A 57,671-nucleotide genomic window follows, 5' to 3' on the forward strand; every position below is an offset into this window, starting at 1 on the left:
AAGCAAAAAACCGGTTTTATCCGCTTTGACAGGCATTGACAAAATAGGCCTTCTTTGGAAAAATGAGGCCATACAGCTCGATTCCATCAATCAGGAGCGCTACAGCCCAACAATCCCCAAACTACTAAAGGACAATAATACAGGGACTATATATGCCTTTCCACAATACGACAAAGCTTTTCCAAAACAAATTAGACAAGCCAATGCTTCACAGATTGCCTTTCTAAAAGAAATATCCTTAGTTTATTCGGTGACCAATTCGCCCTATTTTATTCTGGGCAGGTTTAACTACGATCATGTGATCTGGGCTTATGATTGGCTATATATAGATAAAGATGGCAACTTATTGGACACCATCAAAGCCCCGAATTTCTATATCCTGGATCAGGTGGGTAATTTGGTGTGGCCAGACAAACACATGTTACTCACCTCGAATGCCATGGAAAAGAATTGGAAGACCGGAAAAATAAAATACATCGATTCATCAGAAGATCTTTATTTAATTGATGTAAAACGAGGTGATCTGCAACCTACAAAAGGCCTATGGAATTCAAGTGCAAAGACTTGGGATATAAACCCCGATTTCGAACATATTGAAACCTTAGATGGTAAACGACAAATCTTCGCATTACAGGAACATAAAGATGGTCGCTATACTTTATACAACAATAAGACAAAACAGCGAATCGGCAACAAAAGCTACATGACCATCAACCCCAACGGTTGGGTACAACCTAGAAATGAGCAGAATCGGGACGAGGGCTATTTTATTGACATTGCTACGGGCAAGGAATATAAAGAATAAAAATATACCGTTCAATTTCAGCTGAAATTCCCAAGATTAATTTATAACAGACAAAATATACTCTTTAAGATTTATTAACTTTAAAGGAATACTGAGTTATTAGCTTTGTCCAATTAAAACTGATCTTGTGAGCGAATTATTGATAGCATCATTAAAGCAGGGTGACCACTTTGCCATGGAACAGATTTTTAATCTGTATTGGGAAGCCATATTTGATGCAGCTTTTAAGAAAATAGGTGACGAAAATGTGGCTCAGGACATTACCCAGGAAATCTTCATTTCGCTTTGGGAAAACCGTGAACAGGTCATCATATCTGGTGGCCTTGCAGCCTATCTACATGGGGCTGTAAAATTCAAAGTAATCAACCATTTTCGGAATACAATAGTTAAAGATGGATACAAAGCCGAACTAGCGACTTTAATGAACCAACAATATGCAGATTCAGCAGACGATTTGCTGATCTTAAAAGATGCGCAACAAAAAGTTGAAGAAGCGTTGATGCAGCTTCCCGAACGTATGCGGCTGGTCGTCACAATGAGTCGCAAGCAAGAAAAATCAATCAAGGAAATTGCGAGCGAGCTGAATGTATCGGTACAAACCGTCAAGAATCAAATTACCTCGGCCATGAAACTGCTCAAAAAAAGCCTCTCTTAGGCAGTTCCTACATTTTTTTGAGTGTTAACAATAATTTAATATACTCCTAATATTTTCGACTAGTACCATTTCCCATTTGAAGTGACATGTATTCAAATGATGGAAGAAAAAGCTAAGCAGCTACTGCAAAAATATTTAAATGGAGAGGCCAGCGCCGCCGAGATTAAACAAGTCGAAGATTGGTACGCCCAACTGGATAACGCATCAAAAAAAATTCCGCAGGAACGCAAAGCAGCCTTGCGCGAACAATTATTGGCCAATATCCAGTCCGGTATTTCAGAAAAGGAAAGTAAACGACCTTCCCTGCTGTACTCACCTGTATTCAAAATAGCGGCCGCTATTTTAATGATTGCTTCCATAGGACTTCTTTATTGGAAAGTAAATAATCAACCTATCGCACCATCTGCGCAGATCGTCACAACAACCCTTGCAGGTGAACATAAAAAGATTGTATTGGCAGATGGTTCGGAAATTATCATGGAACCATCTTCAAAAATCAGCTATCCAAGTACATTCAAGGGAAATATCCGTGAAATAGCACTTACCGAGGGGGAAGCCTTCTTTGCTATTGCCCACGACGAACAACACCCATTTCAGGTACAGCTTGCATCCAAGCTAGCGGTTAAAGTATTGGGTACCTCCTTTCGGATAAAAGCTTATCAGGCTTCCGACCAAGTCGAAGTCACCGTTGCTACCGGTAAGGTAGCGGTACAGCAACAAGATAAAATCTTGGGTATATTAACCAAAAACCAAAGTCTATGTTACAGCAAAGAAACCGCTCAATCTTCGCGTAGCGTGGTCGAAAAAAACACAGCTGTCGCCATAGCGTTTGATGGAACAAACCTCCAAGAGGTCGCAAAAAAACTGGAATATATCTACAACATTGAAATTATCTTAAAGGATACATCGCTTTCGGCCCTAAAAACAACAGCCACCTTCAATAGCACACAAAGTCCAGCCGAAATACTGGATATTATCTGCAGCCTGCATCACCTTAAGTACAGGACGATTGAAAAGGATAAAATATTTAAAATCCAAAAATAATGTCTAAAAATTTACCTAAAACATCTTAGTCACCATGCGCAATTCATTACCTAATCATTACAAAAAAATGAAAACACCTGCATTCAAAAGAGAATTCTCTTTTTATCGGATCATGAAGTATCCCTGCATTGCATTTTCGATTACGTCGGTATTTTGCAGTTCACTAATGGCCTCACCCGGTATGGCCCAACGTTTGGACAAAAGCAGCGTAAACATCAAAATAAGCAAGGGCGAAAAACTCGATGTCATCCTCCACAAAATCGAGAGTCTTTCGGGCCTTCATTTTGTTTACAATCCTGATCTATTGCAAGAACGCAACACCGTCTTAAGCGGTAGTTTTAAAACCGAGCCTGTTCGCTCACTGTTGAATAAACTCGGAATCAATGCGGTAGAAAAGGAGGACTATGTGATCCTGAACACGCAAGCAAACCTCAAGGCAGACCGCATCGTGACAGGTTTTGTAAGAGATACAACAGGGGCTGCAATTGTAGGTGTTTCTGTAAAAGTAGTGGGTACGCAGGTAGGAACCACAACAGATACAAAGGGTGCATTTCGAATTGAGGCTGGACCACAAGCCGTCCTTTCTTTTTCGATGGTCGGATTCCATTCTAAAGATGTTTCTGTTGGTGAAAATGAAGTTATCAATGTAACGCTAAGCGAAGAACGTTCGACCCTATCCGAAGTTGTTGTTGTTGGTTATGGAACCCAGAAAAAAGAAACATTAACAGGAGCTATAGGTGTGGTATCCCTTGATAAATTATCCTCACGCTCGGTAAACAGTGTCGGTGAAGTATTAGCCGGAAAATCTCCGGGTGTCATTGTGACAAACGAAGGTGGCGATCCGACATCGCCCCCACGTATCAATATTCGGGGTGCTGGTGGTATCAATGGTGAAAATGTACTTTACGTTATTGACGGTTCGATTTTCTTAGGTACTCCACAATTAAATCCCAACGACATTGAGTCTATTTCCGTATTAAAGGATGCTTCTGCAGCTATCTATGGTGCGAGAGCTTCTGGTGGTGTGGTATTGATCACCACAAAAAAAGGAAAAAAAGGACAGATGCAAATTAATGTTGATGCCAAGATCGGCCAGCAAAGTGCATGGCGTAAATTAAAACCTTTAAACGCCGAACAACGTGCCGAGGTCGCTGCAACAGCTGCAAAAAATGGTGGGACAACCATTTTACCAGCTTTCGATCCGGCTAAATATCCAGAAGGTTTAGTAACCAAAACAAACTGGATGGATGAGGTATTTAGAAACGCGACATTGCAAGATTACAATGGTGCAATTAATGGCGGAAATGAAAAATCAAATTTTTACTTAAGTTTCAATTACCGCAAAGCAGAAGGTATTGTACTCAATACGAAAACGCAGCGTTACAACTTCAGGATAAACTCAGAGCATCAAGTTACACCATGGTTAAAAATAGGTGAAAATCTTTCCTATAGCAGTACCAACGGAAATGGTGCTAATACAAGCAGCGACTATACAGGAGCGCTATTGTCGGCCATTTATTATCCAACCAATGGAACACCTTATAATGCCGATGGCAGTTTTGCGGGTCTTCCGGGTCCTTTCCCTGGTGACTATGGTGATATCATCAACCCTGTTGCAGAATTAATGCGCATCGATATAAACAATCCGGTCAATGTCCTGGTTGTGAATCCATACGCCAACATCCAGTTGGCAAAAGGCTTAACTTTTAGATCCAACTTAAGCATTACAAAATCGAACATTAGATATAAAAGCTTTACACCAAAACGTCCTGAAATAGGTAAACCCGTTTTGAGCAATAGTCTGGTGGAAAGAGCGAGTGACGCAAATGATATCCTTGCCGAACAAGTCCTAAATTATAAAACCAAATTTGACCATCATCAACTTGATTTGACCGGAGGTTATAGTTTTCAAAAAACCAAAAGTAGTTATTTGAATGCTTCAGGAACCGGCTTTGACGACGAATCCAAGCAATACAGATACCTGAATAACGCGAACACAATACAACCGTCGGAAAGTGGTTATGGAGCCACAGCACTTTCGTCTCTTTTCTTACGGGCAAACTATAATTACAATGAAAAATACTTACTATCCTTAATTGGTCGAAGAGATGCTTCATCCATCATTCCATTAAAAGAAAATAGAGCGCGCTACTATTATTCAACATCTGCCGGATGGGCTCTACACAAAGAAGATTTCTTGAAATCTGTAGAATGGTTAAACGAGCTTAAAATAAGAGCTAGTTACGGTAAATTGGGTGGTCTAGCCAACCTAAACCCACTGGATGTTAACCCTCTTCTTATTCGCGCCGATGCTTATTTCGGTGAAAATCCAAAATTACAAAATGGATATGCTCAGAATGTATTGCCCAATATGGATATGCGATGGGCTGAAAGCAAACAAACCAATATAGGTTTAGATCTTGGAATTCTGAATGGATTGAGCTTGGTAGCGGATTATTTTGTCAAAGAAACCAATAAGATGATCTTAACCAAACCTCTTCCGGGAACAGCGGGTTTGAGCACACAAACGATTAACGGTGGTATAGTAAAAGATAAAGGTATTGAACTGGGGCTAACATATAGTAGTGCTAAAAATAAAGATTTTTCGTACTCTATTAATGCGACCCTAACCAAATTGACCAACAACGTTCAAGAATTGGCCCCTGGATTGAACAATATCGCAGTAGGTACTAATTTTAGAAATGAGCTAGCTCCGTTGACAATTACTGTTGGCCAACCTCTTTACAGTTACTACGTATTAAAGACCGATGGTATCTTCCAGAGTCAGGCAGAAGCTGATAACTACAAAAATGCCAATGGACAAAAAATTCAACCCAATGCAAAAGCGGGCGATTTCAAATTTGTGGACATCGATGGGAATGGTTCGATCGGACCTGAAGATCGCTACTACGCCGGTAGTGCTTATCCTGATTTTTCTTACGGTCTGAGCTTCAATGCGAATTACAAAAACTTTGATATCAATATTTTTGCACAAGGTGTACAAGGGAATAAATTGTTTAATGCCATCAAAAGAACAACCTACAGCGCGAGCGGTCCTTCGTACAACAAATTAGCAGGAATCCTCGATGCATGGTCACCAGAAAACCCGAATGGGAAAGTGCCTATTATCTCAAGTTCAGACGCCAACGGAAACTTTAATGCATCAGATTTCTATATCGAAGATGGTTCTTTCCTTCGTATCCGAAATGTCACGTTAGGTTATACACTTCCAAAATCTTTGACTGACAGATATAAACTTGGAAATGTGAGAGTCTATGCGACTACGAACAACTTATTTACGTTTACAAAATACACTGGTTTTGATCCGGAAATTGGTATGGATAACAATGGACTTGATGTCGGACGCTACCCACAAGCCCGAAGCTTTATTTTCGGTCTAAATGTCAATTTTTAATCTTAGCAGAATGCCAATGGGATCTAAACGAAGGTGACCTCATACAAGGATTATTGAGTTTAAGATCTTATCGATTATTAAAACGAGAAAAATAAAAAGGATGAAACCGAAAAATAAAAGTTGTCATTCACAGACGGACGATTTTAAGCAGGTTTTATCAGTCATTAAAAAAATAAAACGATGAAAACGAATATCAAATACCTTGCAATAGCAGCAGTAGCACTTTTTGCATCGTGCGAAAAACAGTTGGATATAACGCCTGAAGGTTCTCCTTCCGCGCAGAATTTTTGGAAAACCGAACAGGATGCCATCAAAGCGGAGGCTGGTATGTATGAAAAATACAATGAAGAGGATTATTATGGCCGCGGAATGTTTTGGTTTATTAATGCCAGTGACGACATGGTAACAGGGCGTAACAAACCGGAAGCCGATAATATCAAAAATTTCAACCGCAACTATATCGGTGGTGGTTATACCGAATCGCAATGGAGCATGCGCTATGCGATTATAAAAAGAGCTAACGATATTATTATCAATGTTCCCAATATAACCATGGATGAAGCGCGAAAAAAACAGATCATTGGCGATGCCTATTTCAATGCAGGTCTGGTTTATTTTCAATTGGCTGCAAACTATGGTAATGACAATGCTGGAATTCCGATCGTTAAACCTGAAACTGATGCAACCGTACCCGTACCCCGTGCTAACAATGTCAACGAGAACTATGATTACATTGCTTCTTTATTTCTAAAAGCTGCGGAGAACCTTCCCTATTTCTCAGACATGGATACCTCAGATTACGGTAAAGCGCACAAAACTGCGGCATGGGCCTATTTATCAAAAGTATACCTGTACAAAAAGGACTATACCAATGCGGCCAAATATGCAGATATGGTGATCAATTCGGGCAAACATGATTTACTGCCTAATTTTGTCGATGTGTTTAAAGCTGCCAACAACTGGTCCAAAGAATATATCTGGTCGGTAGTCTGTACGCCAAATGGTGGCGGTACTGGATGGGGAAGTAAGCTTCCTGGAGTTATGCTCACCAACAAGGCCTGGGGAATCTACAATGGCTGGGGCTATTATCTACCGACAAAAGAACTGTATGATTCTTTTGAATCTGGCGATCTACGCCGTGAAGCAACAATCTTGAAACCTGGAGACAAATTTCAGTTTTTCGGCAATGAACGCACTTTCACAAAAGACGGCGGCGCTACATCCAATTACCAATTCAAGAAATACATGGAGCCGTTTTCTTATAAAGACCCTATTCCAACACATGTCAATCCAAATGGAGATAACGGCACTACAGATCTAAATGTTCCATTGATGCGCTATGCCGAAGTACTATTGATCAAGGCTGAAGCCGCCATTAACTTAAATGGTTCCGGTGCTGGCGATACTGAATTAAATAAGATTAGGAAGCGGGCCGGTTTAGTCACAAAAAGTGGAATGACCCTTGTAGATTTAAAACGTGAGCGCCGCAATGAGCTTGCTGGTGAATGGGCAGACCGTCACCGTGATTTAGTTAGATGGGGTGATGCACAAGCTACCTATGCCAAACCTTTACACGATTTCGATGGTACGGTCATTTGGCCAGCTAGAAATTTCAATCCGCAAGTACATGACGTGTGGGCTGTTCCACAACGCGAGATCGACAACAGTTCCGGTGTCATTAAACAAAATCCAGGATGGTAAAAAACAATAAATTAATGTGGCTGCTATTTGCCGGCCTAAGCATTCAGTCAGTTTCTGCACAACAGAAACTGACTGCAAATGCAGGTCACAGCCACAATGATTACAAACAACAAATCCCGCTGTTGGAGGCTTACTATGCTGGAATGGGCTCTATCGAAGCGGACGTCTTCTATCGCAATGGAGAGCTTTACGTTGCCCATGAAAGCAGTGAGATCAAACCAGGGAAAACACTAAAAAAACTTTACATCGACCCTTTAATTGCCTTCTTTAAGGAGAACGGCAATAAACCTTATGCCAAACCTGAGCAAACCTTGCAGCTTGTGATTGATATTAAGGAAAATTACGAACAGGTATTGTCTAAATTGTTAGCCGATTTGAAGGGCAACGAATCTGTATTCGACCAGCAGAAAAATCCTTCCGCCATTAAAATTGTCGTCAGCGGTGAAATCCCACCGCCCGAAAAGTTCGACAATTATCCATTGATGATTTATTTTGATGGTAGGCCGGAAAAAGACTATACGCCGGCACAGCTCAAACATATTGGGATGATCAGTCAGGATATTAAGCAGTATTCTGTCTGGAATGGCAAAGGAACTCCCACTCCGCCCGACCTTGAAAAGATGAAATCTGTAATAGACAAAGCGCATAAATTAGGTAAACCCTTTCGTTTTTGGGCTACGAAAGATAGTCCCAATAGTTGGAAAGAGCTTGGTCACATGGGGGTAGACTGGATCAATACAGACCACCCTACTGCACTTAAGAATTTCTATTTAAACAACGCTAAAGTCGAATATGCAAATCCAAAGGCCTACATTCCCTATCAGCCAACCTATAAAAATGATGGTGCAACGAGCAAGGTCAAGAATGTTATTTTACTCATTGGTGATGGAATGGGCTTAGCCCAAATACAAGCAGGTTTAAGTGCCAATTTTGGTCAGTCCAATATTATCAATATGAAACATATTGGTCTTTCGCGCACCGAAGCATCCAACTCGGATTTTACCGACTCCGCTGCGGGCGGGACAGCTTTGGCTACTGGACATAAAACCAATAACCGTTACATTGGCGTGGATGCAGACGGTAAATTGTTGAGCGCTATTCCTGATACACTTGCTCAACACGGGATCAAAAGCGGTATAATCAGTGCGGGAGATATTACAGATGCCACTCCGGCTGCATTTTACGCACATCAGATCGATCGGACCATGTCACAGGAAATTGCGGCAGATTTCAAAAATAGCCATGTGGATATTCTCGTTGGATCCCGTCGCGAAAGCTTCCTCAACAACAAGGATAACACGCTGATGAAGCAACTGACGGCAAAAGGTTATCAGCTTCAGCAAAATTTAGGTGATTTTGAAAAAGCGACATCAGGCAAACAGCTCGTACTCCTGGCGGATTCTGCGACACGAAGTATACTCGATGGACGGGGAGAAATGCTAAAAACTTCCCTCTCAAAAACGATTGAGCTTTTGTCTAAAAATAAAAATGGCTTCTTTATCATGGCCGAGGGTGCACAAATTGACTATGGAGCCCATGCCAACGATCTTCCCTATGTTGTTACCGAACAACATGACTTTGATCGGCTTGTCGGGGAAGCCCTAAAATTTGCGGACCAAGATGGTGAAACACTCGTCATTGTCACTGCAGATCACGAAACTGGGGGACTTTCCCTGTTGGATGCCAATTATAAAAAGGGAACTGTTAGGGGCAATTTCAGTAGCGATGACCATACCAATATTATGGTACCTGTCTTTGCTTATGGACCAGGTGCGCAAAATTTTATTGGCATCTACAACAATACAGCAGTTTTTAAAAAGATTATCCAGGCCTTTAACTTGAAATAATCGCGTTAAAGCTTCATACTAAACAAAGACCCTTCGTTTAAATACGAGGGGTTTTCTCTTTTTTTACAGACGACATTTTATCCTTCACAGCCACTTCAAAACCCAATTTAAGGATCGATATTCGATTTTTTGCCTATCCTGTAAGTCAAAAAACAGAACAACCTTTATGATACCATCAATCAAGCGACTACTGATTCTGTCATTATTGCTATTCAGTATTTCAGCCAAACTATTTGCACAAACTTCTGAAAAAGCCTCATGGTTTAAAGATGCCCGCTTTGGCATGTTCATTCATTGGGGGCTGTACAGTGCAGCTGAAGGCATGTGGAAGGGCGAACCTTTGCGTTATATGAATAACTATGCCGAGTGGTTAAGATATCGCAACCGCGTCTCCAAAGAAGAATACGGTACCTTGGCAAAACGTTTCGACTGGAGTAAAATAGATCCTGAGCAATGGGTTCTTCTAGCAAAAGAAGCTGGGATGAAATACATTATCATCACCGCCAAACATCACGATGGTGTTGCTCTTTGGGACACAAAAGTTGGTCATTATAGCCTTCCCCAATTGAGTGGTTCCAATCGGGATGTCATCAAAGATATTGCAGTAGCCTGTAGAAAGCACGGCATGAAATTGGGTTTTTATTATTCACATTGGATTGACTGGGAACATCCATACGGCTGGAACCATCAACAGGAGCTGTCGGGACATGTTACCGATGCCCAATACAATCAATATTGGCAAGAAAAAGTCATCCCTCAACTGCGCGAACTGATGACCAATTATGGCGACATTGCCTTGATATGGTTCGACATGTGGATCCCTTATCAAAAATCTATTATTAAAAAAGAACAATTACTTCAAGTTGTCAAACTTATCCGTGAACTACAACCTAATTGCTTGATTAATTCACGTCTAGGTCTTCCTACGGATGCAGAGAATGTGGATTTCGAGACATTAGGTGACAACCAATTTGCTAGCAATTATATTAACCATCCCTGGGAAACCCCTGGGACGATTGCCCATTCTTGGGGATACAATGGCCAGGAAAATGAATGGAAATCAACCAGTCAAATTTTCCAGTCCTTAATCTCCAATGTAAGTCTCAACGGCGGGTTCACCTTAAATATCGGACCACGTGCCAATGGAACAGTGCCCTACGAAAGTGTCAGTCGTCTGCACGAAGTCGGAAATTGGCTAAACACATACGGAGAGGGCATCTACGGCAGCACCGGCCTTGATCTAAAAAACAACCAGTTCGATTGGGGTTACCTGACAACTAAAAAGGAAGGGCAAAAAACAGTCGTGTATGCACACGTCTTTAATTGGCCCTTAGACCATACACTTCGGATTACAGGAATCAAATCGACCCCAGAACAGGTTTCACTGATGAACGGAAGTGTATCTACGGCGCTAAAATTTGATCAAAGTCTCAGTCTAATCCATATCCAATTACCTGACGCGCAACCTGATCATTATGTTTCAGAAGTTAAATTGACTTTTAACAGCCCGCTAGAATTGGACAAAAATACAATCCCGGAATCAACCTTTGGTGGCTTTTCGTTGAAATCAACCAATAGCCTCAACCAAGGACTCAAAATTGTACGCTATAACGGCAAAAATCCAACGCATGCGATCCTGACGGGTGATACGAAGATCGATTGGGAGGTAACCATCCCTGAAGCAGGCGTCTACTCACTCGATTTTTCAGCACATAATCCCAATAAACAAAACAGTGTTTTTGAAGTCAGTACTGCCAATCAGCGGTTGCAAGGAAGTTTTGCTCCTACAAACAAAATGGTGGTCGAGCCCAATGAAAACAACTACACAGCAGAATTTGTCGAAAACCGCATCGGCAAATTTAAATTCGATAAGCCCGGAAAATATATCGTAACCTTTAAAAGTAAAGAACTACAGCCACTTTGGTTTAACTGGATTTGGCTCGAAAAAATGAAGAATTAAACATACGTTCCTCGGTACAGAACATGTAAAACACCAGCAGGCAGATTACTATGCCTACATAACAATCTGCTTGCTAGCAATTTATACAAAAAGTTACATATTTTAATATTTATTTATTATTTTGGGGTAAAAGTTACCAATTTTGCAAATAGGGGCTGATAGGCCACTTATGCTTATAAATGAGAAAATTAACCCTAAACATTGTTAGATAATGCATCTGCAACGGGACTCTTTATCTGTGCTTTCTGACCAAACTGTAAATACAAGGTTGGAGGGATTAATCACGACCACCGATGATGGCACTATTCTACTGTTTAACAAACGCGCACAAGAGCTTTTAGACCTCGAAAGTACGGCAACCACCAACAAACTACATGATTTAATTACATTTTACTCAGCAGATGATCTTTCGGAACTATCGCCTACAGAAACGCCATTTTTTAGTGCTCTTTCCAAAAACCAAAACCAAAATGAAATTATCCTAGGAAGAAAAAAGGATCAAGAGTTTAGATGGTATCAATTCAATGTTCATCTTACTATAGAAGACAATAAAAAAGGTCTTTCAATCTCATTTATTGATGTATCGAAATTGGTCAATAAAAATCGTGTCCTAGAAGATAAACAACACCAACTTCAATTGCTTGTTGCCTCATTGAATGATCTTGTATTCGAAGTAACCGATACTGGAGTATTTAAAAACTACTGGACCAACAATCCGGATCTATTGTTCTATACGCCAGAAGAATTTCTAAATAAGAGCCTCACGGAGCTTTTCCCACCTGATCTTGCAGTGCCCGCTCTTCAATTAATACAAAGTTCATTAAAATTGGACCGCGAACTTAAGATGGATTTTCAATCCAATTTAAAAGAGCACAAAGACAAATGGTACCGTTTACAGATAAAACCTATACATAGGGCGCTGAACCGGGTAGCCCTGGTTATTTCCGACATTACAAAACAAGTCGAGTCCAATGAAAAGAGTAAATTCAATGAACACAAATTTAATCAAGCATTTTATTTATCTGGTCTGGGAATCTCTTTGACAAGCCTCGAAGGTTACTGCATAGAATCCAATAACATGTTAACCAAAATTCTTGGTTATTCTCATGAAGAAATGTCGACAACCAAGTTTACTGATCGAACACACCCAGACGATATAGATAAAGATGTTGAACTTAGAGAAAAACTTGTCAGGGGCGAAATTGAAGCATTTACGCTTCAAAAACGCTATTTACATAAATTAGGACATTTTGTATGGTGTTCTGTAACGGTTGCGGCAGTTTTTGATAATGCCAATACCGCACAATTTCTGATCGTCCAGGTGCAGGATATTTCCGAATCAAAAAAGAATATAGAAATTCTAAAGAGGCAAAAGATTGAATCGGATCTAGTCAAAATAGATCTTGAAACCAAAATACGACAACTGGAAGAATTTGCTAACATCCTCGCTCATGATCTAAAGGGCCCACTCAGTAATATACAGATGCTTATTGACGAAATCAAGGTAACGGATGACGAAAAAATAAAAGCAGATTTTATGAACCTTCTGGATATTAGCAGTGACAACCTGACTGAAACATTACATGATTTGGGGGGTATACTTGATATCAAATCAAACAATTCACTGATTTACGAGCAATGTAATTTTCTCGATGTATTCAAAAAAGTGCAACAGCAATTTCTGGAAGAAATACAGCAAAAAAATGCGACTATTTCCATCGAATTCAATGTAAAAGATATTTATTATCCTAATATTTACCTGGAAAGTATCTTAAGCAATCTCCTGAGTAATGCACTCCGATTTACGGCAAAAGATAGAGCCCCTAGGATCGAAATACATACGCATCTGGAACAAGAAGGAACCTTATTAACGGTTAAAGACAACGGGCTGGGTATTAACCTACCAAAATACAAATCTGAGCTGTTTATGTTCAAAAAGGTTTTTCACCGTGGATTTGAGACTAAAGGTGTCGGATTGTTTCTCATAAGATATCAGATCGAATCATTGGGCGGAAAGATCGATGTACAAAGTAAAATCGATTCGGGTAGTACCTTTTATGTCAAATTTTTAGAAAAAGCATATAAAGATCCGCTGATACAACTATAAAAAATAGCGTTCAATCCTGTTCGTAGAAAATAACTGCTAAGATCCTGGACAGCGTGATCTCACAAGTAAAAGAGTAAAAGAAAAACTGCGATGTCAATCAACGACAAAGATGAGGTTTATTGACACGATGAAAACAATTATTAATCAAAAAGACCATGACTCCTGAAACTAAAAGAACGATCATTCTCATTGATGATAATACCATTTTACGTACTATTTTCGGCCATATGCTACAGGGATTTACCGACTATGAAATTGACTTTCATTCTTTCAAAAATGCACTGGATGCATTGGATTATTTGGAGAACAATGACATCAGCCAGTCGTTGATGCCACCCATACTCTTTGTGGATATCAATATGCCATTTATGACTGGTTGGGAGTTAATGGATGTACTTGAAAACCGGACCGATTTCATCAAGCAAACCAAGATTTTTATCGTCAGTTCCTCCACGAGCAAAAACGATCAGGAGCAACTGGCTAATTATCCTTTTATAAGCGGTTTCATTCTGAAACCTTTTGGAAAAGAATCCATTTATGAGATTTTGAAAAAAACCGATTAAAAAAACGGTCCCCCAACTTTTCTGCCTAAGTATTGGGGGACCGTTTATGTTGACAACTTCGTGTTGTGCGCAGCGGATAACCACTGTTGTTATTCTTTTTGGATTAAATCGCCTGACACTTGTCTGCCAACCAATTCTTTTCCTCAGCAGTAAGATGAGTCGATAATTGATCAAACACCCACTGATTATAGTTATTCAACCAAGCAATGTGTTTTTTATCCAATAGGGATTTTTCGATTAAATCGGTTGCGATATAACATATTGTTAGTGTCTCAAAATCCAGAAAGTCTCCAAATTCAGAAGAACCTGCCTTACGGGTCAACACAAGATTTTCAATGCGGATACCATGTTTGCCTACGCGATACAATCCGGGTTCTATCGATGTAATCATCCCTGGTTCAACAGCAACATCTATTGCAGCTGCATTGAACACTTGCGGACCTTCGTGTACGTTTAGGAAGAAACCGACGCCATGTCCTGTACCATGTCCATAATTGCGCAATGTTTCCCACAATGGACGACGCGTAATGGCATCGATCTGATAGCCGCGCGCTCCAGTAGGGAAAATGGCCTGAGAGCCTTCTATTGTTCCCTTGAGTACAAGCGTATAATCCTCTTTTTCCTCCTGCGTAAGACCACCAAGCGTTACCACCCTTGTAATATCCGTTGTACCAGTAGTATATTGTCCGCCAGAATCGACCAATAGTAAACCTTTAGGTTGTAATATATAGTTCGATTTTTCATTGGCTGAATAATGCGGTAGGGCACCGTGATCCAAGTATCCCGCAATTGTCGTGAATGAGACGTCGACAAAACCCTCTTGACTTTCGCGAAATCCACGTAATTTCTCCGCAATTGATAATTCAGAAAGCTCACCGGAGGAGACATTCTCTTCCAACCATTTGAAGAAACGCGTCAACGCTATACCATCTTTTACAAACGTATGGCGGTTATTTTCAACTTCAACCTTGTTCTTAATCGCTTTCAAACTTGTTGAAGGGTTTATTTTCTCAACAATCTTAACCTGTTTAGGTATGCTATCGTAAACAGCAAAACAGGTACGTTTAGGATCAATTAAAATTGAAGTAACATCCAATGTAGGAATCGTTTTAAAAATATCTTCATAAGCCGAAACACCCACTCCATAGCCTTTAAGTTCTTCCGTTGCCTGAGTTGTCAGCTTCGAAGGTTCAATATAAAGTGTTGCTTTTTCTGCTGTAATCAATACAAATCCCAAAACAACAGGATTACAAGGTACATCCTGACCACGGATGTTTAATAACCAGGCTAGGTCATCCAAAGAGGAGATCAGATGAGCCTCTGTTCTATTCTTTTTCATCTCCGCGCGGACAGCTTCAATTTTAGAAACTGTTGACTGCCCCGTAATATTTTCGTCCAGCAGGTAGGCCTGTGCCTTAGGCAGCGCTGGTCGTCCTTCCCATAATGAAGATAACAGGTCAACATGACCATCTACTTTGATCTCCAAAGGCTCCAAAGTATGCTGAACAGATTGAGCCACCAATAAAGAAGCGAGATTGCCGTCAAAAGCAACTTTAGCACCAGCGCCCAACTGTTCGCCCAACCAATCTGCATACTCCGCTGCACCTTGCACTTTCAATTTCACCAATTCAAAGCCTGTTCCCGCCAATTGTTCCACTGCTTGGACAAAATAACGAGAATCGGTCCAAAGGCCGGCAAAATCCTGTGTGATTGCCAACGTCCCTGCTGATCCGGTAAAACCAGACGCCCAGGCAATACATTTATAACGTTCCGGTAGATATTCACTAATATGAGGATCTGAAGATGGAATGATATATCCATCGATTCCCTGAACCTTCATCGCCTCACGAATGGCAGCTAATTTTTCGATATGCTTCATGTCGTCTATACAATTTTATGCAAGTTAGGATTTTTTAGGGTCGAATGCCTAACTTTAAGCCAAATAAAACAAACGAACTACAGCGAACGCTTTTCCTAAAATTGGCAGTGTTCCAGTAATTACAATAAATCCGATGAAATATCCAGAATTGCCAGCACGAATATAGATACCGTGTTTACAAACTCATTGAAGATAAACTGGGATATACCATAGGACGATAAAAAATATTATATATGAACCAATTTCTGCTAAGTACCATTGCTTTTTCTACTTACGCGTTAACGACCGTTACCACTCCACTATTTGCGCAGGATCTTCGCAGTAAAATTCAGGATGCTTTTACGCAGTTTCAAAATCAGGAAAGCCTCAGGAATGGTTTGAGCTCATTGACTGTTTTCGACGCAAAAACAGGCCAGACTATATTCGCAGCAAATGAAAATATCGGACTAGCAACCGCATCCACCATGAAGGTCATCACTTCGGCGACGGCCTTGGACTTCCTGGGCAAGAATTTTCAGTTCAAAACAACCCTGTATTATACAGGTGAAATCGACGAGAACGGAGTGTTAAACGGAAATATTATTGTGACAGGTACGGGGGATCCTACCCTCGGCAGCGCCCGCTACCCGGAGACTCAAGCAACAACGATACTGAACAAGTGGCTTACAGCAGTCCAGAATGCCGGTATTAAAAGTATAAATGGCGCAATCATCGCCGATGACCGGCTTTACAATGGCAACCAGCTTCCAGGGGGCTGGATCTGGACCGACATGGGCAATTACTATGGTGCTGGAATTTCTTCCCTCAATTGGTGTGAAAATGCCTTTGGCATAAATTTTCTGCCAAGCACTAAAGTCGGAGCTAAAGCTGAGATCGCCAATTACACAACGCCAGTTCCGTATCTGGAAATCATCAATGAAACAACCACGGGTAAATCGGGAAGCGGAGACAATGTGTACGCCTATGCCGCTCCCTATTCGACCAAGATATTTGTGCGCGGCACCTATGGACAGGACCTCAAGAAAACTATCGAGCTCTCTTCGCCAGACCCGGCCTATGATCTCGCTTATCAATTAAATGAAGTACTAAGTAACAACGGTATTCCCGCCAGCGAACTACCAGCTACCGGAACCAAGATGGATTCAGTTGATATTTCAAAAAAACAGACCCTCGATATCCATTTATCTCCAACCTTAGACAAAATTGTCTACTGGTTTAACCAAAAGAGCATCAACCTTTACGGAGAGGCCTTGTTGAAAGCGATTGCTTATACAACAGCTGGTAAAACGGGCACCGACGATGGCGCGTATTATGTACAAAAATATTGGAATGCCAAATTAGGCATAAAATCCAGTGAACTCAATAGTATGGACGGTTCGGGACTCTCGCCTCAAAATCGAGTGACGACATCAGCGATGAATAAGATTATGCAGTATGCACAAAAACAGAGTTGGTATCCTGCCTTCTACGAAAGTCTTCCCACCTATAACAATATGAAGATGAAAAGTGGAACAATTGGCGGCGTACTTGGTTATACAGGTGTGCATACCAATAAAACAGGGCAGTCGTTTACTTATACTTTACTGGTCAACAACTATGCAGGATCGGCGTCCAGCATGCGTCAGCAAATGTTTAAACTATTGGATGTCCTGAAGTAACATATTATTGTCTAATTATAATAAGATATTGGCAAATATTTCCAATTATCAAAAAGAATGATAGATTTGTAGCCTTAAATTAATAAAATCGTAATGAGTAACACTAATCGTAAACAGGCAGCATTAAACTACCACGCAATGGGTAGACCTGGTAAAATAGCTGTTGTTCCGACCAAACCAACAAATTCGCAAAGAGACTTATCATTAGCATATTCTCCAGGTGTAGCGGAGCCATGTTTGGCTATTGCTGAGAACAAAGAAGATGCTTATAAATATACTGCAAAAGGAAACCTTGTTGCTGTGATCAGTAATGGTACAGCAGTTTTGGGCTTAGGCGATATCGGCGCCCAAGCTGGTAAACCAGTTATGGAAGGTAAAGGTTTATTATTCAAAATTTTTGCCGACATTGATGTATTTGACATCGAAGTGGACACCAAAAATGTCGATGAGTTCGTCAATATCGTTAAAGCATTGGAGCCTACTTTTGGAGGTATCAACCTGGAAGATATCAAAGCACCGGAATGTTTTGAAATCGAACGCCGTCTAAAAGAAGAAATGAACATCCCTGTGATGCACGATGACCAACATGGTACTGCAATCATTTCAGGTGCAGCATTGATCAATGCCTGTGAAATTATTGGTAAAGATATTTCAAAAGTAAAAATCGTCGTCAATGGCGCCGGAGCAGCTGCAATGTCATGTACAGCAATGTATATTTCAGTAGGTGCTAGCAAAGAAAATATTGTGATGCTGGATAGCAAAGGTGTAATCCGTACCGATAGAGAAAATCTAGACAGTATGAAAGCACAATATGCAACAGATCGCGATATTCGCACACTGGCAGACGCTGTAAAAGATTCAGATGTATTTATCGGTCTCTCGGCAGCAGACGTCATGTCGGCAGAGATGTTGTTATCAATGGCTCCGAACCCAATTGTATTGGCGATGGCAAATCCAAATCCTGAGATTGCTTACGATTTGGCGATGGCAACACGTAACGATATTATCATGGGTACAGGTCGTTCAGATTATCCTAACCAAGTAAACAATGTATTGGGTTTCCCCTATATCTTCCGTGGTGCTTTGGACGTACGTGCAACAGCAATTAACGAAGAAATGAAAATTGCTGCAGTGCGTGCAATTGCAGACTTGGCGAAACAACCTGTTCCAGAAGAAGTAAATCAAGCCTATAATACCAGCAATTTAAAATTCTCGGAAGAATATATCATTCCAAAACCTACCGATCCGCGTTTGATCACTGAAGTTTCTATGGCTGTTGCAAAAGCGGCCATCGCATCAGGTGTAGCACAGACCGTAATCGAAGACTGGGATCAATACAGCGATTCCCTACGTAAACGTCTTGGTAAAGATGATGCGATTATGCGCAATTTGACCATGGCTGCTAAAAGAGATCCTAAACGTGTTGTTTTTGCAGAAGCAGACAATTATAAAACGTTACGTGCGGCACAGATTGTTAAAGAAGAAGGCATTGCGATTCCAATTCTTTTGGGTAGAAGAGATAAAATCGAACGTCTAATCAAAGAATATGCTTTTGAACTGGATGGCCTTGAAATTATCGACCCAGTTGCTGAAGTTGATAACGAAACGGAGCGCTCGAAGAAATTTATTGAGCATCTATATGTCAAAAGACAACGTCGTGGTATTTCGAAATACGACGCCCGTAAGTTGATGTACGACCGTAACTATTTTGGTGCCTCTTTAGTGGAATTTGGCGAAGCTGATACCCTAATTTCCGGTATGACCAAAAATTATGCAAATACAATCCGTCCGGCATTACATGTAATCGGTGCTAAACCAGGCAGCCGTGTCGCAGGTATGTATATGATGTTAACTAAAAAAGGACCAATCTTCATGGGGGATACAACCGTAAATGAAGACCCTACAGCACAAGAATTAGCAGACATTACGCTGTTACTGGATAAAGCGGTGAGACGTATGAACATTCAGCCACGTATTGCATTACTATCCTACTCTAATTTTGGTTCAAGTGAGGGAAAAACGCCAACAAAAGTGAGAGCAGCAGCGCAGATCCTACACGATCAACATCCAGAGATTATTGCTGATGGTGATTTACAAGCAAATTTCGCCTTGAACAGCGAAATGTTGACAGCAAACTTCCCGTTCAGCTGCTTAAATGGAAAATCGGCGAATACACTCGTATTTCCTAATTTGGAGTCCGGAAATATCGCTTATAAATTATTGCAAGAAGTTGGTGAAGCTGAGGCAGTAGGTCCAATCCTTTTGGGTATGAACAAACCTATTCACGTATTGCAATTGGATAGCTCTGTGCGCGAAATCGTCAATATGGTTACCATTGCTGTAGTTGATGTACAAGCACATCTTAAAAATTTATAGAATAGCTTAAAATCTTCCTATATTCGTATACTATGTACGAATATTTCAATGGAAAATTAGCATATAAAGCCCCCACTCATGTTGTTATCGATGTGAGTGGGATTGGTTATTATGTCCACATCTCGCTCTATACCTTCTCCCAAATCAAGGATCAGGAAAACTGTAAACTATTTATTTCACTTCAAGTTCGGGAAGACTCACACACGCTTTATGGCTTTGCAACTGAAGGCGAGAAAAAATTATTCGAAAATTTGATCTCTGTTTCCGGTATTGGCCCCAATACAGGCCGTATGATCCTATCGTCAAACACACCCGATGAGATCCAGTCTGCCATCGTCAATGGCCAGGTTGCCCTCATTCAAAAGATTAAAGGAATTGGTCCTAAAACAGCACAACGTCTTATACTGGAACTTCAGGATAAATTAAAAAAACAGGGCTTCGAAGCTTTGGCATCACCGATCCAATCCCAATCAGTTCCGGACGAAGCATTGTCAGCACTAGTGATGCTCGGATTCAACAAAGTCGCGGCAGAGAAGGTGTTAAATACCATTTTAAAGACCGAAAGCAATCTTTCCGTGGAGGATATGATCAAATTAGCATTGAAACGACTTTAATGCATAAACATTTGCTGAACATATCCGAAATTAATCATTAGATGACAGATACGTGCTGTTCATGCTGTAGCGTAAAAGATATAAAGGAACCTTCGGGTTCCTTTGTCATTTCCCGAACCTCAGTTTTGCAATACTTCGCGCCCTCTTAACAGTGCTTCAAATTTGAAACATCAAAAAGATATTGTTATAAATAATAAGGAGCTGATAGGGACTTTATAGGGACCTCATTCGGACCTTATTCGGATAAAGCCCTATCAGCTCCGTTGAATGTACCTATAAACTAAGCATTAAAAACGGATCAAAAATGACATCATTCAGAAGAAGTTTCAAGGTCGTTATCTTCCCTTCACGTGATCGAAATAATCTGTACAACGAAAGAAGGTTTAGTGATAAAGCATCAGCTCACAGGAGATACGAACATTTAAAAAGGCATAAATTTTTTTACCTAAATTTGGATACTATTCCCCGAAGTAAAATATCCCCTTTAACAGACTAAACAAACGATTGATCTAACCCAAACACGTTATTATCCAAACTACTTCTAAGTGCCCAAAAATACGTTCAACAGTGTTTTCATACCCTATTTGTTACATTTCCTCTTTGCTAAAACGTATTTATTCACCTATTTTTAGAACTTCTTATTTCAGTTATAATCTCACGCATGAAGAAACTATTTTCACTTGCGCTGGCTCTAAGTATAGGAGCAGCAGTATTTGCGCAAGAAAAGAAAGATGCTACCTTGAACATTGTGCCCTTACCGCAACAGGTTCAAATTAAAAATGGTACATTTAAAATCAACGCTAACACCAAAATCGCCTTTGATAGCGAAGAGGACAAAAAAGTTGCAACGCTGTTTCAGGATTTCCTAAAAAGCAACTACAGTCTCAATTTATCCCTAGTGAAATCAGCGAGCAGCAATACGATCTATTTCTCCTCCAAAAACGCAAAATCCACTAATGCTGAAGCGTATGAACTTAACATAAGTTCAGACCGCGCAACTATTAGCGGAAAAGCTGCCGGTCTATTTTATGGTATGCAATCGTTGATCCAGTTGCTACCTGTGGATAAAAAGGCCAGCATAGAAATTCAACAAGCTTCAATCCAGGATGAACCTCGCTTTGCTTACCGTGGATTACATCTCGATGTTGGCCGTCATTTCTTTCCAGTAGAGTTTGTAAAAAAATACATTGATATTCTGGCGTCTTACAAATTGAATACGTTTCATTGGCATTTGACAGACGACCAAGGCTGGCGTATCGAAATCAAATCACATCCAAAATTGACTCAGATTGGCGGTTACCGCAAGCAAACACTACTGGGTAACTACAAGACAGATGGTGATTATGATAACACACCTTATGGCGGTTTCTATACCCAAGACCAAATCAAAGAAGTGGTTGCTTATGCTAAAGCTAAATATGTAACGGTTATACCCGAAATCGAAATGCCTGGGCATGCGTTAGCAGCACTTTCGGCTTATCCAGAATTGGGCTGTGGTGATAAGCCAGGACCTTACACGGCTGCGCAGACTTGGGGGGTCTTTGACGATGTTTTCTGTGCTGGAAAAGAAGAAACATTCAAGTTGTTGGAAGATGTCATTGATGAAGTCATTCCCCTATTCCCGAGTGAATATATCCACATCGGCGGTGATGAATGTCCAAAAACAAAATGGAAAACATGTCCATTTTGTCAAAAAAGAATCAAAGATAACAACCTCAAAGATGAACACGAGTTACAGAGCTATTTTATCCAACGTATGGAAAAATATATCAATAGCAAAGGTAAACGTATCATTGGATGGGATGAGATCTTGGAGGGTGGTTTAGCGCCTAATGCGACTGTCATGAGCTGGAGAGGCGATCAAGGTGCGATTGATGCAGCCAATCAAGGTCACGATGTGATCATAACGGCAAACAGCTATGGTCTATATTTTGATCACAAACAAGGTCCTGATCAAAACAGAGAACCTTTAAGTATCGGCGGACTTTCCACATTGAGCAAAGTATATTCGTCAGACCCAATGCCTAGCAAAATTGCTGAAAACAACAAGAAACACGTTCTAGGTGTACAAGCAAATATTTGGACAGAGTATATTGGATCATCCAATAAAGTCGAATTTACAGTGTTACCGCGCGTTTTAGCGCTTTCTGAAATTGCCTGGACACAGCCAGAGAAAAAGAATTGGAAAAATTTCTCAGAACAGCGTGCAGCAAATCAGCTGGCTAAACTTGACCAAACCAATACATTCTATCGTGTACCGGAAGTATATGGCATAACAGATACCACCGTATATGCTTCGGAATATACGATCAGAGGCTTGAAACCATCTGTTGAAGGGGCCAAAATTTATTACACATTGGACAACTACGATCCTTCAGAATTGGATTTAGAATATACAGGTCCAGTGAAAATTACGGTTCCTAATAGTAAGGAACGTGTTTTCAAAGCCGTTGTTGTAACGCCTTCCGGCAAAAGAAGCAACTACATTCGGGTGAATATTATCAACACCAAGAAATAATAACATTTGCCTGATAAGAAAGCGCTAATATTCTGTTAACTTTGAACAGCGTATTAGCGCTTTTTCATTTCATGCAGGTTGGAACTCAATATGCCGTGAAGCTTTCCGGACAGGCAAAACATGCTTGGCAATTGTAATCCTGATAGCAAATGCATGATTATTTTTTTTACATAGATTTTTATGGCAGAGGATTTACAAATAGCTAAAGGTAGCAAAGAAGAACAATATCAAAATTTACTTCCTCAAATTGAGGGACTTTTGCAAGGCGAGCCGAATCAAATTGCCAATTTGGCTAACATCGCTGCTGCACTGAAAGAACAATTCAATTTTTTCTGGGTTGGTTTCTATCTTGTTGATGGAGACGAGCTCGTGTTAGGCCCTTTTCAGGGACCCGTTGCATGCACGCGTATCAAGAAAGGTCGTGGTGTATGCGGGGGTGCTTGGGCACAGGAAAAAACATTGATTGTTCCTGATGTGGAGCAATTTCCGGGACACATTGCCTGTAGTTCGCTCTCGCGGTCCGAAATCGTGCTACCCGTTTTTAAACAGGGACAGATTATCGGTGTGCTGGACGTTGACAGTAGTGAATTAAATAGTTTTGATGAAGTCGATGAGAAATACCTTACGCAGGTATTACAGCTTTTAGACGGCGAATAAGTAAGCTCCACAAAAAAGAGTGAAATAGCGTTAGTATCGGCCTAGATTTGAAAAACGAACCGTATACTTACGCTATTTTTTTACATTTCAAGCTATCGACACCTGTTAATAAAAAAAACATCCGATCGATACCTAAAAACCAAATCCTACCTGTAAAGTAAAACGGTGCAGATCATATTTTTTATCCATTTGTGTTGTTCCATACCCTATGCTAGTGTCTGGCAAACTTGCTGAGGGTCGCGTATAAGTATCCTTTCGGCTATAGTGCTGATACCGATATCCTGTTGCCAAAGACCAATATTTCGCTGAATTCTTAAATTTAAAGCGCCAACCCAGCTGTGGATTTACCAACAAGCCACCCTGATATTCATATTTTAAATTGCTCTCGACTAGATTTTTATTCAAGAAAGCAAAACTATAGCCTAAATCCAATCCTGCAAAAAAACTACGTTTTCTGTCAGGGAATTCCACATAATTTACTTTGGCTGAGAGTGGTAAAAACCATTTTGATCCTTCATTGTTTACAGGATACCTATCCACCCCTGTATTTAAACCCAGAGCGATATTTTCATGGAGCTGCACCCCATGCAATGTATGTAAGCCAAATCCAGATTCCAGAAAAGCAGGGCCATAAGTAATAACCGAAAATTCATTATGATTTGTATATTTTTTTGTTTGGGCATCAACAGTTAAATACCCGAGAAGAGCCAAAATGGCAATCGAAAGTCTTTTCATATCAGAATAATGAAGCTCTTGAAATAGTGTCTTAATTGGGTCTAATAACAGGAATAATGCTCAATTCCTTCAATTTGGCCTTATTGCTATAATCATATTGATGTACACCTTTTTCTCCAACAATAATTAGCGATTTTGGTCCAGCGATAACATCCATACTCATCAGGTCTTTGTGAGTTTCTAAAAGCTTATTACCTATTTGACTAACATCACTGGCATCGAATGACTTCAACCCAAATTTTCCATCACAGATATACAGCGTGTGGTCCGATAGCGCCAGTCCGTAAGGATTCTCCAAAGTGAAGCTATGTTTCAGCATCGGTTTCGTCAGATCTTGGATATCGATAACTTCCAACAAATTTTGCTGCCCCCCACATACCACGCCTGCACGTAAGGTTACAAAGGCATATTTCTCATTGACAACGACAGGATCACAGGCACGAATATGTGTATAACGCGACAGCTCTACGGGAGCTGATGCCGTCGTGATATCATAAATCACCATACCTGTATTGGAGCCGATAAACAGGTTGTTTTTAAAGGGAAAATTGTTTCGATGCCAGGACCTATTTTGATATCCTTTACATAGGCAGGTTTACTCGCATTCTGCACGTCAAAAAGGTGCAACGTCGTTTGGTCCACGGCATATAGATGTTTATTGGCAATGGTAAATCGCGCCATGGATCCGCCCTGTCCCGAGCCCGAATTGGTCTCGTTATAGAGAGGTTCTTTTCGGTCATAAGGTGAATATTTATCTTTTTGGCTATAGCTTACCAGGCTATCTCGGTATCCTGTAATGATGCGATCGGCAGTATTATTCAAGTAATCCATTTGAAGCAACATCTTAAACACATCCTTATTTCGTGTCAATAATTTTGGAGATGCAGGATTTTCGAGATCGAAGGTCAACAGATCTGTAAAACTATCCGCATACAGCTTTCCATCTAGAACCGCAAGATCCACATTGCCGGGAATACTTAAGAATGCCATCGCCACGGGTTTTGACGGATCAACATTATTAAAGATATGAACTCCTTTCCGTGGCTCATTTATAAACAAGTAATCTTGATAAATATAAATCTTTCCGGTTTGAACAATTGTCGTAGGGCTGCTTACGGGATTAGCTTTAGCTCGTATACTTTCCATTGTTTCGAATATGGGCACGCTAGCTAGATACATTCCTTTACTTTCGATTTTATCACAGCTCGAAAGCGCTATACAGCCTAATAGGATAAGCCAAATTCTTTTCATAAAATATAACTATAAGGTCAATTAAATTTATAATTACCATAGTTAACGATATAATTATGAATTCGCTACAAATGACTTTACTTTTTATGCCCCTAAGTTAGTCCGCACTTCCTACCCGATATTTTATACATGAAATTCCCAGACTTTCACCAGTTTGTCATCGCTGACGCTAAAGAAATATTGACCATTTTCGGACCATGCTCCCGCATTTACAGATAAATGATGGCCATCTTGCATCTTCTCGCGGCTCATATTTTTCAATAGTGCAAAATCGGCTGTGGACCAAAATTTCAACGATTTGTCGCGACTGACAGTAACAAAAATTGGTGCTTCAGGATGGGGATATATTCCATATACGGTAAACAGATGCGGTACAAACGAAAAATTAGTTGTCAATTGATTGGGGTCTGAAATCACCAATTGCGCATCCCGTCCACCGCTTAGCAATTTATTATGGATAAATGCCAGCGACGTAGCGGGCATACTATGCAATTTTGAATCCGCAATAATATGAAAATCAGCACTGTCCAAGGTATAAACTTTGCCATCTTTATCCCCTAATGCTATTCTTCCAAGTCCTTCATCAATTGCAATTGCGCGAATTGTTGTTGGGGATATTCGCTTCTCATAAATACATTTATAAGTTGTCAGATCAATAACGTACAATGTTCCCTCTTCACCTACTGCCAGAAGCTCATTTTTCCAGGACATATAAGCCAATGCAAAAATAGCTTTGCTGCTTAGCTGTATACTTGCTACAAGCTTTTGCTCTTCGACATCTACAAAAAGCAGTTTACCCTCACGCAAGGCTATGGCCAGAATCGGCGTCCCCGGGATCAACCGTAAAGCATAAACCGATGAACTTACCGCACAGAGAATACGCTTAAATGCATTTTGCTCAATATCCCATTCGACAACGCCCTTATCGTTACCTGCCGTAAAAAAAGTATGTGCATAGTAGCCCTTCTCTACACAAAAAATAGGGTTTTGATGCCCTGGTAACGTCGATTTTAATGTAATATCCATAGTAATTCGCTAAAACGCCTTCTCTATTCGGAGCACCTGTTTTAAGCCTATTTTTTATGTTATAGGACCGAATTCTCCGCTGACTGAGCTGTGATCCAGTAAAGATCAATACAGCAATACGCATTGTTAGTCGGTAGAAACAAGAAGTGCAGTATATCCACAAATATACTGCACTTCTTAGATTATTTTGTCATCTTAGCTTAAAGCCTTCTTTCCGCTTCAGATTTTGTTCAACGCTGATGCCGTCGTCCAAATACCTATTGATGTCTGCTCTCGAGGTTTTTCGCAATTGTTTCCAAAGAAAATCCTTTCTCACGCAACAATACGATCAAATGAAACAATAAGTCTGAAGTTTCATTAATAAAATCAGTATCCGTTTCGGTCAATGCTGCAATGACTGTTTCTACGGCTTCCTCGCCAACCTTTTGCGCAATCTTATTGATACCGCGAGAACGCAGACGATTGACATAAGATTCGTCAGAAGGATGTTCATAGCGATGGTTGACAATACGCTCTAGCTCCAACAGAAAGTTTTGGTTGAAGTCTGTATTAAAACAACTTCTGCTTCCTGTATGACAGGTAGGTCCCATTGGTTCTGCTTTGATCAAAACAGTATCCTTATCGCAATCAACATGGATGCTTTTTACATTCAAAAAGTTTCCACTTTCCTCTCCTTTTGTCCAGAGGCGATTTTTGCTTCGGGAGAAAAACGTAACGCGTTTCTCTGCTTGTGTCTTCTGCCAAGCTTCCTCGTTCATATAGCCTAACATCAACACTTCCAATGTTTGGAAGTCCTGCACAATCACTGGAACAAGGCCGTCACTTTTTGCAAAATCTAACATGATTTTAGTATTTCAATTTTTAATTATTTTCGAAGAGCCATGAGCCCAGTTTAATTTCTCAGGATTTCTTTCAGCAAGTTTATAACTTCCACCCCTTTGATTATCGATCTTTACTCCGCTATCCTATCTTACGACAATACCATTTTGGCGTAAGGTAGCTTTAAGATCGGGGATCAATATTTCACCATAATGGAAGACCGATGCCGCCAGGGCAGCATCCACGTTAGCTTGTTGAAAAACATCGACAAAATGCTGTTGATTACCGGCACCGCCAGAAGCAATCAGTGGAATATGAATCTGGTCGTTTATTGTTTTTAAAAAACCATTGTCAAAGCCATTTTTTGTTCCATCATGATCCATTGACGTCAACAGGATCTCTCCTGCTCCACGTTCTTGCGCTTCAAGGATCCAATCCGCTGTGTCCAATTCCGTCTTAATGCGTCCGCCGCTCAGATGCACAAAATTCTGACCTTCGATCGACCGGGTATCCACAGCAACCACAACAAATTGTGCACCAAAAGCTGCAGCCATCTGGTTGATAAGAGCAGGATTGCGTACCGCAGCGGAATTGATGGATATTTTGTCCGCACCTGCATTCAACAAGATATCAGCATCTCTGATTTCATTGATACCACCGCCGATTGTAAAGGGAATATTCACTTGACGTGCGACTGCTTTGACCAGATCAATTGTCGTTTTACGCCCCTCATGCGTTGCTGTAATATCTAGGAAAACGAGTTCATCAGCCCCTTGTTGAGAATATTCATAGGCCAATTCAACAGGATCACCTGCATCGCGCAGATCCACAAAATTGACTCCTTTTACCGTCCGCCCATCTTTGACATCCAAACAGGGAATTATACGTTTTGCCAGCATTTTAAAATCTGATTAACGATTTTAAATTCCAATCTTTGATTTCATCGATCGAGATTCTATTTTCATAGATTGCTTTACCAACGACAACAGATTCTACACTGCCCAATTCCTGAAGTTTCTGAATATCGTCCATTGAACTGATCCCGCCAGAAGCTATTAACTTGATAATCGGAGAATGGCTCAACAACTTTTGGTAGAGTTCAACGCCTGCACCGCCCAATTTTCCATCTTTACTAATATCGGTACATAAGAACCTAAAGAATCCTAAAACCAAGCATTTATCAATATATTCGATCAATTTGATTGGCGAACTTTCCAACCAACCCGAGTATTTGATTACCTCATCCAAAACGTCGATTGCAATAACGATGTGGTCGGCATATTTTACTTTACCTTCGTTCAACGTAGCCAGCTCCTCCAAGAATGAAGGATTGGTGATTGCCTGTGTTCCGACAATAACGCGATAAATCCCTGCATCAACCAATTCCTTAACCTTTTCGATACTTCTTACACCACCGCCATACTGAATTTTCATATCTGTCTTTTGGATGATATCAAATAAATAGGCCTGATTGCTGAAGTCTCCTTTTGCACCATTTAAATCAATGATATGGACGAGTTCCGTACCATTTGCACGGTAGGTTTCGATTTGCTCTTCTAAACTAATCGCATACGTTGTAACGTCATTGTAGTTACCCTCTCTCAAGCGGACAACTTTTTTGTCCAAGACATCTATTGCTGGAATGATATACATAGTCGAATATTTTTAATCAATTTGAATAGTTGAAAAATTGAGCAGCAGCTGCTCTCCTGCTTTTCCAGATTTCTCTGGATGAAATTGTACGCCAAAGAAATTGTCTTTGGAAATTGCAGCCGAAAAAGGCTGTCCATAGACACATTTCGCCGCGGTATATGTCGCATCGAATTCGATAAAGTACGAGTGGACAAAATAAAAATAAGTCTGGTCTTCAATATGTGCAAATAAAGGACTGTTTGCTGGCACGGAAACACTATTCCAGCCCATATGTGGTACTTTACCCGACTTTTCGGCATCAAAATGTAAGGTCTTCAAAGGAAATAGCTTTAACATTTCGGCATTTCCTTCTTCTGAAAAAGCCGTCAGTAATTGCATACCAACACAAATACCCAATACAGGCTTTTTTAGCTTTTTGATATAGGGCACCAATCCCGATTCCTGTAGTTTGTCCATCGCGGCTCCAGCGTGGCCCACTCCAGGAATGATGATACGATCGTATTGATCGATCTCATCGGCAGTATTGACCATACCATAGGTAAGCCCAACACGATCCAGTGCCGCTGTCAAGGAGAAAATATTCCCCGCACCGTAATTAATAATTCCTATCATCTTACAATACTCCTTTTGTACTTGGCAATTGCATATGGTCGGCATCGCGTCTTACCGCTTTCTTGATAGATTTAGCAAAAGCTTTGAAAATCGCTTCAATCTTATGGTGCTCATTGTCACCTTCAGCTTTAATGTTTAAATTCGATCGTGAAGCATCTGAAAACGACTTAAAGAAGTGGAAAAACATTTCCGTAGGCATATCGCCGATCTTCTCCCGCTTAAATGCCGCATCCCACACTATCCAGTTGCGACCACCAAAATCCAATGCAACCTGAGCCAAACAATCATCCATCGGCAACGTATAGGAGTAGCGCTCAATTCCACGTTTATCCCCTAAAACCTTCAAAAAGATCTCGCCCAGCGCAATACCCGTATCTTCGATGGTATGATGTTCGTCGATATGAAGATCCCCTTTCGCCTTAATGGTCAAATCAAGTGCTCCATGTCTAGCCAATTGATCCAGCATATGGTCGAAAAACGGTAACCCCGTTTCGATGTCTGACTTACCCGAACCATCCAGATTCAACTGAATAAAAATATCCGTTTCATTGGTTTTACGATGATGTTCGGCAGTGCGCGTACCCAATTTAAGGAATTCATACACCGTCTTCCAATCCGTTGTCTCTAAAGCTATAACAGTTGAATCTATCGCAAGGTTTTCCAAAGCACCTAATTGATCGTTTGCACGCAGCCAAATTGCCTTTGCACCGAGGTTTTGTGCCAATTTAACATCGTTCACACGATCGCCAATGACGAAGGATTGGCTCAAATCGTATTTCGACGCATCAAAATAGGCTCCAAGCATACCAACTCCCGGTTTTCGGGTTTCCGCATTCTCGTGTGGAAAGGTTTTATCAATATGTTCCTCGGCAAACACTACGCCTTCTCCTGCAAACGTATCAATCACAAAATGATGGACTGGCCAGAAATTCTCTTCCGGATGGGAAGACGTTCCTAAACCATCTTGGTTGGAAACCAAGATCAATTCGAAATCCAGCTCCTTTGCGATACGTGGTAGATACTGCAAAGCACCAGGATAGAATTTTAATTTGGCAAAAGAATCGATTTGTTCGTCTTCAGGTTCCAAAATCAATGTTCCATCGCGGTCTATAAACAGTACACGTTTTAAGTTATCAGGCATAGTATTATTTATTGATTTGATTAAGTTTTTCTAACAATGTTTTATTTTCAGCCGGTGTACCGACCGTGATCCGTAGACAGCCTTCACACAGTTCGACTTTGGATCTATCTCTAACGATAATTCCATATTGAACGAGATAATCGTAAACTTCACGTGGCTGCTCCATCTTCACCAAAATAAAGTTGGCATCAGAAGGTGTAATATGCTGCACATAATCCAGTTCAAGCAATCCACGCACTAGTTGCTCACGTTCTGCTACTGTCTCCTTGATCCAGTCATTGACTTGATCAACCTGATCTAAGGCTTCCAATACAATATCTTGTGTCGCTTGATTAATGTTGTATGGTGGTTTTATTTTATTGTAAACAGCGATAATCTCCTTACTGGCAAAAGCCATACCCAAGCGTAAGGCCGCAAGCCCCCAGGCTTTGGATAAGGTCTGCAATACCACTAGATTGGGGTATTCAGCCAGTTCTTGCGTAAATGACTTGACAGCAGAAAAATTAATATAGGCCTCATCCACTACCACAAGCCCCTGGAAATTATTCAGGATTGCTTCAATATCCTGACGACGGATTGAGTTTCCGGTTGGATTATTCGGAGAACAGATAAAAATCAGTTTAGTATGTGCGTCTATTGCATTGGCAATACCATCCAAATCCAGCTGGTAATCAGCAGTAAGGTTTACCTTTTTGAAAGCAACATCATTGATGTTCGCCGAGACTTCATACATCCCGTAGGTTGGCGGAACTAATATGACATTGTCAACACCAGGGGTACAAAATGCACGGTATAAAATATCAATAGCTTCATCACTTCCATTTCCCAAAAAGATATTCTCTGATGGTACACCTTTTATTTTAGAAAGTTTTGCTTTAACTTGATGTTGGAGAGGGTCTGGATATCGGTTGTAATCATGGTTTAAGGGGGATCCAAAAGGATTTTCATTGGCATCAATTAATATGGATGCCTCCCCTTTAAATTCATCTCTTGCGGATGAATAAGGTACGAGCTTCTTAATATTTTCCCGTAGTAGGTTGTTTAAGTTGAATGGATTATCCATTATAAAAAAATTAGAGCCGTAAACTTAGATAAATTGTTCATCATATGCAATATAATAAGCAATTATTCATAGGTGTTAACCCGTTTATCGTTGGGATATCAGAGAAAATTCAAAAAAATTAAACGGAAAACCACCGACCTTCCACAGAGAGTTCCGTATTTGGGAATACAGTTCTCGCTTCTTCCAATAGGGGATTTAAATCTCTGTACCGCGCTGAATAATGACCCAATAGCAACTTCTTTGCATGAGTTTCCTGGGCGATCTCTCCAGCCTCCAACGCAGTGGTGTGAAATGTCTCTTTTGCGCGGTCGACCATATCGTGCAAGAATGTGGACTCATGATACATCAGATTAGCCTTTTGCACATAAGGCAGGTATTCTGCCGTCCGTACGGTATCCGAACAATACACATAACTGCGCGATAAGGGAGCGGGAAGGCTCAGGTCATCTGCAGTATATACTTTACCACTTTCATCGACGTATTCAAATCCTTTTTTGATCATCGGAAAATAAGCGGTGGGTATATTCAGTTCCTGTACGACATCGCCAAGCAATGTTCGTGCACGGGGACCCTCATCAAAACGAAAGCCTGTACAGGCAATACGATGCTTTAATGGAAAAGTGCTTACTTTTAATGTTCTGTTTTCAAAAATGACCCCCGGCTGTTCGGGTGAAATCGGATGAAAAACAAGATTATAGCGTAAAATAGTCTCGGAATGCAAAAATTGCACGTCTAAAATTTCCTTTAACGCAGGTGGCCCATACAAATGGAGATCACTTTTTCGGCCGACAAGGTGCATCGATGAAAGCAGCCCCACCAAACCCAAATAATGATCCCCATGCAGATGGCTAATAAATATATGTCCTAAACGATTGCTTTTGATGCCGTATCGGCTAAGTTGCATTTGTGTACCTTCTCCACAGTCGATCAAAAACAATTGCTCATTAAAGTTCAACACTTGGCTAGTCGGATGACGATCAAACATCGGTGTGGCCGAGCTATTTCCTAATATCAGAACTTCAAACTTCATATTAATCCTCGATTGCCCCGCGATACTCAGATTCCAATTCGTGTGCAAAGATTAAATCTTCCGCCACCTTTAAAGATGGTGCTATTTTAAGCGATTTATCCAAATGCGACACACGAACCATATCCATTAACGTTGGACAAAGATTAACCAAAATAAATATGCCCCCAACAGACTGACATAAACGATGGGCAAGCACACCTAAACGGATACCGACCTCGTCCGTTTGCTTAACGTGGATCATATCCAAAACGATATTCCGTTGTCCAATCGTATTCCGCAACAAAAACTCCCCTTTGAGTTTAGCGGCATTATCCGCGTCAATCACATCGACATGAGGTTCTATGACAATATAGCGATCGTGCTTATCAATGGTATACTTCATTAGTCTATCTCCTTTGTTTGAGGATACAATGTACTAATAATTTAGCGTTTTCAAGGCCTTTGCCACATTTCTTTCCACACGTTCCAGTACGTTTTCCTGATCTGGATACACAAACTTCTCTCCGACGATATGCTCGTAAAGCTCAATATAACGTTCAGAAATGGAAGCGACAATCTCATCCGTCATCTCCGGAACAACCTGACCGTCTTTCCCTTGGAAGCCGTTTTCAATTAACCATTTGCGAACAAACTCCTTCGACAATTGCTTTTGTGCCTCCCCTTTTTCCTGACGTTCCGCATAACCTTCCGCATAAAAATAACGGGAAGAATCTGGTGTATGAATTTCGTCGATCAGCACAATTTTCCCATCTTTTTTTCCAAACTCATATTTTGTATCCACCAAAATAAGCCCTCTTTGCGCGGCAATTTCGGTACCCCTTTGAAACAACGCTTTGGTATATTGCTCCAATTGAACATAGTCTTCTTCGCTTACGATGCCTTTTTTCAAGATATCGACACGTGAAATATCCTCATCATGTCCAACAGCAGCCTTTGTTGTCGGTGTAATAATTGGCTCAGGTAATTTGTCATTTTCTTTCAGTCCTTCTGGCAATGCCTCACCACATACTTCCCGTTTACCCGCAGCATATTCGCGCCAAGCGTGTCCTGACAAGTAGCCCCGAATAACCATTTCCACTTTAAACGGCTCGCATAGCTGACCGATAGTTACACTGGGGTCCGGAACAGACACGACCCAATTTGGAATAATATCAGCCGTAGCCTTTAAAAATTTGGCTGCAATTTGATTCAACACCTGTCCTTTATAAGGAATAGGACGTGGAAGTACCACATCAAATGCCGAAATACGATCTGAGGCAACCATCGCCAAATACGTATCGGCAATCGTATACACGTCACGTACTTTTCCCCGGTAAAAAGCAGTCTGGTTTTCGAAATTGAAATTTGTTTCTTTTATAGCATTCATGTTCAACGTAAAATTCAAATGTAAGTAATTGTTCATTTATGACTGCGTTCAACGGCATTCATAAATGCAGCGCATTTATTTAAGAGCTCACTGTACTCGATTTGCCTTTTAATAAGGCTATTTGAACTATATCAGTCGGCACCTTTTGTACCCATGCCAAACTGGGATATCCCAAATCATACGTTTGCAGCATAGACCGATTAAATATCGCCATACGCTTCGAGGATGCGGCGAACCAATTTATGGCGAACCACATCTCCACCGCTGAGGTGGATAATGTCTATTCCTTCGATATTCTCCAATAGGCGAATTGAAGTAGACAATCCAGATTGATTTTTTTTCGGTAAATCTACCTGTGTCATATCACCGGTAACGATAAATTTTGCCGTTGGCCCCATACGTGTCAAAAACATCTTCAGCTGCATATCCGTTGCATTCTGAGCTTCGTCCAGAATCACAAAGCAGTTGTCCAATGTTCGTCCACGCATAAACGCTAGAGGTGCAACTTCAATGGTCCGATTTTCCAGGTAACCTTTTAGCTTTTCTGCTGGAATCATATCGTCCAATGCATCGTAGAGCGGTCTCAAATAGGGGTCTACCTTCTCCTTTAAGTCGCCCGGTAAAAACCCGAGATTTTCGCCGGCCTCGACGGCTGGTCTCGTTAGAATGATCCTTTTGATTTCTTTATTTCGAAGTGCCCGAACAGCTAATGCAACCGCCGTATAGGTCTTTCCTGTACCCGCCGGTCCGATAGCAAATAAGATGTCATTTTTCGAAATACTATCCACCATCTTCCGTTGGTTGGCCGTACGTGCACGTACAATAAGGCCATTAGGTCCATACACGATCGGTTCGGATCCAAAGGCTGCATGTTTGGCCGCAAGTTCTTTTTCCTGCTGAACAGCAGAACCTGCACTTGCTCCAAGGAGATTTTCAAAATCCAATAAAGTAATGTTGTTAAATTTCTCCAGATGAGCCATGACTTCCTTAAACGATTGCTCAAACAGGTCTAATTCCTTCGCGTCTCCCAACACCTTCATTTCACTTCCGCGAGCTACAATCCGCAGTTTTGGGAATTGCTTCTTCAAATAATCGAAGTGCTCATTGTCTGCTCCCCATAATATGGGCAAATTCAGACCATCTAATGCAATTAGTAATTCGTTCAAATTTTATCCTATTTAGAATTAATTAGATTGTAGCCATTACACAATATCGTTCCTGTATAATACTATTCAAAATTAACGTATTCTAACGAAACAACCAAGAAGATACGGCGTACAAACGACGATGATTTATAAGCTTATGGAGACAGCCGACAAAGGGGCACAAAGATTTCGTTATGCATAAAATCTTCGCTATGTTTGTGTATATCAATCGAAAAAAGACAGATTCAAAATAAGTTATCCAATTAACTTTATAAATCATCTGATAAATAGTAATTTTGTCCACTATTTAGATAAATTTAAGGGTATATTTAAGGGAATTCGACAGCAATTCGATCTAGGATTTAGATTATAATGGCAGTAATTACATTAACAACAGACTTAGGACACAAAGATTTTTATCAAGCCGCGTTAAAGGGTAGTCTTTTATCGCAATTGTCCGGTGCCAATATTGTTGATATTACCCACGAAATTCCAGCATTCAATATCCCTCGAGCGGCCTTTGTGTTAGGCAACGCTTATCATTATTTCCCTAAAGGAACCGTACATATTATCGGCATTAACACCCTGTTTCATGAAGAGTCGAAATATATCGGCATGAAATACAACGATCATTATTTCGTCGGAGCCGACAACGGTATTTTCAGCTTATTGTTGAATGGCAACGAACCACAGGAACTCTATGAGCTCAACTTAATGCAAGACCTTCGGTATCTACACTTTCCGCTCGCAGATATTCTTTCTAAATCCGCCTGTCATATTGCTAAGGGGGGCAAACTGAAAGAAATCGGTACTTCAATGCAACAGCTCATCGAAAAAGTAACTTTGCAGCCCATCTTTGATAAAGACATGATCCGAGGCAACGTCATTTATGTTGATGCATTCGGCAACGCCATTACCAATATCTCGAAAGATCTATTCAATAAAGTTCAGAAAGGACGTCATTTTGTCCTCTATTTTAAACGTAATGAAACCATTACCAATCTTTCCTGGCATTACAATGAAGTGGGAGAAGGAGAGAAACTTTGTTTATTCGGTATTTCCAACTACCTTGAAATCGCCATCAATAAAGGTAATGCCAGCCAGCTACTCGGACTTCATGATGACGATTCCAATGTTATTCGTATAGAATTTAAAGATTAATTTCATAAATTCATTTGTCGTGCTTTCGCTCCATTTTTTTATCCTTGGTCAAACTGACCACAAGGCTAAAATTGTAGTTGTAGCTTCGTGGCAAAATAAAATTTTACCATCAACGTTAGTTTAAACTAGACATTTGATTAAATAGATCGTCCAAATACATGATGAAATTCTTAAAATTCCTACTTCCAATCGCCGTTCTATTTTGCTTCTTTGGACAGGCCAAGTCGCAAAACAACCCAGACTCCAGCTCTTTTGAGGTCCAACGAAGCCGTGTAAATGACCTACTCGATGCCCGTCAACAGAAATTCGGCGCCTATGACACGAGCCTCACTCAAAAAACAGGGCTTTTTGGCCTTTTCAAATCAAAAGGTGACATGCAAAAGAGCATTGATATCCTTAAAGATATTGTTATCACCGACAATAACATTTTCTTAGAGACTCAAAAACTATTGAAAATCAAAGATTTTGAGAAAGATAAATTCCAACAATTGGCAACAGATTACGACAAGCAGGTATCAGCCTATATCGGCACCATAAGTAAGCTTCAAAAAGAGAACGAGAAACTGCGGGCACAGATTGACAAAACATCAGGCAACGGAGGTATAGGCAATATCCTGCTCTATATCGCTTTACTTGTTATCGCCGTATTAGGATATTTATTGTATAAATTTAACGCGCAACTAACAGCTTCGAAACAACAAAATTTAGGATAAAGCAGCAGCAACAAGCATTTGCACAAGTACAAGCCACTTAAAACAGCCGTTTTAAATCAGAAAAAGTACGGTTTAGTTCAAAAAATTGACTAAAGTATGATAGCAAAATATTTTTAATCTCTTTACATTTGTCCTCGCAACAAAATTTGAAGTAGCGGATATGGCAAGAGGATTCAACAGCGGTAACAAACAAGAAGAAGATCTACCAAAACCAAAATTGAATAAAGAGCTCCTATTGAGAGCATCTAAATTGATGACCTATTTAAAACCTTATCGTTTTAAATTTGGGGTCGGCATGTTTTTCTTGGTATTATCCAGTTTGGCCATGCTCGCCTTTCCGGCTTTGCTTGGCGCCATGATTGATGCCGCGCAAGGCAAGCAAACTTATCCATGGCTTGCACCACATGTTTATTATATTGGTGGAATTGCCTTTATTATTCTGTCTTTTCTGTCAGTCGTTTCTTTTTTTCGTATCCGAATTTTTGTTGAGATTGCCGAACGTACGCTATCCGCATTACGCAAGGATACTTATCTTAAGCTGATTTCTTTGCCAATTGAATTTTTCGCCAATCGTCGTGTTGGGGAATTAAACAGCCGCCTGTCTGCTGACCTTTCACAGATCCAGGATACGTTAACAACAACTTTGGCTGAAATCTTAAGACAGTTGATTAGTCTTTGTTTCGGTGTGTTCCTTTTGGTTTGGGTATCGCCCAAACTTGCCCTCATGAACCTTTGTATTTTACCGATTATCGTTGTAGCTGCTATTATTTTCGGAAAATTCATCCGCGAATTGTCCAGACAGGCCCAGGATAAAATGGCCGAGTCAAATAGTATCGTTCAAGAAACATTATTGGGGATAAGCAACGTAAAGGCCTTTGTGAATGAGTACTTCGAGTTTAATCGCTACAGCAATCAAATGGATTCAGTGGTAAAGTTGGCAGTCAAAGGAGCTACTTTCCGTGGTGCATTTGCCTCTTTTATTATTTTCTGTATTTTCGGTGCGGTGATTGCTGTCATCTGGTACGGCGCAGCATTGGTTTCTATCCATGAAATGACTGTAGGCGACCTGACTACTTATATCTTGTATTCGATGTTTGTTGCAGGCTCCATGGGCAGTTTCCCCGAACTCTATGCCAATATCCAACGCTCTTTGGGTGCAAGTGAGCGGATCTTGGAAATTTTAGATGAGCCCCAAGAACACCTCAATGTAAAACCAACTTGCAAGGAAGTGCACAAGACCATGACCGGAAAACTAAGCTTCAACCATGTTTCCTTTGCCTATCCAAGCCGCCCCGATATTGAAATTCTGAAAGACATCAACTTTACAGCCAATGCTGGCGATAAAATAGCCATCGTTGGACCGAGTGGAACCGGAAAATCAACAATAGCTTCATTGATTCTTCAATTCTACACAGCCAATAAAGGGGAAGTATATTACGATGACAAACCGGCATCCGATTTTGAACTTTGCGATATCCGCAACCAGGTCGCTATCGTGCCGCAAGATGTTTTGCTGTTTGGCGGAACAATACGTGAAAATATAGCCTATGGTAAGCTCGATGCCACGGAAGATGAAATAATAGCGGCTGCAAAACGTGCCAACGCACATCAATTTATATTAAATTTCCCCGAAAGCTATGACACCTTAGTTGGTGAACGTGGCGTTAAACTCTCTGGTGGTCAGCGCCAACGAATCGCCATTGCGCGTGCACTATTAAAAGATCCTGCAATCCTTATCTTGGACGAAGCCACTTCTTCCCTAGACTCAGAATCAGAAAGACAAGTGCAGGAGGCGTTGGAAGAATTAATGCGTGGACGCACCTCGATCATTATTGCACACCGACTATCGACCATTATTGATGCCGATAAAATTATCGTTGTCGAAAATGGAATCGTGTCTGAGAGCGGTACGCACTTTGAACTGCTCCAAAAAGAAAGCGGTCTTTATCAGCACCTCTATAATCTGCAATCAAAGCAGCAGAAAATTGATATGTAAAATTTTGTTAATTATTGATTCTTTTTAAACAAATTCACCCTGGGATTGTTCATTTGGTATCATACTTGATTATCATTTGAATATATAACAAAATAGAAGAATTATGAAAAATAGCAAAAATGGATTAGTGGCATTTGCTTTGGTAGGATTAGCTGCGGGAGCTGCTGCATGGTATCTTTTAGGAACTGATGATGGGAAAAAACAATTAGATCGTGCAAATGACGGCATTAAAAGCTTAACTAAGTCATTGAAAGATCTTTCAAAAAAAGAAGCTAAAAAGGCACAAAAACTAGCGAACAAAGCTTCGGCTGAATTAGACAATTTGAAATCAAAAGCACAAGCAGCTTTCAGCAAAGCATCGGATGATGCAGATGCACTGAAAAACAAAGCAAAAGAAGCCGGCAGAGAAGCTTTGGACCACGCTAACAATGCCGCTCAAAATTTGGCAAGCAAAATCGACAATACAACTGATGCTGCAAAATCCAAAATTTCTAACGCATAAGTAAAAAAACAGCTTTTTTAAGAATTGATGGTTTTGGTCACTCCCGTGGTCAAAATACATTTGTATCTTTGCTGCATATGACTTTGCTGCAACAGGTAAAAACTTTAATTCTTAAAGACATCATTCTGGAATGGCGTTCAAAATATGCTATTAACGGAATTCTACTATATGTCGTATCAACTGTTTTCGTCTGCTATCAAGCGTTCAAATCAGTTGATACGGCTACATGGAATGCATTATTTTGGATCATTATGCTCTTCGCTTCGATCAATGCAATCAACAAAAGCTTCGTCCAAGAAAACCCAAACCGGCAACTTTACTACTATTCACTGGTTGATCCCAGAGCGATCATTTTAGCGAAAGTCATTTACAATATGATGATGATGACCCTGCTGGCGATCATTGCATATTTTGTCTATTCGACGATATTCAGAAACCCTGTCGGTGATCCAACACTTTACTTCATTTCGGTCATCTTAGGCAGCATCAGTTTCGCCACAGTCTTTACCATGATCTCCGGGATCAGCTCCAAAGCGGGCAACAACAGCACCTTAATGGCCATCTTGAGTTTCCCCGCCATCATCCCACTGTTAATCGTATTAATCAAGCTATCCCGCAATGCAATAGAAGGCCTGGAAAGGGCTTCCAGCAGCAAAGAAATAATCGTATTACTTGCAATTAATGTAATCACCATCACTATTTCTTTATTGTTATTTCCGTACCTTTGGCGAGATTAAGTGTCAGAATTGAGAACAAACTAAATTCAATTTATCCATGAGAAAAAAATGGTGGAAAATATTAGCGGTAATGATTATCTGTGCGGTCATTATCAATGGTCTTTTGGGACCTGTTCCCCGCCTATTCATCCTTCACGAAAGCATACGCAACGTTTATTTTCATGTCCCAATGTGGTCGGCTATGTTCGTTATGTACCTGGTTTCTGTTATTTATAGTATCAAATACCTCAATACGGGCAAACAGGAGTATGATTTAATGGCCATTGAAGCCGTTAATACCGGAATAACATTTTGTTTTCTTGGACTTGCAACAGGTATGCTTTGGGCAAACATCACCTGGGGAGAGCCTTGGCCAAACGACCCGAAGCTTAATGGCTCTGCCATAGCAACACTGATGTATCTAGCCTATTTGGTGCTCCGCAATGCGCTGGAAGAAGAACAAAAAAGAGCCAAAATATCGGCTGTGTACAATATCTTTGCATTTCCGATTATCATCGTGTTACTTTATATTCTACCAAAGATGACAGACTCTCTTCACCCTGGAAGTGGAGGAAACGCAGCCTTTGGCGATTTAAAAATGAGCAGCGAGCTACGCCCTACATTTTATGCCGCGATGATCGGCTGGCCAATGATTGCAGCTTGGATTTGTTCACTTCGCTATAGAGTACGCCTGCTCGAAAAGAAAGACTTGAACGCATAATATTGAACGGCTAATACCGTACTTTATTTCTAAAATAAAGAAATCCGGTAAAACCCAATCAGTAAAAAACAGAATATTACATAAATCAAATAGCGTGTATCGAATCATACATAACAATGAAAACGACACGAATAATATTTTAAACAAATGAAAAAAATAACATTGTCAATCGCCTTACTACTCTTATCAACTTTGAGCACATTTGCACAGGATGATGTCGAGATGGCGACTGGATTACGTAGCGAAGGTAAGATCTACGTTGTTGTATTGGTCATGTTGGTCATTTTTCTGGGTTTGGCTTTCTTCCTTTTCTTGCTCGATCGCCGTATCAGCAAATTGGAAAAAAAGAATAAATAGCATTTTATTGATTGCATACGATGATTATAAGTCAGTTTAGAAATTATTCACCCATCAATATTTTATTTCTATCCATCGTGGGTTTTGTTTTATGCTTAGGCATATTTCTTCACCTTCCGGACAAACTTGATTCTGTAATCTTTGAGCCTGCCTTGGGGAATCTTTTGGGAGAAAATAACTTAATCAACCTCTCTCCTTCGACCAATGTTTTTATCACACTGATCCTGACGATTTCTCAGGCAACGATACTCAATCGCATCACAAGCCATTTTAACCTGCTGGGTAAACCCAGTTTCTTGGTTGCTTTGATGTACATGACACTGGCCAGCCTGTTTTTACCATTTTTGGTACTTTCACCCACACTGATCTGTAATTTCATTTCGATATGGATGTTAAGCAAATTGCTCTCCCTCTATCGGCAGACAGATGTTAAAGCCGAAATGTTTGATCTCGGTATGATTGTAGGGATAGGAAGTCTGATCTACTTCCCTTTTCTGAGTATGTTCGCCTTACTATGGATAGGCCTACTCATTTTTAGGCCATTCAACTGGCGCGAGTGGATTACACCTTTACTTGGCCTAGCAACGGTCTATTTCATCTTAGCGGTTATCTACCTTTGGATGGGTAAAATGGAGCAGTTTTATACCATTTGGCTACCGTTTACCTACAAATTCCCTACTGCTATTCGCATTCAGTTAGTCGATTATCTGGTACTCGTCCCAGTAATCTTTACGTTAATACTCTTCCTCTTGGTATTGAAAGACAATTTTTTCAAAAGTGTCGTGCATATTCGCAAGTCATTTCAACTGTTGTTTTTTATGTTATGCCTTGCGATAGTTTCTTTTTACTGGAATAAAAAACTAACGGAGGCCCATTTTTTACTTTGTGCCCCCTCCATCGCTATTTATATGGCTTATTATTTCACTTATGCCAAAAAGAAATGGTTTTTTGAAGTTGTATATGCCATCATAACACTGACCATAATCTACTTTCAGTTTTTCTAAACGACTGTACAATAAGTGTTTAACCTTTTTTAACAAAATCGGCTTAACAAGCTCGCAAAAATTGAATAGTTTTGTATGCGATTAAAAGCAAAGAACATTTAATATAAGAGTCAGATAACTCGAAAATTTCACTAAAACTAAATAAACATTAGTTTCTCAATTTTATAGATTGACCATGCAGAAACGCTTTACAAGCTCTCTAAGAAATAAATCACTCCAACTGTTGTTAGCAGGTGGAATTTTAGCTAGTTCTACTACCGCATTTGCACAAAAAACGACATCCGCATCACCTTATTCTCAATTTGGACTTGGTCAGATGCGTGAAGATTTATTGCCACAATATAGAGGGATGGGAGGTGTCAATACCGCTGTCCGGAGAATCAATGGCGTGTATAATACCAACCCAAGCAACCCTGCATCTTATTCTGCTACACAGTTTACGACCTTTGATGCTGGTTTATACGGGAACTACACGCAGTTAAATTCGACAACAAGATCGGATAATACCGCTGACTTTGCCTTTAGCCACATCACCATGACATTCCCAATGAAACGATTTGGTGGTATCAGCTTGGGTATCCTTCCCTATTCAGATATAGGCTATCGGACATCTTCAACGGGAACAGTCAATTCTGATCCCTATACGAAAGTTTTCACGGGCGAAGGTGGTTTAACTAAAGCCTATGCAGGTTGGGGGGTACGCATTGTAAAAGGTCTGAGTATTGGTGCCAATATGTCTTATCTATTTGGAACCCTAAATGATTATAGCCGTGTAGAGTTTTTGCCTTCATCCGGAGCATTAAATACACAACAACAAAATAAGCGCGAAATCCAAGGGATTATCTTTGATTATGGTCTGCAATACGAACAACCTTTAAATAGAGAATACTCGTTGATCGTTGGTTATTCAGGGTCGCTCAATAATGATATCAAAGAAAGAGCAACAATTTTTAATACACGGGTTACACCTTCAACGGATCCAGACAACCAAAATATCCCGTTGGATAGCACCTATGTTTCGGACCGTAGCAGCAGGCATTTGACGCTTCCGTTGCGACATAATGTAGGTATTACCCTTGCACGTAACAACCGATGGTTAATCGGGGCCGATTTTAAATATGCCGATTGGTCAAGATTTCAGACCAGAGCGGGTGAAAACGAACTACGGAAGAATTATGGCGTAGCGATTGGTGGTCAGATTACACCAGATGTTACTTCGCTTAAATATCTGAACCAAGTAGACTATAGAGTTGGTTTCAGGTATAATAAAACACAATATTTCTTAAGCGACCAGAATATCAACGATATGGCGGTTACTGTAGGTGTGGGACTGCCGTTGGCAAGAAATCAATTTTCAGGAGCTTTCTCTAAAATAAACTTCTCTGCAGAATTTGGCCAAATGGGCAAAATCAGCAACAGTCTCCTACGTGAACGCTATATTAACTTTAATATCGGCTTTACCCTCAATGACCGCTGGTTTAGAAAACCGCCTTTAGATTAATTAATACGATGGTACGCAAGACATTTGCTTCATCCATATTCCAAAATATATCGCCCCTAGTAATCTTATTTTTACTAGGGGCGCTCTCATTGACCTCTTGCGAACCGGATCTAAAAGAGGTAGACCGCATTGCCAATATGAAAAAGGAAGAGGCGGTCGACATTTCGCGTCATGTCGATATTATTTATAGCGATTCCACACGGGTAAAAGCGAATCTTACAGCCCCTGAAATGCGTATCAAACACGATAGCACCGAAGTATACGAATTTCCAAAAAGCATAAAAATCATCTTTTACGACGACAATTTAAAGGAAACTCAGCGAATTACTTCCGACCATGCTATTCGGCGGGAAAAAGAAAAGACCACCGTATTTACCAAAAATGTGGTGGTTACTATGGCTGACGGTTCTGTCATCAAAACAGAAGAGATCATCTATGACGAAAGTAAAGCCGATAGCAACAGCAACATGACCTTTTATAATCATGTTCCCATTACGGCATTCTTTCGGGATAATCGCGGTAACTTACAAGGTTCATCATTTACTTCGGACAAGGATTTTAAACACGTCAATATAGCCAATGCAACTGGTTATACGGTGATCACCAACAACAGTCTCTTCCCTTCCTTAGGTAAATAACTATTTGCAGGCCATAAACCAGATTCAGGTTTAGCTTAACAGCAGGTATAGATCCGAGACAATACCTCCAGGCAGTTTATTTATACGATTAAGTTGTTCAAAACGAATCATTTGAACTAAAAGAGCACAAAAAACTCCACTTTATACAAATAGTTTTCAAATTTGTTTTGTTACATTCAGGAAAATATTCCGTTTTTTTTTATAAAAATTGTATCTTGCACCGCATTTTGCTATGCTATGCATAAATTAACGAAATACAAGTATTTACACAATATAAACACAATAAGCAGACTATGGGATTAATGGGCTTTTTGCGTAACAAAGCTGGTGTCATCTTGACCGCAGCTATGGCTATCGCAATTTTAGCATTTTTACTAGGCGATGTCGTTCGAGGGGGAGCTCCTTTTTGGGCGAGACATCAAAATCGTGTAGGGGAAGTCAACGGAACTGAAATTGAATATCCTGAGTTCAGTAAGCAAGTTGAACAAACAGAGGAAATGTTCAAACAACAAATGGGCGGTGCAGTGACCCCTCAAATGCGGACCTACGCTGTTCAACAAGTATGGAATCAATTTTTATCAAGAGAAATCTTGAAAAAGGAAATTGAAAAAATCGGTTTGACTGTCGGTAAAGACGAATTAAATGATTTAGTGCAAGGTAACAACCCTTCACCTCAAATCGTTCAAGCGTTTACCAACCCACAAACAGGACAATTTGACCCGAGTCAACTGCGTGCTTTTATCACCCAAATGAACACATCAGGTAACCAACAAGTGGCTGAACAATGGGAGGAACTACTGAAAGGCGTTAGAGATGAGCGTTTAAGCAGCAAATATGGCGAATTGCTTTCTAATAGCGTATATGTTACTTCTTTGGAAGCAAACGAAGAATACCAAGAGCGTAATAAACTAGCAGACTTCAAATACATTCTTTTGGATTACGCTTCTGTTAAGGATGCTGATGCCAAATTGACTGATGCAGATTACCAAGAATATTATAATGAGCATAAAAGTATGTTCAAAACACAAGAGGAAACACGTGCGATCCAATACGTAATGGTGGATGCAAAACCTCTTGCAAAAGATTCATTGGCCGTAAAAGAGACGATCAATAAATTGAAACAAGATTTAATCGTTGCTAAAGATGACTCTTTATTTGCTTCGATCAATTCAGACAACAAATTTCCGTTTACTTATGTGAAAAAAGGACAGTTGAGTCCTTCATTGGATTCCGTTGTCTTCAATGTTGCGGCCGGAACAACTGTGGGACCTTTCTTAAACAACAATGCGTATGAAATTGCAAAAGTTGTTTCGACGATCGTAAGCCCTGACTCTGTGAAAGCATCACACATACTATTGGATCCTGCTGCCGAAGGTGGAATGGATAAAGCATTGGCGAAAGCAGATTCGATCAAAGGATTGATTCAAAAAGGAGACAATTTTGCGGCATTGGCGGTTCAATTCAGCAAAGATCCAGAGAGCAAAACCAACGGTGGCGAGCTGGGTACTTTAACAAGAGGCCGTATGGCTCCAGATCTTGAGACAGCCATCTTCGAAAGTAAAACAGGCGATATCAAAGTTGTAAAATCACAATATGGTGTCCATGTCATTAAAATTGAAAAACAATCAGGAAGTTCAAAATATGCAAAAGTTGCTATCATTGACAAAGTGATCAACAGCGGAAAAGAAACGTTGAACAATGCACATAGCAAAGCAACAGCATTCTTATCTGCAGCTACAGCACAGAACTTTGCTCAAGAAGCGAAAAAAATTGGTCTGGAAGCAAAAACAGCCTCACGCGTAACAGCGATGGACAATGTATTAGATGGCGCCGAAGCTCCACGTGATTTAATCAAATGGGCTTTCGAAGCTAAAAAAGGCGATATTTCAGATAAAGTTTTCGAAACTGAAACCTCTTATATCTTAGCAAACTTGGTCGACATACAGCCTAAAGGAACTCTTTCCTTGGATGCTGTTAAGAAAGATATCGAACCTGCAGTAAGAAATATGGTTAAAGCTAGAATCTTGAAAGATAAATTTGACAAGGCTTTAGCAGGTACATCTTCTATTGATCAAGTAGCACAAAAAGTTGGTAAAGCAGCTATTCACGTTGAAAATGTTGTCTTCGCAAATCCAGTTATTCCTGGTGTTGCATTAGAAAACAAAGTGGTTGGTACTGTTTTTGGGCTACAGCCAAACAAACCTTCCAAAGCGATTGAAGGCAATACCGGTGTATATGTTGTACAAGTAAATGGTTTTACCAATCCTGCCGCGATTTCGGATATCAACGGACAAAAGAAACAAATGCTTGCAGCTAAAGCACAACGCGCTTGGGGATCTATTTTCCGCGCTTTACAAGACAAAGCTGAAATCATTGACAATAGAGTGAAATTCTTTTAAAAGATTTTTAAGTAAATTTGTAGCCGGACGAATTATCGTCCGGCTTTTTTTTTGATGTAAATATGGATATTCAAACAGATATTGTCAACAAAGTTGCGCAAAGTGGGTTAGTCACAGTTGACCTGGCCAACTACCATCCTAAAGCAGACAATGTAGTCTATGATATTAAGGATAATCTCTTCCATGGCTTGATTCTTAAAGAAAAGGATTTCCGAGAATTCATTAAGACACACGACTGGTCGCAATACGAAGGTAAACATGTCGCAATTACGTGTACTGCCGATGCTATTGTTCCGACCTGGGCTTATATGTTATTAGCCAACAAATTGGAACCCTATGCGAAGACAATTATTTTTGGGGATTCAGAGGAGTTGTTGCGTATGCAGTATGCTGCGGCAATCGAACAGATTGACATGGAACAATTTCGAGATCAACGTGTGGTTGTGAAAGGTTGTGGTGATATTTTTATTCCGGAGTCTACCTTTGTGCAGTTTACGGTAAAATTGAGTAAGGTAGCAAAGAGTATTATGTATGGTGAACCCTGTTCTACGGTCCCCGTATTTAAGCGGACACAGCCTAAATAACTCAGCTCAACATAAGTATATGTCATCGTCCATGAAGGTCTCATTAACTCCAAAAGTTAAATTTATTTGAATGAAATTAACATTTCTTTTTCAAACAAATTTCGTAAACTTACGTACATGAAACTTATATCGACTTTGCTCCTTTACTTATCCGTTATCGTAAGTACTGCTTTCGCTCAAGATTTACCGCATTTAAAAGAATCGGCATTTAAAGGTGGCGAGAAATTAAAATATAAACTCCGTTATGGCTTTATTTCAGCCGCAACAGGGACATTAACCGTTGAGGATACCAAGGATGGAGCCGGAAACCCTTCCTTTCATCTATACGCTGCCGGCAAAACAGCTGGCGCCTTTGCCATATATACGGTGAGAAATGAATACAACTCGTATATCAATAGCAAGACATTTTTACCGTATTACTATACGGAAAACATTCGTGAAGGAGGATATAGACGGAACGATAAGGTGCGCTTCAACCAGGAGACAAATAGTGTTGTAGGCAACAAGGGGACTTTCAATTCGAAGGTAGATCAGACTTTCGACTTGCTTTCTTCCTATTATTTCGCCCGAAATCTAGATCTGTCGACTGTTAAACCAGGAGAATCTTTTAAGCTGACTTATTTTTTGAATGATGAGATTGCCACCTTAGGCATACAATATATTGGAATAGAAAAAATAAAAACGGAATTAGGCACTTTAGAATGTCTCAAATTCAGTCCTGAGATTAAACCAGGACGTATCTTTAAAAAAAATAGCAAGCTTTATCTGTGGGTAACCAATGATGGCAACCGTATTCCGGTCAAAGCCAATGTAGATATTCTAATCGGTTCGGTAACACTGGAATTACTCGAAGCCAGTGGATTAAAATACAAATTGGGACAGAAAGCAAGCTACTCAAAATAATTAGAATGATTGAAGTAGGAAATGTATTGGTGCACGAAGATCTAATCAACAATGACTTTGTGTGTAATTTATCAAAATGTAAAGGAATTTGTTGTATTGAAGGCGATTCAGGCGCACCTTTATTGGAGAGTGAAAAGGCTATATTGGAGGAGATTTATCCCAAAGTAAAGCCCTATATGACCGAGAAAGGTATTGAAGCGATTGAAGAGCAAGGGAAGTATGTTGTCGATATTGATGGCGATCTAACGACCACTTGTGTTGATGGGAATAAAGAATGTGCCTATGTGACCTGGGAAAATGGCATTACAAAATGCGCTATCGAAAAAGCTTACGAACTTGGCGAGGTGCATTGGCGAAAACCCGTTTCGTGTCACCTCTATCCTATCAGGACAACACATTACCCCGAATTCGACGTACTTCACTATGACCGTTGGCATATCTGTAAAGATGCATGCTCATTTGGTAAAGAATTACAGGTCCCTGTATTTAAATTTTTAAAGGATCCTCTCATCCGAACCTATGGTGAGGAATGGTACAAAAATCTTGAGAAAGCAGTCGAAGAGTTGTAACAAAATCACTATCTTTAAGCTTTAACTATTTTGGTATTTCACCCCAATTCATGTCAAAATTAAGAGAGATCCAACGTCCTATTGCCCATGAACTTGAGGCTTTTGAAAAAAAATTCAAAGCTTCAATGAAAAGCTCCGTCCCCTTGTTGGATCGCATTACACAATACCTGATCAAACGTAAAGGCAAACAAATGCGGCCCATGTTTGTGTTCTTTTCTGCTGGGATATGCAACGGAATCAATGAATCCACCTACAGAGGAGCTGCTCTCGTAGAATTGCTGCATACCGCATCACTCGTACATGATGATGTGGTAGACAACTCCTACGAACGCAGAGGTTTTTTTTCCATCAATGCTTTGTGGAAAAATAAAATTGCTGTTTTGGTGGGTGATTTTCTGCTGTCAAGGGGCCTGCTCCTTTCTGTAAAACATCAGGATTATCACTTACTAAAAATTGTATCGGAAGCTGTTGATCAGATGAGCGAAGGTGAATTGCTTCAAATCGAAAAGGCCCGTAAACTGGATATCGAAGAGTCTATTTATTTTGAGGTCATTCGAAAGAAAACAGCCTCGCTGATTGCCTCTTGCTGTGCCTGTGGATCGGCTTCTTCGAATGCAGATCAGGAGACAATCGACAAGCTCCATCAATTTGGTGAAAAGATCGGAATTGCATTTCAAATCAAGGACGATTTATTCGACTTTGGTTTAGATGACGTTGGCAAACCACTCGGCAATGACATCAAAGAGAAGAAAATGACCTTACCGTTAATCTATGCCTTGAATCAAGTGACTTCAAGTGAAAAGCGAAGGATCATTAATTTGATTAAAAACCATAATGAAGACACACGCAAAGTGGCTGAAGTCATCGACTTTGTCCGCCAGAGTGGTGGGCTCGAATACGCTACAAATAAGATGCTGGAATACCAACAAGATGCTTTCCGGATCTTGGAAGACTTTCCCGACAGTGAATACAAATCGGGGTTGGAGCAACTGGTAAAATATACAACAGAAAGAAAAAAATAAAATGAGTCACGAATTAATGTTTTTTGGCGGATTCCTCATCTTTATTGCACTTATGCTAGCAATAGATCTAGGCTTATTCTCCAAAGGCGACAAACCTGTTAGCCTAAAGATGGCTAGCATCATGAGCGCCATCTGGGTCTTATTCTCCTTGGGTTTCTATTGGCTTCTCCGTCACTATGGATTTGAATTGCATAATATCCATGACTTGGACCACCTTCAAGAAATCATTACCAAACACCACCACGATATTAAAATCATTCCCGGTGATTTAGCGGCGAGTCTCGAGCTCTACAACAAAAACCTTGGTCTGGAATATATCACCGGTTACGTTGTGGAATATGCCCTATCCGTAGATAATATCTTTGTGATGGTATTATTATTTACTTCTTTTGGCATTCCGGAGCGCTATTACCATAAAGTTTTGGTGTGGGGAATTTTGGGCGCAATCATTATGCGTTTCTTGTTTATTTTCCTTGGTGCAACCCTTATTGCTAAATTCGGCTGGATCCTCTATGTTTTTGGTGCTTTCTTGGTCTTTACAGGGGTCAAAATGTTTATCAACCGTAACCAGGACGAAGAAGTGGATCCACAGAATCACCCGGTCGTTAAATTTGCTTCCCGATACTTTAAGGTAACCCCCAAATTAGATGGTGGACACTTCTTCCATGTAGAGAACGGCGTGAAATATATGACACCGCTATTTCTTGTACTACTGGTCATAGAATTTACGGATTTGATTTTTGCTGTGGATTCTATCCCTGCAATTTTCTCGGTTACCAAAGATCCCTATGTTGTATTTTTCTCCAATATTTTTGCAATACTTGGATTGCGGTCGATGTTCTTCCTTTTGGTCAATATCATCCACAAATTCCAATACCTCAAAGTAGGTTTAGCATTTTTGCTGGTCTTCATTGGTTTAAAGATGCTGCTGCATCATTGGTTGGCCGAAGTAGGTTTTACAACAACACATTCTTTGATCGTTATTGTCGGCATACTTGCATTGAGTATCATTGCTTCGCTGCTTTTTCCTAAAAAAGCTGAACCGACTGATTAAACGACTATTGAAAGCGTACCGACGGTCATTATTCGGCGATAAACTCCGGTAATCTGCGCGAAATTACAAACGATACAGAACACCATGGTCAGAAATTTCTTTCTGACCATTTTTATGTGATATTATGCTTTATGCATATCCTATTCTCCAGCAAAAGATTGCAGAAAAACAGCAGATTTTTAAGAACAATTATTTTACAGAGGAATTTACCTTACTAAATTTTATTTATTTAATTTAGCACCACACTAAATTAACAAAATACTAACAATGAATTGGAATAAAACGATTGTACTAGCTGCTTCACTTTTCGCAGCTTCATTCCAAGTACAAGCACAAGACAATTTGATCAATGCGCTAAAAGCAAATCAAAATGACAATAGCAAATCTGGATTTACATTTACTGAAGTTATCAATCTGGGTAACACATCCATCAAAAACCAAGGTTCATCTGGTACCTGTTGGTCTTATTCAGGTAATTCTTTCCTGGAGTCAGAAATGATCCGTATGGGTAAAAAACCAGTGGAGATCTCACAAATCTATACCGCGCGCAACACGTATTTAGATAAAGCACGCACGTATGTACGCCTTCATGGCGGATTGTCATTGGGTGAAGGTGGTCAATTCCATGATGTGTTGAACTCTTTCCGTAAATATGGTACAATGCCGCAATCGGCTTACACAGGTCTTCACTACGGTACTACACGTAACAACTTTGGTGAAATGACCAATATGTTGGATGCGATGTTAGGGGCAGTAGTAAAGGGTAAAACGTTAACGCCAAACTGGGAAAAAGCGTATACCGCTGCGATGGATTCTTATCTTGGGGAAGTACCTGAGAAATTTGACTATAACGGTAAATCCTATACACCGCGCACCTTTGCAGATCAGGTAATCGGTATCAATCCGGATGATTACGTGGGTATTGCTTCGGTAACTGACCACCCATACTACAGCCAATTCGTATTGTTGATTCCAGACAACTGGTCATTCGACCGTTTCTATAATGTTAAGATGAACGATTTAACGGACATTATTGACAACGCTTTACAAAAAGGTTATACGGTAGCTTGGGCTACTGACGTATCAGAAAAAGGTTTCTCTTGGAAAAACGGTGTAGCTTATGTACCAGAAAAACCTTTCGAGGAAATGACAGATCAAGAAAAGTCAACAATGTTTGTTGGTCCTAAACCAGAGTTAAAAGTAACACCGGAAGAAAGACAAAAAGCTTTCGACAACTGGCAGACTACAGATGACCACGGTATGCATATCGTAGGTCTTGTAAAAGATCAAAACGGAAAAGAGTATTACATCGTTAAAAACTCTTGGGGTACAACAAATGACTACCATGGTTATTTATATGCATCAAAAGAATTTGTACGATATAAAACAACTTCTTTGATGTTACATAAAGACGGTCTAACAAAAGATTTAAAATCGAAGATAAATATCAAATAAGCGATTTATCAGTCCACGAAAACACCTCTGAAATTAATACTTCAGAGGTGTTTTTGTTTTCAGATTAATTTAATAACTTAAACATAATTATGAATCTTTTGTTGAGTGAGTATGAGAAGTATAATCGCGTTATGCCTTACAATTTTATTCGGGAATTTGGCTCAAGCCCAGACTAAGGGAGTGAAATTTGTAGAAGGGTTGAGTTGGAAGCAGATAAAGGAACGGGCACAAGCTGAGAACAAGTTTATCTTCGTAGAGCTATTTGCAACCTGGTGTGGCCCTTGCCAATATATGAGCAATGAGATCTTTCCCCTAGAGCAGGTGGGGCAGCCAATCAATCAGAACTTCATTAGTGTAAAAGTGCAAATGGATTCGACAGAGTCCGACAATGCCAATGTCAAAAAGTGGTATGCTGATGCGCGTGCTATTTCCAATGAATACAATATTCAATCCTTTCCCACATTTCTTATCTTTAATTCCGATGGGCAGGCGGTACACCGGATTGTCGGTGCAAGTGATGCTCCCGAATTTGTTGGGCATGTGATGGATGGACTAAATCCCGAAACACAGTATTACACGCTGTTAAAAAAATTCGAGAAAAGACCCCAAGATATTTATACGGCCAAGCAGATGCTGAAAGCAGCAAATATCGCTTACGATGAAAATACTGCACGAAAGGCAGAAAATACCTTAGCGAATTCATTGGGTACGGATGAGTTATTCAAAAAAGAAAATGTCCATATTTTATTGGCAGCTGCCAAATTCACCAATTCAAAAGCTTTTAATCTTATTCGCAACAATAAAGAGAAAATCGATATTCTATTAGAGTCACCAGGTATTGCCAACCGCACCCTGGCTAATGTTGTCGTCAACGAATTATTTCAGATTAAGATTGATGCCAAACATGAACCCAACTGGGATAGTTATCAGAATGAACTCGCTGCAAAATATCCAGACATCGATTTCATCCCGATGTTCAAGAAAATAAAAGCACACTATTACCTTCAGGTGAAGAATTACGTCGCCATGAAGAATACCATCAATGATTACCTTTCGTCAGAAGATTTTACCCCACACCAATTAAATACCTTTGCCTGGACTATTTTTAATAATAGCAGTGATACTGCATGTATTGAATCCGCGTTAAGCTGGAGCAAGAAATCCATCCTTGAGGATCCAAGCAGTGCATTTTTGGATACCTATGCAAATCTGCTCTATAAGAAAGGAGAAAAAGAAAAAGCCATAAAGTGGCAAAACAAAGCGATCGAAATGGCCAGTGAGGACGATCGTCCTATCTATCAAGAAACACTGGACAAAATGATGAAAGGAATAAAAACTTGGGAAAACTAAACCTATCCCGACCAATACGAACGATTAAATTAAAAATCCAAAATACCAACATTATGAAAAAATTGATTTTAATGCTATTTCTAATTCCAACCCTCCTATTTGCGCAGAGCGAAGGGGTCAAATTTGAGCATGGGCTCAATTGGAGTCAGATTAAAGAAAAAGCGGCTAAAGAAAACAAATTCATTTTTGTAGACTGTTTTACAACCTGGTGTGGCCCCTGTAAATATATGTCGAGTACCATCTTCCCACAAGCCAAAGTAGGCGATTTTTTCAATGCTAAATTTGTCAATGCAAAAATTCAGATGGATAAAACTAAGAATGACAATGAAGATGTAAAATCATGGTACGAAGAGGCCGACCGTTTTGCCAAAGAATATAAAGTTAGAGCCTACCCAACTTTTCTGATCTTTGACTCAAAAGGTACCCTTGTGCATCGTATCGTAGGTGGTGGTGAAGCGGACGATTTTATAGCGAAAGCACAAAAATCACTTGATCCAAATACACAATATGAAACACTATTGGCAAAATTCAATGCCGACCCAACAAATGTAAACATCGCCAAAAGTATGGCTATAGCTGCCAAAGAAGCTTATGATCAAGAGACACAAGCAAAAGCGGAAGGAGTCGTACTGGCGTCCTTGTCTACGGATCAAATCTTTACAAAGGAGAATGTTAGTTTATTACTTTCAGCGGCGAATGTTGTCGATTCTAAGGCTTTTAATTTAATCAAAGACAATCCTGCTAAATTTGATGCCGTTAGTGAAAAAGTGAAAGCAAATGACTTCCTCTCCCAACTGTTGGTTAGTAATGCAGTAAACACCAAAATTCGTGCAAAGGAAACAGTTGATTTTACGAGCATAGAAAAAGAATTGGCGCAAAAATATCCGACTGTGAATACAGAGAAAGCAAGTCTCGAAATGCAACCACGTTATTATGGTTATACCAAAAATTACCCTGGTTTAAGAGATAGCTTCAATAAATACATTGCAAAATATGGTTCAACCATTACCGCTGCAGAACTAAACAACATGGCGTGGTCCATTTTTGAAAACTGCAATGACCCAGCGTGCCTAAAAGCAGCAGCTGAATGGAGCAAATTATCCAACGAAAAAGAAAAAGATGCACCCATGTATTTAGACACTTTTGCAAACATATTATATCGCCTTGGAGAAAAAGAAAAAGCAATTAAAACGCAAGAAAAAGCGATCTCACTCATTACCGATGCTACTCAAAAAGAAGAATATGTAGCAACATTACAGAAAATGAAAAAGGGTGAAAAGACCTGGCAATAAGAAGATATTCGAATAGTCAATGAATAAAAAAAGCCGCAATCAAATTATTGATCGCGGCTTTTTTATGGAGAACAAGACAGACAATATGTTGAGTCTTTGACTGCTGTCCGCTTATTTTAATTCTTTAATACCCATATTCCAAAGGGCAAAAGCATATTTATCAACTGTACTATTGATCAGGACTTCTGTTGACCTTCCCGCACCGTGACCAGCTTTTGTCTCAATACGAATCAATACAGGATTATCACAAGCTTGTTTTGCCTGTAGTTCGGAAGCAAACTTATAGGAGTGCGCCGGTACCACCCGATCATCATGATCTCCCGTAAAGACCATCGTCGCTGGGTAGCAAACTCCAGTTTTCACATTGTGCACCGGAGAATATGCTTTCAGATAGTCAAACATTTCTTTGCTATCATTGACTGTACCATAATCATAGGACCAACCTGCACCGGCTGTGAAGGTATGATAACGCAACATGTCCAAAACACCAACCTCAGGAAGTGCGACCTTGGCTACTTTGGGATCTATCGTCATTGTTGCGCCCACGAGCAAACCACCATTGGATCCCCCCGATAAAGCGGTGTACTCGGGTGATGTATAACCATTCTCCTGAAGATAATGTGCGGCGGCAATAAAATCATTAAACACATTCAACTTATTGAACTGTCTGCCGCCATCATGCCATTTCTGACCATATTCGCCGCCCCCACGTAAATTCGGAACAGCATAAACACCGCCATTTGCCAACCACACCGCAACGGAAGTACTAAAGGCAGGTGTCAAGCTGATATTAAAGCCGCCATAACCATACACAATCGTCGGGTTTTTCCCATTCAAGACAATCCCCTTTTTGTACGTAATAATCATCGGAACCTTAGTACCATCTTTGGATGTGTAGAAAACCTGTTTCGATTCATACTGATCGGAATCAAACTTCACCTTAGGTTTGATATAAAGTGCAGACTGACCAGAATTCACGTCAAACTTATAACTTGAAGAAGGCGTAATGTAATTTGAAAAACCAAAATAAATTTCTTTTTCCTTTTTCTTGCCCGAAAAACCACTCGCTGTGCCTACACCTGGCAATTCTATTTGCCGAATCTTTTTACCGGTATAATCATATTGAATCACCACTGAAACCGCATCTTTCAAATAATTTGCAAAAAGATAACCACCTCCGGTGCTGATCGAAAGCACATTTTCAGTCTCTGGAATAACATCTTTCCAGTTCTCCTTTGCAGGATTCTTCAAATCAACTCTTACCAAACGGTTGTTGGCAGCCTTGTAGTTTGTCTCCAATAAGAAACTATCCCCAATATTGTCAACGACACCTGTATTGGCATCAAAATGATCTTGTAGGCAGACAATCTTGCTATTCGGTTGCTGGAGATCCTGATAATAAAGTTCATTTCCTGTTGTCGTATTTGCAGCGGAAATAATCAGGTAACGTTGATCGTCTGTTAATGAAGCACCGACATAACGTCTCGGTGTTGCAGCACCGCCAAAAACCAATTTATCTGTAGACTGAGCTGTTTTAAGTTTATGGTAGTATAATTTATGTTGGTCTGTTTTTTCAGAAAGTTCAGATCCCTTTGGCTTATCGTAACTCGAGTAATAAAAACCATCGTTTCCTTTCCAAGCAATACCAGAGAATTTGACATCTACTAATGTTTCTCCCACAGGCGCCTTATCTTTGGCATTCAGTACAATGACTTTCCGCCAGTCCGATCCCCCTTCAGAAATAGAATAGGCAACTAAACTCCCATCCTTTGAAAACGAAACATCGGCCAATGAAGTCGACCCATCTTTCGAGAACGTATTTGGGTCCAAGAAAACTTCTTCTGCTCCTCCCTCCCCCAGTTTACGGTAGAGGACAGCATGTTGCTGCAAGCCATTATTCTTAAAAAAATAAGTGTACTCGCCTTCCTTAAACGGGGTTCCTATTTTTTCATAATTCCATATTTCGGTTAATTGATCTTTTAATTTTGTACGGAATGGGATAGCATTCAAGTAGTCAAAAGTCACTTTATTCTCTGCCTGTACCCAGCTTTTTGTTTCAGCTGAACGATCATCTTCCAACCAGCGGTAAGGATC

At 40.2% G+C, this 57,671-nt stretch carries 49 protein-coding genes (2 of these 49 running past the window's edge); 33 read left to right on the forward strand and 16 right to left on the reverse strand.

Annotated elements, in window-relative coordinates:
- The 9 genes from AACH28_RS12495 to AACH28_RS12535 all read left to right on the forward strand — a co-directional run.
- Positions 1-805, forward strand: the 3' portion of a protein-coding gene (locus AACH28_RS12495; protein WP_341833078.1) for a hypothetical protein. It extends 659 nt beyond the left edge of the window; 805 of the gene's 1,464 nt are visible here — the last part of the coding sequence; its start codon lies off the left edge, out of view; its stop codon occupies positions 803-805.
- Between the two features lie 127 nt (positions 806-932).
- On the forward strand, positions 933-1,460 hold the full coding sequence (locus AACH28_RS12500) for an RNA polymerase sigma-70 factor (RefSeq protein WP_341833079.1): 528 nt from the start codon (positions 933-935) through the stop codon (positions 1,458-1,460).
- 96 nt (positions 1,461-1,556) lie between these two features.
- A complete protein-coding gene (locus tag AACH28_RS12505; RefSeq protein WP_341833080.1) occupies positions 1,557-2,504 on the forward strand; it encodes a FecR domain-containing protein in 948 nt (315 codons plus the stop codon).
- Between the two features lie 67 nt (positions 2,505-2,571).
- Positions 2,572-5,919, forward strand: coding sequence for a TonB-dependent receptor (locus tag AACH28_RS12510; protein ID WP_341833081.1), 3,348 nt, complete (start codon positions 2,572-2,574; stop codon positions 5,917-5,919).
- 180 nt (positions 5,920-6,099) lie between these two features.
- A complete protein-coding gene (locus AACH28_RS12515) occupies positions 6,100-7,620 on the forward strand; it encodes a RagB/SusD family nutrient uptake outer membrane protein (protein ID WP_341833082.1) in 1,521 nt (506 codons plus the stop codon).
- Positions 7,614-9,467 (forward strand): alkaline phosphatase, encoded by a 1,854-nt coding sequence (locus AACH28_RS12520; RefSeq protein ID WP_341833083.1) that lies wholly within the window; start codon positions 7,614-7,616, stop codon positions 9,465-9,467. Before AACH28_RS12515 ends, AACH28_RS12520 begins: the two co-directional genes overlap by 7 nt.
- Positions 9,468-9,633: 166 nt before the next feature.
- Positions 9,634-11,427 (forward strand): alpha-L-fucosidase, encoded by a 1,794-nt coding sequence (locus AACH28_RS12525; RefSeq protein WP_341833084.1) that lies wholly within the window; start codon positions 9,634-9,636, stop codon positions 11,425-11,427.
- Between the two features lie 211 nt (positions 11,428-11,638).
- Positions 11,639-13,534: a PAS domain S-box protein gene (locus AACH28_RS12530; protein ID WP_341833085.1), complete on the forward strand. Its 1,896-nt coding sequence runs from the start codon at positions 11,639-11,641 to the stop codon at positions 13,532-13,534.
- A gap of 155 nt (positions 13,535-13,689) precedes the next feature.
- Positions 13,690-14,097, forward strand: coding sequence for a response regulator (locus AACH28_RS12535; RefSeq protein ID WP_341833086.1), 408 nt, complete (start codon positions 13,690-13,692; stop codon positions 14,095-14,097).
- A gap of 103 nt (positions 14,098-14,200) precedes the next feature.
- Here the strand turns inward: AACH28_RS12535 and AACH28_RS12540 are convergent, their stop codons facing one another.
- Positions 14,201-15,976 carry an aminopeptidase P family protein gene (locus AACH28_RS12540; RefSeq protein ID WP_341833087.1) on the reverse strand — a complete coding sequence of 592 codons (1,776 nt, stop codon included), beginning with the start codon at positions 15,974-15,976 and terminating at the stop codon, positions 14,201-14,203.
- Between the two features lie 233 nt (positions 15,977-16,209).
- Here AACH28_RS12540 and dacB point away from each other — a divergent pair, with 233 nt between their 5' ends.
- From dacB to AACH28_RS12565, 5 genes are all read left to right on the forward strand, one after another.
- Positions 16,210-17,634, forward strand: a complete 1,425-nt coding sequence (gene dacB / locus AACH28_RS12545; protein WP_341833088.1) for a D-alanyl-D-alanine carboxypeptidase/D-alanyl-D-alanine-endopeptidase — start codon at positions 16,210-16,212, stop codon at positions 17,632-17,634.
- 93 nt (positions 17,635-17,727) lie between these two features.
- Complete coding sequence (locus tag AACH28_RS12550) at positions 17,728-20,010, forward strand: NADP-dependent malic enzyme (protein ID WP_070563373.1); 2,283 nt, start codon at positions 17,728-17,730, stop codon at positions 20,008-20,010.
- 32 nt (positions 20,011-20,042) lie between these two features.
- Complete coding sequence (gene ruvA, locus AACH28_RS12555; protein WP_046672352.1) at positions 20,043-20,624, forward strand: Holliday junction branch migration protein RuvA; 582 nt, start codon at positions 20,043-20,045, stop codon at positions 20,622-20,624.
- Positions 20,625-21,285: 661 nt separating this feature from the next.
- Positions 21,286-23,142, forward strand: coding sequence for a beta-N-acetylhexosaminidase (locus AACH28_RS12560; RefSeq protein WP_286709378.1), 1,857 nt, complete (start codon positions 21,286-21,288; stop codon positions 23,140-23,142).
- A 180-nt stretch (positions 23,143-23,322) separates the two neighbouring features.
- Positions 23,323-23,799 (forward strand): GAF domain-containing protein, encoded by a 477-nt coding sequence (locus AACH28_RS12565; RefSeq protein WP_286709377.1) that lies wholly within the window; start codon positions 23,323-23,325, stop codon positions 23,797-23,799.
- A 132-nt stretch (positions 23,800-23,931) separates the two neighbouring features.
- Here the strand turns inward: AACH28_RS12565 and AACH28_RS12570 are convergent, their stop codons facing one another.
- From AACH28_RS12570 to AACH28_RS12635, 14 genes are all read right to left on the reverse strand, one after another.
- On the reverse strand, positions 23,932-24,534 hold the full coding sequence (locus tag AACH28_RS12570) for a hypothetical protein (protein WP_070563364.1): 603 nt from the start codon (positions 24,532-24,534) through the stop codon (positions 23,932-23,934).
- Positions 24,535-24,565: 31 nt separating this feature from the next.
- Positions 24,566-25,039 (reverse strand): hypothetical protein, encoded by a 474-nt coding sequence (locus AACH28_RS12575; RefSeq protein ID WP_341833089.1) that lies wholly within the window; start codon positions 25,037-25,039, stop codon positions 24,566-24,568.
- Positions 25,033-25,785: a hypothetical protein gene (locus AACH28_RS12580; RefSeq protein ID WP_341833090.1), complete on the reverse strand. Its 753-nt coding sequence runs from the start codon at positions 25,783-25,785 to the stop codon at positions 25,033-25,035. Before AACH28_RS12580 ends, AACH28_RS12575 begins: the two co-directional genes overlap by 7 nt.
- Before the next feature lie 123 nt (positions 25,786-25,908).
- Positions 25,909-26,811, reverse strand: coding sequence for a WD40 repeat domain-containing protein (locus AACH28_RS12585; protein ID WP_286709374.1), 903 nt, complete (start codon positions 26,809-26,811; stop codon positions 25,909-25,911).
- A 257-nt stretch (positions 26,812-27,068) separates the two neighbouring features.
- On the reverse strand, positions 27,069-27,653 hold the full coding sequence (gene hisIE, locus AACH28_RS12590; RefSeq protein WP_046672346.1) for a bifunctional phosphoribosyl-AMP cyclohydrolase/phosphoribosyl-ATP diphosphatase HisIE: 585 nt from the start codon (positions 27,651-27,653) through the stop codon (positions 27,069-27,071).
- Between the two features lie 123 nt (positions 27,654-27,776).
- The gene (gene hisF / locus AACH28_RS12595; RefSeq protein ID WP_070563353.1) at positions 27,777-28,529 is read right to left on the reverse strand and encodes an imidazole glycerol phosphate synthase subunit HisF; all 753 of its coding nucleotides are present in this window, start codon (positions 28,527-28,529) and stop codon (positions 27,777-27,779) included.
- 1 nt (position 28,530) lies between these two features.
- Entirely contained in the window at positions 28,531-29,283 is a 753-nt protein-coding gene (locus AACH28_RS12600) for a HisA/HisF-related TIM barrel protein (protein ID WP_046672344.1), read from the reverse strand.
- Between the two features lie 12 nt (positions 29,284-29,295).
- Positions 29,296-29,895, reverse strand: a complete 600-nt coding sequence (gene hisH / locus AACH28_RS12605; protein ID WP_046672343.1) for an imidazole glycerol phosphate synthase subunit HisH — start codon at positions 29,893-29,895, stop codon at positions 29,296-29,298.
- A gap of 1 nt (position 29,896) precedes the next feature.
- Positions 29,897-31,036 (reverse strand): bifunctional histidinol-phosphatase/imidazoleglycerol-phosphate dehydratase HisB, encoded by a 1,140-nt coding sequence (gene hisB, locus AACH28_RS12610; RefSeq protein ID WP_046672342.1) that lies wholly within the window; start codon positions 31,034-31,036, stop codon positions 29,897-29,899.
- Positions 31,037-31,040: 4 nt separating this feature from the next.
- The gene (hisC, locus tag AACH28_RS12615; protein WP_070563350.1) at positions 31,041-32,099 is read right to left on the reverse strand and encodes a histidinol-phosphate transaminase; all 1,059 of its coding nucleotides are present in this window, start codon (positions 32,097-32,099) and stop codon (positions 31,041-31,043) included.
- A 118-nt stretch (positions 32,100-32,217) separates the two neighbouring features.
- A complete protein-coding gene (locus tag AACH28_RS12620; protein WP_070563348.1) occupies positions 32,218-33,129 on the reverse strand; it encodes a ribonuclease Z in 912 nt (303 codons plus the stop codon).
- A gap of 1 nt (position 33,130) precedes the next feature.
- On the reverse strand, positions 33,131-33,511 hold the full coding sequence (locus tag AACH28_RS12625; protein ID WP_046672339.1) for an STAS domain-containing protein: 381 nt from the start codon (positions 33,509-33,511) through the stop codon (positions 33,131-33,133).
- 33 nt (positions 33,512-33,544) lie between these two features.
- A complete protein-coding gene (locus tag AACH28_RS12630; protein WP_286767636.1) occupies positions 33,545-34,495 on the reverse strand; it encodes a phosphoribosylaminoimidazolesuccinocarboxamide synthase in 951 nt (316 codons plus the stop codon).
- Between the two features lie 200 nt (positions 34,496-34,695).
- Positions 34,696-35,661 (reverse strand): PhoH family protein, encoded by a 966-nt coding sequence (locus AACH28_RS12635; protein WP_046672338.1) that lies wholly within the window; start codon positions 35,659-35,661, stop codon positions 34,696-34,698.
- Positions 35,662-36,012: 351 nt separating this feature from the next.
- On the opposite strand from AACH28_RS12635, the gene AACH28_RS12640 reads away from it, so the two are divergent.
- From AACH28_RS12640 to AACH28_RS12730, 19 genes are all read left to right on the forward strand, one after another.
- Positions 36,013-36,801, forward strand: coding sequence for an S-adenosyl-l-methionine hydroxide adenosyltransferase family protein (locus AACH28_RS12640; protein ID WP_046672337.1), 789 nt, complete (start codon positions 36,013-36,015; stop codon positions 36,799-36,801).
- A gap of 158 nt (positions 36,802-36,959) precedes the next feature.
- Positions 36,960-37,514, forward strand: coding sequence for a hypothetical protein (locus tag AACH28_RS12645; protein ID WP_070563342.1), 555 nt, complete (start codon positions 36,960-36,962; stop codon positions 37,512-37,514).
- 160 nt (positions 37,515-37,674) lie between these two features.
- Positions 37,675-39,510 (forward strand): ABC transporter ATP-binding protein, encoded by a 1,836-nt coding sequence (locus AACH28_RS12650; RefSeq protein ID WP_070563339.1) that lies wholly within the window; start codon positions 37,675-37,677, stop codon positions 39,508-39,510.
- Positions 39,511-39,613: 103 nt separating this feature from the next.
- Positions 39,614-40,012 (forward strand): hypothetical protein, encoded by a 399-nt coding sequence (locus AACH28_RS12655; RefSeq protein WP_286767613.1) that lies wholly within the window; start codon positions 39,614-39,616, stop codon positions 40,010-40,012.
- A gap of 77 nt (positions 40,013-40,089) precedes the next feature.
- Positions 40,090-40,749 (forward strand): heme exporter protein CcmB, encoded by a 660-nt coding sequence (locus tag AACH28_RS12660; protein WP_046672334.1) that lies wholly within the window; start codon positions 40,090-40,092, stop codon positions 40,747-40,749.
- A 37-nt stretch (positions 40,750-40,786) separates the two neighbouring features.
- A complete protein-coding gene (gene ccsA / locus AACH28_RS12665) occupies positions 40,787-41,449 on the forward strand; it encodes a cytochrome c biogenesis protein (protein ID WP_046672333.1) in 663 nt (220 codons plus the stop codon).
- A gap of 147 nt (positions 41,450-41,596) precedes the next feature.
- A complete protein-coding gene (locus AACH28_RS12670) occupies positions 41,597-41,806 on the forward strand; it encodes a CcmD family protein (RefSeq protein ID WP_046672332.1) in 210 nt (69 codons plus the stop codon).
- Between the two features lie 20 nt (positions 41,807-41,826).
- Positions 41,827-42,810, forward strand: a complete 984-nt coding sequence (locus AACH28_RS12675; protein ID WP_070563329.1) for a DUF6427 family protein — start codon at positions 41,827-41,829, stop codon at positions 42,808-42,810.
- Between the two features lie 175 nt (positions 42,811-42,985).
- Positions 42,986-44,311 (forward strand): membrane protein, encoded by a 1,326-nt coding sequence (locus tag AACH28_RS12680; RefSeq protein ID WP_046672330.1) that lies wholly within the window; start codon positions 42,986-42,988, stop codon positions 44,309-44,311.
- An 8-nt stretch (positions 44,312-44,319) separates the two neighbouring features.
- Positions 44,320-44,949 carry an LPS export ABC transporter periplasmic protein LptC gene (gene lptC / locus AACH28_RS12685; RefSeq protein ID WP_070563326.1) on the forward strand — a complete coding sequence of 210 codons (630 nt, stop codon included), beginning with the start codon at positions 44,320-44,322 and terminating at the stop codon, positions 44,947-44,949.
- A gap of 293 nt (positions 44,950-45,242) precedes the next feature.
- Positions 45,243-47,348 carry a SurA N-terminal domain-containing protein gene (locus AACH28_RS12690; RefSeq protein ID WP_182983334.1) on the forward strand — a complete coding sequence of 702 codons (2,106 nt, stop codon included), beginning with the start codon at positions 45,243-45,245 and terminating at the stop codon, positions 47,346-47,348.
- A 62-nt stretch (positions 47,349-47,410) separates the two neighbouring features.
- Positions 47,411-47,932 carry a DUF2480 family protein gene (locus tag AACH28_RS12695; RefSeq protein ID WP_341833091.1) on the forward strand — a complete coding sequence of 174 codons (522 nt, stop codon included), beginning with the start codon at positions 47,411-47,413 and terminating at the stop codon, positions 47,930-47,932.
- 117 nt (positions 47,933-48,049) lie between these two features.
- Complete coding sequence (locus AACH28_RS12700) at positions 48,050-48,835, forward strand: DUF3108 domain-containing protein (protein WP_070563318.1); 786 nt, start codon at positions 48,050-48,052, stop codon at positions 48,833-48,835.
- Between the two features lie 5 nt (positions 48,836-48,840).
- On the forward strand, positions 48,841-49,404 hold the full coding sequence (locus AACH28_RS12705; RefSeq protein WP_070563316.1) for a DUF3109 family protein: 564 nt from the start codon (positions 48,841-48,843) through the stop codon (positions 49,402-49,404).
- 50 nt (positions 49,405-49,454) lie between these two features.
- Entirely contained in the window at positions 49,455-50,426 is a 972-nt protein-coding gene (locus AACH28_RS12710) for a polyprenyl synthetase family protein (protein ID WP_312744587.1), read from the forward strand.
- A 1-nt stretch (position 50,427) separates the two neighbouring features.
- A complete protein-coding gene (locus AACH28_RS12715; protein ID WP_115047120.1) occupies positions 50,428-51,480 on the forward strand; it encodes a TerC family protein in 1,053 nt (350 codons plus the stop codon).
- A 267-nt stretch (positions 51,481-51,747) separates the two neighbouring features.
- Positions 51,748-52,935 (forward strand): aminopeptidase C, encoded by a 1,188-nt coding sequence (locus AACH28_RS12720; RefSeq protein ID WP_286752243.1) that lies wholly within the window; start codon positions 51,748-51,750, stop codon positions 52,933-52,935.
- Positions 52,936-53,046: 111 nt separating this feature from the next.
- Positions 53,047-54,285 carry a thioredoxin fold domain-containing protein gene (locus tag AACH28_RS12725; protein WP_341830667.1) on the forward strand — a complete coding sequence of 413 codons (1,239 nt, stop codon included), beginning with the start codon at positions 53,047-53,049 and terminating at the stop codon, positions 54,283-54,285.
- A 53-nt stretch (positions 54,286-54,338) separates the two neighbouring features.
- Positions 54,339-55,577, forward strand: coding sequence for a thioredoxin family protein (locus AACH28_RS12730; protein WP_286752241.1), 1,239 nt, complete (start codon positions 54,339-54,341; stop codon positions 55,575-55,577).
- Between the two features lie 111 nt (positions 55,578-55,688).
- Here AACH28_RS12730 and AACH28_RS12735 read toward each other — a convergent pair whose 3' ends face one another.
- Positions 55,689-57,671, reverse strand: partial view of a prolyl oligopeptidase family protein gene (locus tag AACH28_RS12735; protein ID WP_286752240.1) — the 3' portion only. It continues 141 nt past the right edge of the window; 1,983 of the gene's 2,124 nt are visible here — the last part of the coding sequence; its start codon lies beyond the right edge, outside the window; its stop codon occupies positions 55,689-55,691.

Origin of the sequence: Sphingobacterium thalpophilum, assembly GCF_038396785.1 — a bacterium.
GTDB lineage: Bacteria > Bacteroidota > Bacteroidia > Sphingobacteriales > Sphingobacteriaceae > Sphingobacterium > Sphingobacterium thalpophilum_A.

Coding starts and splice junctions, on each gene's coding strand:
- AACH28_RS12720 (WP_286752243.1), top strand. CDS start 51,748: ATGAATTGGAATAAAACGATTGTACTAGCTGCTTCACTTTTCGCAGCT.
- AACH28_RS12535 (WP_341833086.1), top strand. CDS start 13,690: ATGACTCCTGAAACTAAAAGAACGATCATTCTCATTGATGATAATACC.
- AACH28_RS12570 (WP_070563364.1), bottom strand. CDS start 24,534: ATGAAAAGACTTTCGATTGCCATTTTGGCTCTTCTCGGGTATTTAACT.
- AACH28_RS12505 (WP_341833080.1), top strand. CDS start 1,557: ATGATGGAAGAAAAAGCTAAGCAGCTACTGCAAAAATATTTAAATGGA.
- AACH28_RS12705 (WP_070563316.1), top strand. CDS start 48,841: ATGATTGAAGTAGGAAATGTATTGGTGCACGAAGATCTAATCAACAAT.
- AACH28_RS12660 (WP_046672334.1), top strand. CDS start 40,090: ATGACTTTGCTGCAACAGGTAAAAACTTTAATTCTTAAAGACATCATT.
- ccsA (WP_046672333.1), top strand. CDS start 40,787: ATGAGAAAAAAATGGTGGAAAATATTAGCGGTAATGATTATCTGTGCG.
- lptC (WP_070563326.1), top strand. CDS start 44,320: ATGGTACGCAAGACATTTGCTTCATCCATATTCCAAAATATATCGCCC.
- AACH28_RS12580 (WP_341833090.1), bottom strand. CDS start 25,785: ATGAAAAGAATTTGGCTTATCCTATTAGGCTGTATAGCGCTTTCGAGC.
- hisB (WP_046672342.1), bottom strand. CDS start 31,036: ATGCCTGATAACTTAAAACGTGTACTGTTTATAGACCGCGATGGAACA.
- hisIE (WP_046672346.1), bottom strand. CDS start 27,653: ATGTTAGATTTTGCAAAAAGTGACGGCCTTGTTCCAGTGATTGTGCAG.
- AACH28_RS12645 (WP_070563342.1), top strand. CDS start 36,960: ATGATGAAATTCTTAAAATTCCTACTTCCAATCGCCGTTCTATTTTGC.
- AACH28_RS12550 (WP_070563373.1), top strand. CDS start 17,728: ATGAGTAACACTAATCGTAAACAGGCAGCATTAAACTACCACGCAATG.
- AACH28_RS12540 (WP_341833087.1), bottom strand. CDS start 15,976: ATGAAGCATATCGAAAAATTAGCTGCCATTCGTGAGGCGATGAAGGTT.
- hisC (WP_070563350.1), bottom strand. CDS start 32,099: ATGGATAATCCATTCAACTTAAACAACCTACTACGGGAAAATATTAAG.
- AACH28_RS12695 (WP_341833091.1), top strand. CDS start 47,411: ATGGATATTCAAACAGATATTGTCAACAAAGTTGCGCAAAGTGGGTTA.
- dacB (WP_341833088.1), top strand. CDS start 16,210: ATGAACCAATTTCTGCTAAGTACCATTGCTTTTTCTACTTACGCGTTA.
- AACH28_RS12560 (WP_286709378.1), top strand. CDS start 21,286: ATGAAGAAACTATTTTCACTTGCGCTGGCTCTAAGTATAGGAGCAGCA.
- AACH28_RS12730 (WP_286752241.1), top strand. CDS start 54,339: ATGAAAAAATTGATTTTAATGCTATTTCTAATTCCAACCCTCCTATTT.
- AACH28_RS12690 (WP_182983334.1), top strand. CDS start 45,243: ATGGGATTAATGGGCTTTTTGCGTAACAAAGCTGGTGTCATCTTGACC.
- AACH28_RS12625 (WP_046672339.1), bottom strand. CDS start 33,511: ATGAAGTATACCATTGATAAGCACGATCGCTATATTGTCATAGAACCT.
- AACH28_RS12680 (WP_046672330.1), top strand. CDS start 42,986: ATGCAGAAACGCTTTACAAGCTCTCTAAGAAATAAATCACTCCAACTG.
- AACH28_RS12675 (WP_070563329.1), top strand. CDS start 41,827: ATGATTATAAGTCAGTTTAGAAATTATTCACCCATCAATATTTTATTT.
- AACH28_RS12575 (WP_341833089.1), bottom strand. CDS start 25,039: ATGGTGATTTATGATATCACGACGGCATCAGCTCCCGTAGAGCTGTCG.
- AACH28_RS12630 (WP_286767636.1), bottom strand. CDS start 34,495: ATGAATGCTATAAAAGAAACAAATTTCAATTTCGAAAACCAGACTGCT.
- AACH28_RS12650 (WP_070563339.1), top strand. CDS start 37,675: ATGGCAAGAGGATTCAACAGCGGTAACAAACAAGAAGAAGATCTACCA.
- AACH28_RS12655 (WP_286767613.1), top strand. CDS start 39,614: ATGAAAAATAGCAAAAATGGATTAGTGGCATTTGCTTTGGTAGGATTA.
- AACH28_RS12520 (WP_341833083.1), top strand. CDS start 7,614: ATGGTAAAAAACAATAAATTAATGTGGCTGCTATTTGCCGGCCTAAGC.
- AACH28_RS12600 (WP_046672344.1), bottom strand. CDS start 29,283: ATGTATATCATTCCAGCAATAGATGTCTTGGACAAAAAAGTTGTCCGC.
- AACH28_RS12565 (WP_286709377.1), top strand. CDS start 23,323: ATGGCAGAGGATTTACAAATAGCTAAAGGTAGCAAAGAAGAACAATAT.
- AACH28_RS12525 (WP_341833084.1), top strand. CDS start 9,634: ATGATACCATCAATCAAGCGACTACTGATTCTGTCATTATTGCTATTC.
- hisH (WP_046672343.1), bottom strand. CDS start 29,895: ATGATAGGAATTATTAATTACGGTGCGGGGAATATTTTCTCCTTGACA.
- AACH28_RS12715 (WP_115047120.1), top strand. CDS start 50,428: ATGAGTCACGAATTAATGTTTTTTGGCGGATTCCTCATCTTTATTGCA.
- AACH28_RS12640 (WP_046672337.1), top strand. CDS start 36,013: ATGGCAGTAATTACATTAACAACAGACTTAGGACACAAAGATTTTTAT.
- AACH28_RS12510 (WP_341833081.1), top strand. CDS start 2,572: ATGAAAACACCTGCATTCAAAAGAGAATTCTCTTTTTATCGGATCATG.
- hisF (WP_070563353.1), bottom strand. CDS start 28,529: ATGCTGGCAAAACGTATAATTCCCTGTTTGGATGTCAAAGATGGGCGG.
- AACH28_RS12670 (WP_046672332.1), top strand. CDS start 41,597: ATGAAAAAAATAACATTGTCAATCGCCTTACTACTCTTATCAACTTTG.
- AACH28_RS12530 (WP_341833085.1), top strand. CDS start 11,639: ATGCATCTGCAACGGGACTCTTTATCTGTGCTTTCTGACCAAACTGTA.
- AACH28_RS12725 (WP_341830667.1), top strand. CDS start 53,047: ATGAGAAGTATAATCGCGTTATGCCTTACAATTTTATTCGGGAATTTG.
- AACH28_RS12700 (WP_070563318.1), top strand. CDS start 48,050: ATGAAACTTATATCGACTTTGCTCCTTTACTTATCCGTTATCGTAAGT.
- ruvA (WP_046672352.1), top strand. CDS start 20,043: ATGTACGAATATTTCAATGGAAAATTAGCATATAAAGCCCCCACTCAT.
- AACH28_RS12515 (WP_341833082.1), top strand. CDS start 6,100: ATGAAAACGAATATCAAATACCTTGCAATAGCAGCAGTAGCACTTTTT.
- AACH28_RS12585 (WP_286709374.1), bottom strand. CDS start 26,811: ATGGATATTACATTAAAATCGACGTTACCAGGGCATCAAAACCCTATT.
- AACH28_RS12710 (WP_312744587.1), top strand. CDS start 49,455: ATGTCAAAATTAAGAGAGATCCAACGTCCTATTGCCCATGAACTTGAG.
- AACH28_RS12620 (WP_070563348.1), bottom strand. CDS start 33,129: ATGAAGTTTGAAGTTCTGATATTAGGAAATAGCTCGGCCACACCGATG.